The sequence below is a fragment of the Citrobacter sp. RHBSTW-00017 genome (assembly GCF_013797615.1).
Taxonomy (GTDB): domain Bacteria; phylum Pseudomonadota; class Gammaproteobacteria; order Enterobacterales; family Enterobacteriaceae; genus Citrobacter; species Citrobacter braakii.
On record NZ_CP056899.1, the window covers coordinates 3,567,114 to 3,624,622 of the forward strand.

Annotated in this window: 55 protein-coding genes and 1 pseudogene (1 of these 56 only partly in view); 31 read left to right on the forward strand and 25 right to left on the reverse strand. The window is 53.1% G+C overall.

From position 1 onward, the window contains the following. Nucleotides 1-39 precede the first annotated feature (39 nt). From dacA to lipA, 4 genes are all read left to right on the forward strand, one after another. Nucleotides 40-1,251: a D-alanyl-D-alanine carboxypeptidase DacA gene (gene dacA, locus HV037_RS17370; RefSeq protein ID WP_003022711.1), complete on the forward strand. Its 1,212-nt coding sequence runs from the start codon at nt 40-42 to the stop codon at nt 1,249-1,251. Nucleotides 1,252-1,357: 106 nt separating this feature from the next. Beyond that, nucleotides 1,358-1,621 carry a DUF493 family protein YbeD gene (gene ybeD / locus HV037_RS17375; RefSeq protein ID WP_003022706.1) on the forward strand — a complete coding sequence of 88 codons (264 nt, stop codon included), beginning with the start codon at nt 1,358-1,360 and terminating at the stop codon, nt 1,619-1,621. 96 nt (nt 1,622-1,717) lie between these two features. Next, a complete protein-coding gene (gene lipB / locus HV037_RS17380; protein WP_181500118.1) occupies nt 1,718-2,359 on the forward strand; it encodes a lipoyl(octanoyl) transferase LipB in 642 nt (213 codons plus the stop codon). Between the two features lie 206 nt (nt 2,360-2,565). Further along, nucleotides 2,566-3,531 (forward strand): lipoyl synthase, encoded by a 966-nt coding sequence (gene lipA / locus HV037_RS17385; protein ID WP_003022702.1) that lies wholly within the window; start codon nt 2,566-2,568, stop codon nt 3,529-3,531. 77 nt (nt 3,532-3,608) lie between these two features. On the opposite strand, the gene tatE is transcribed toward lipA, so the two are convergent. Together tatE and HV037_RS17395 are read right to left on the reverse strand one after the other, a co-directional pair. Beyond that, entirely contained in the window at nt 3,609-3,812 is a 204-nt protein-coding gene (gene tatE / locus HV037_RS17390; protein ID WP_016152230.1) for a twin-arginine translocase subunit TatE, read from the reverse strand. Nucleotides 3,813-3,940: 128 nt separating this feature from the next. Continuing rightward, nucleotides 3,941-4,729: a deaminated glutathione amidase gene (locus HV037_RS17395; RefSeq protein WP_046274586.1), complete on the reverse strand. Its 789-nt coding sequence runs from the start codon at nt 4,727-4,729 to the stop codon at nt 3,941-3,943. A 90-nt stretch (nt 4,730-4,819) separates the two neighbouring features. Between HV037_RS17395 and crcB the strand changes: the two genes are divergently transcribed. Continuing rightward, a complete protein-coding gene (gene crcB, locus HV037_RS17400; protein WP_003831281.1) occupies nt 4,820-5,203 on the forward strand; it encodes a fluoride efflux transporter CrcB in 384 nt (127 codons plus the stop codon). A 51-nt stretch (nt 5,204-5,254) separates the two neighbouring features. Here crcB and cspE read toward each other — a convergent pair whose 3' ends face one another. Both cspE and pagP read right to left on the reverse strand, forming a co-directional pair. Beyond that, nucleotides 5,255-5,464: a transcription antiterminator/RNA stability regulator CspE gene (gene cspE / locus HV037_RS17405; RefSeq protein WP_000034825.1), complete on the reverse strand. Its 210-nt coding sequence runs from the start codon at nt 5,462-5,464 to the stop codon at nt 5,255-5,257. A 189-nt stretch (nt 5,465-5,653) separates the two neighbouring features. Continuing rightward, on the reverse strand, nt 5,654-6,217 hold the full coding sequence (gene pagP, locus HV037_RS17410; protein ID WP_016155963.1) for a lipid IV(A) palmitoyltransferase PagP: 564 nt from the start codon (nt 6,215-6,217) through the stop codon (nt 5,654-5,656). A gap of 451 nt (nt 6,218-6,668) precedes the next feature. Between pagP and dcuC the strand changes: the two genes are divergently transcribed. Further along, complete coding sequence (gene dcuC / locus HV037_RS17415; RefSeq protein ID WP_103283616.1) at nt 6,669-8,051, forward strand: anaerobic C4-dicarboxylate transporter DcuC; 1,383 nt, start codon at nt 6,669-6,671, stop codon at nt 8,049-8,051. Between the two features lie 149 nt (nt 8,052-8,200). On the opposite strand, the gene dpiA is transcribed toward dcuC, so the two are convergent. Next, the gene (gene dpiA / locus HV037_RS17420; protein ID WP_016152226.1) at nt 8,201-8,881 is read right to left on the reverse strand and encodes a two-component response regulator DpiA; all 681 of its coding nucleotides are present in this window, start codon (nt 8,879-8,881) and stop codon (nt 8,201-8,203) included. Next, on the reverse strand, nt 8,850-10,511 hold the full coding sequence (dpiB, locus tag HV037_RS17425) for a sensor histidine kinase DpiB (protein ID WP_046274583.1): 1,662 nt from the start codon (nt 10,509-10,511) through the stop codon (nt 8,850-8,852). The genes dpiA and dpiB overlap by 32 nt, the downstream gene beginning before the upstream one ends. A 389-nt stretch (nt 10,512-10,900) precedes the next feature. On the opposite strand from dpiB, the gene citC reads away from it, so the two are divergent. From citC to rna, 8 genes are all read left to right on the forward strand, one after another. Continuing rightward, complete coding sequence (gene citC / locus HV037_RS17430; RefSeq protein ID WP_016152224.1) at nt 10,901-11,977, forward strand: [citrate (pro-3S)-lyase] ligase; 1,077 nt, start codon at nt 10,901-10,903, stop codon at nt 11,975-11,977. Next, nucleotides 11,974-12,270 (forward strand): citrate lyase acyl carrier protein, encoded by a 297-nt coding sequence (gene citD / locus HV037_RS17435; protein WP_094760679.1) that lies wholly within the window; start codon nt 11,974-11,976, stop codon nt 12,268-12,270. The genes citC and citD overlap by 4 nt, the downstream gene beginning before the upstream one ends. Next, nucleotides 12,267-13,175 (forward strand): aldolase/citrate lyase family protein, encoded by a 909-nt coding sequence (locus HV037_RS17440; RefSeq protein ID WP_016152223.1) that lies wholly within the window; start codon nt 12,267-12,269, stop codon nt 13,173-13,175. Before citD ends, HV037_RS17440 begins: the two co-directional genes overlap by 4 nt. A gap of 9 nt (nt 13,176-13,184) precedes the next feature. Then, nucleotides 13,185-14,717, forward strand: coding sequence for a citrate lyase subunit alpha (gene citF, locus HV037_RS17445; RefSeq protein WP_016152222.1), 1,533 nt, complete (start codon nt 13,185-13,187; stop codon nt 14,715-14,717). Nucleotides 14,718-14,720: 3 nt separating this feature from the next. Next, the gene (gene citX / locus HV037_RS17450; RefSeq protein ID WP_103283615.1) at nt 14,721-15,275 is read left to right on the forward strand and encodes a citrate lyase holo-[acyl-carrier protein] synthase; all 555 of its coding nucleotides are present in this window, start codon (nt 14,721-14,723) and stop codon (nt 15,273-15,275) included. Then, the gene (citG, locus tag HV037_RS17455; protein ID WP_016152220.1) at nt 15,244-16,149 is read left to right on the forward strand and encodes a triphosphoribosyl-dephospho-CoA synthase CitG; all 906 of its coding nucleotides are present in this window, start codon (nt 15,244-15,246) and stop codon (nt 16,147-16,149) included. Before citX ends, citG begins: the two co-directional genes overlap by 32 nt. A 25-nt stretch (nt 16,150-16,174) precedes the next feature. Next, nucleotides 16,175-17,638 (forward strand): citrate/succinate antiporter CitT, encoded by a 1,464-nt coding sequence (citT, locus tag HV037_RS17460; protein ID WP_016152219.1) that lies wholly within the window; start codon nt 16,175-16,177, stop codon nt 17,636-17,638. 110 nt (nt 17,639-17,748) lie between these two features. After that, nucleotides 17,749-18,555: a ribonuclease I gene (gene rna / locus HV037_RS17465; protein WP_103283614.1), complete on the forward strand. Its 807-nt coding sequence runs from the start codon at nt 17,749-17,751 to the stop codon at nt 18,553-18,555. Nucleotides 18,556-18,595: 40 nt separating this feature from the next. Here rna and HV037_RS17470 read toward each other — a convergent pair whose 3' ends face one another. Both HV037_RS17470 and HV037_RS17475 read right to left on the reverse strand, forming a co-directional pair. Further along, the gene (locus HV037_RS17470; protein ID WP_016155958.1) at nt 18,596-19,219 is read right to left on the reverse strand and encodes a flavin reductase family protein; all 624 of its coding nucleotides are present in this window, start codon (nt 19,217-19,219) and stop codon (nt 18,596-18,598) included. A 96-nt stretch (nt 19,220-19,315) separates the two neighbouring features. Beyond that, nucleotides 19,316-20,146 carry an alpha/beta hydrolase gene (locus HV037_RS17475; RefSeq protein WP_103283613.1) on the reverse strand — a complete coding sequence of 277 codons (831 nt, stop codon included), beginning with the start codon at nt 20,144-20,146 and terminating at the stop codon, nt 19,316-19,318. A gap of 275 nt (nt 20,147-20,421) precedes the next feature. On the opposite strand from HV037_RS17475, the gene rnk reads away from it, so the two are divergent. Together rnk and uspG are read left to right on the forward strand one after the other, a co-directional pair. Beyond that, entirely contained in the window at nt 20,422-20,832 is a 411-nt protein-coding gene (rnk, locus tag HV037_RS17480) for a nucleoside diphosphate kinase regulator (protein WP_005120853.1), read from the forward strand. A 187-nt stretch (nt 20,833-21,019) separates the two neighbouring features. After that, nucleotides 21,020-21,448 (forward strand): universal stress protein UspG, encoded by a 429-nt coding sequence (gene uspG / locus HV037_RS17485; protein ID WP_016152215.1) that lies wholly within the window; start codon nt 21,020-21,022, stop codon nt 21,446-21,448. A 69-nt stretch (nt 21,449-21,517) separates the two neighbouring features. Here the strand turns inward: uspG and HV037_RS17490 are convergent, their stop codons facing one another. Genes HV037_RS17490 through HV037_RS17500 form a run of 3 tightly spaced genes read right to left on the reverse strand, consistent with a single transcriptional unit; the run spans nt 21,518 to nt 25,115 of the window. Then, nucleotides 21,518-22,285 (reverse strand): DmsC/YnfH family molybdoenzyme membrane anchor subunit, encoded by a 768-nt coding sequence (locus tag HV037_RS17490; protein ID WP_049040660.1) that lies wholly within the window; start codon nt 22,283-22,285, stop codon nt 21,518-21,520. Beyond that, nucleotides 22,285-22,842, reverse strand: coding sequence for a 4Fe-4S dicluster domain-containing protein (locus HV037_RS17495; RefSeq protein ID WP_047415127.1), 558 nt, complete (start codon nt 22,840-22,842; stop codon nt 22,285-22,287). Before HV037_RS17495 ends, HV037_RS17490 begins: the two co-directional genes overlap by 1 nt. Beyond that, nucleotides 22,839-25,115, reverse strand: a complete 2,277-nt coding sequence (locus HV037_RS17500; RefSeq protein WP_103283612.1) for a molybdopterin-dependent oxidoreductase — start codon at nt 25,113-25,115, stop codon at nt 22,839-22,841. The genes HV037_RS17495 and HV037_RS17500 overlap by 4 nt, the downstream gene beginning before the upstream one ends. A gap of 115 nt (nt 25,116-25,230) precedes the next feature. Between HV037_RS17500 and HV037_RS17505 the strand changes: the two genes are divergently transcribed. After that, nucleotides 25,231-25,928, forward strand: a protein-coding gene (locus tag HV037_RS17505) for an IS1 family transposase (protein ID WP_223274117.1) whose coding sequence is annotated in 2 segments (ribosomal slippage) — nt 25,231-25,480 and nt 25,480-25,928 — 699 coding nt in all. Because the reading frame shifts where the segments join, the coding sequence is not laid out codon by codon here. Nucleotides 25,929-25,944: 16 nt separating this feature from the next. Here HV037_RS17505 and HV037_RS17510 read toward each other — a convergent pair. Both HV037_RS17510 and ahpC read right to left on the reverse strand, forming a co-directional pair. After that, nucleotides 25,945-26,736: pseudogene (locus tag HV037_RS17510) on the reverse strand (thioredoxin family protein); the annotation flags it as partial. A 154-nt stretch (nt 26,737-26,890) separates the two neighbouring features. Then, complete coding sequence (gene ahpC, locus HV037_RS17515; RefSeq protein ID WP_004859485.1) at nt 26,891-27,454, reverse strand: alkyl hydroperoxide reductase subunit C; 564 nt, start codon at nt 27,452-27,454, stop codon at nt 26,891-26,893. 374 nt (nt 27,455-27,828) lie between these two features. On the opposite strand from ahpC, the gene dsbG reads away from it, so the two are divergent. From dsbG to HV037_RS17535, 4 genes are all read left to right on the forward strand, one after another. After that, nucleotides 27,829-28,575: a thiol:disulfide interchange protein DsbG gene (gene dsbG / locus HV037_RS17520; protein ID WP_103283611.1), complete on the forward strand. Its 747-nt coding sequence runs from the start codon at nt 27,829-27,831 to the stop codon at nt 28,573-28,575. Between the two features lie 204 nt (nt 28,576-28,779). Continuing rightward, nucleotides 28,780-29,700 carry a LysR family transcriptional regulator gene (locus HV037_RS17525; RefSeq protein ID WP_049269781.1) on the forward strand — a complete coding sequence of 307 codons (921 nt, stop codon included), beginning with the start codon at nt 28,780-28,782 and terminating at the stop codon, nt 29,698-29,700. 149 nt (nt 29,701-29,849) lie between these two features. Then, on the forward strand, nt 29,850-31,073 hold the full coding sequence (locus tag HV037_RS17530) for a phosphoadenosine phosphosulfate reductase (RefSeq protein WP_103283610.1): 1,224 nt from the start codon (nt 29,850-29,852) through the stop codon (nt 31,071-31,073). Beyond that, nucleotides 31,058-31,675, forward strand: coding sequence for a ParB/RepB/Spo0J family partition protein (locus tag HV037_RS17535; RefSeq protein WP_103283609.1), 618 nt, complete (start codon nt 31,058-31,060; stop codon nt 31,673-31,675). Before HV037_RS17530 ends, HV037_RS17535 begins: the two co-directional genes overlap by 16 nt. Here the strand turns inward: HV037_RS17535 and HV037_RS17540 are convergent, their stop codons facing one another. After that, complete coding sequence (locus HV037_RS17540) at nt 31,676-32,836, reverse strand: pyridoxal phosphate-dependent aminotransferase (protein ID WP_103283608.1); 1,161 nt, start codon at nt 32,834-32,836, stop codon at nt 31,676-31,678. A gap of 132 nt (nt 32,837-32,968) precedes the next feature. On the opposite strand from HV037_RS17540, the gene HV037_RS17545 reads away from it, so the two are divergent. Then, entirely contained in the window at nt 32,969-34,057 is a 1,089-nt protein-coding gene (locus HV037_RS17545) for an oxidoreductase (RefSeq protein ID WP_016155948.1), read from the forward strand. A gap of 103 nt (nt 34,058-34,160) precedes the next feature. On the opposite strand, the gene HV037_RS17550 is transcribed toward HV037_RS17545, so the two are convergent. The 7 genes from HV037_RS17550 to entC form a co-directional block, all read right to left on the reverse strand. Further along, nucleotides 34,161-34,358, reverse strand: coding sequence for a YbdD/YjiX family protein (locus tag HV037_RS17550; protein ID WP_019076244.1), 198 nt, complete (start codon nt 34,356-34,358; stop codon nt 34,161-34,163). 63 nt (nt 34,359-34,421) lie between these two features. Beyond that, the gene (gene cstA / locus HV037_RS17555) at nt 34,422-36,527 is read right to left on the reverse strand and encodes a pyruvate/proton symporter CstA (protein ID WP_016152202.1); all 2,106 of its coding nucleotides are present in this window, start codon (nt 36,525-36,527) and stop codon (nt 34,422-34,424) included. A 185-nt stretch (nt 36,528-36,712) separates the two neighbouring features. After that, nucleotides 36,713-37,126 carry a proofreading thioesterase EntH gene (gene entH, locus HV037_RS17560; protein ID WP_029139447.1) on the reverse strand — a complete coding sequence of 138 codons (414 nt, stop codon included), beginning with the start codon at nt 37,124-37,126 and terminating at the stop codon, nt 36,713-36,715. A gap of 2 nt (nt 37,127-37,128) precedes the next feature. Beyond that, nucleotides 37,129-37,884 carry a 2,3-dihydro-2,3-dihydroxybenzoate dehydrogenase EntA gene (entA, locus tag HV037_RS17565; RefSeq protein ID WP_016155947.1) on the reverse strand — a complete coding sequence of 252 codons (756 nt, stop codon included), beginning with the start codon at nt 37,882-37,884 and terminating at the stop codon, nt 37,129-37,131. Then, entirely contained in the window at nt 37,884-38,741 is an 858-nt protein-coding gene (locus tag HV037_RS17570) for an isochorismatase (RefSeq protein ID WP_016152199.1), read from the reverse strand. Before HV037_RS17570 ends, entA begins: the two co-directional genes overlap by 1 nt. 13 nt (nt 38,742-38,754) lie before the next feature. Further along, nucleotides 38,755-40,365, reverse strand: coding sequence for a (2,3-dihydroxybenzoyl)adenylate synthase EntE (gene entE / locus HV037_RS17575; protein ID WP_103283607.1), 1,611 nt, complete (start codon nt 40,363-40,365; stop codon nt 38,755-38,757). Nucleotides 40,366-40,398: 33 nt separating this feature from the next. Further along, entirely contained in the window at nt 40,399-41,574 is a 1,176-nt protein-coding gene (gene entC / locus HV037_RS17580; RefSeq protein WP_016152197.1) for an isochorismate synthase EntC, read from the reverse strand. A gap of 187 nt (nt 41,575-41,761) precedes the next feature. On the opposite strand from entC, the gene fepB reads away from it, so the two are divergent. Next, on the forward strand, nt 41,762-42,718 hold the full coding sequence (fepB, locus tag HV037_RS17585; protein ID WP_181500119.1) for a Fe2+-enterobactin ABC transporter substrate-binding protein: 957 nt from the start codon (nt 41,762-41,764) through the stop codon (nt 42,716-42,718). Between the two features lie 58 nt (nt 42,719-42,776). Here the strand turns inward: fepB and entS are convergent, their stop codons facing one another. Further along, nucleotides 42,777-44,015, reverse strand: a complete 1,239-nt coding sequence (gene entS, locus HV037_RS17590) for an enterobactin transporter EntS (RefSeq protein ID WP_181500120.1) — start codon at nt 44,013-44,015, stop codon at nt 42,777-42,779. Nucleotides 44,016-44,124: 109 nt separating this feature from the next. Between entS and fepD the strand changes: the two genes are divergently transcribed. Genes fepD through fepC form a run of 3 tightly spaced genes read left to right on the forward strand, consistent with a single transcriptional unit; the run spans nt 44,125 to nt 46,939 of the window. Then, nucleotides 44,125-45,132 (forward strand): Fe(3+)-siderophore ABC transporter permease, encoded by a 1,008-nt coding sequence (gene fepD / locus HV037_RS17595; protein WP_103283605.1) that lies wholly within the window; start codon nt 44,125-44,127, stop codon nt 45,130-45,132. Continuing rightward, a complete protein-coding gene (gene fepG / locus HV037_RS17600; protein WP_016152193.1) occupies nt 45,129-46,121 on the forward strand; it encodes an iron-enterobactin ABC transporter permease in 993 nt (330 codons plus the stop codon). Before fepD ends, fepG begins: the two co-directional genes overlap by 4 nt. Then, a complete protein-coding gene (gene fepC / locus HV037_RS17605) occupies nt 46,118-46,939 on the forward strand; it encodes an iron-enterobactin ABC transporter ATP-binding protein (RefSeq protein WP_016152192.1) in 822 nt (273 codons plus the stop codon). Before fepG ends, fepC begins: the two co-directional genes overlap by 4 nt. 45 nt (nt 46,940-46,984) lie before the next feature. On the opposite strand, the gene entF is transcribed toward fepC, so the two are convergent. The 3 genes from entF to fes are packed head-to-tail and all read right to left on the reverse strand — an operon-like array spanning nt 46,985 to nt 52,338. After that, nucleotides 46,985-50,875, reverse strand: a complete 3,891-nt coding sequence (entF, locus tag HV037_RS17610; RefSeq protein ID WP_103283604.1) for an enterobactin non-ribosomal peptide synthetase EntF — start codon at nt 50,873-50,875, stop codon at nt 46,985-46,987. Further along, complete coding sequence (locus HV037_RS17615) at nt 50,872-51,090, reverse strand: MbtH family protein (protein WP_016152190.1); 219 nt, start codon at nt 51,088-51,090, stop codon at nt 50,872-50,874. Before HV037_RS17615 ends, entF begins: the two co-directional genes overlap by 4 nt. Nucleotides 51,091-51,120: 30 nt before the next feature. Further along, the gene (gene fes / locus HV037_RS17620) at nt 51,121-52,338 is read right to left on the reverse strand and encodes an enterochelin esterase (RefSeq protein WP_016152189.1); all 1,218 of its coding nucleotides are present in this window, start codon (nt 52,336-52,338) and stop codon (nt 51,121-51,123) included. 253 nt (nt 52,339-52,591) lie between these two features. Between fes and HV037_RS17625 the strand changes: the two genes are divergently transcribed. The 5 genes from HV037_RS17625 to HV037_RS17645 form a co-directional block, all read left to right on the forward strand. Continuing rightward, entirely contained in the window at nt 52,592-54,865 is a 2,274-nt protein-coding gene (locus HV037_RS17625; protein ID WP_016155941.1) for a TonB-dependent siderophore receptor, read from the forward strand. A gap of 50 nt (nt 54,866-54,915) precedes the next feature. Then, a complete protein-coding gene (gene entD / locus HV037_RS17630) occupies nt 54,916-55,578 on the forward strand; it encodes an enterobactin synthase subunit EntD (protein ID WP_103283603.1) in 663 nt (220 codons plus the stop codon). A gap of 117 nt (nt 55,579-55,695) precedes the next feature. Beyond that, complete coding sequence (locus tag HV037_RS17635; protein ID WP_016152186.1) at nt 55,696-56,637, forward strand: D-ribose ABC transporter substrate-binding protein; 942 nt, start codon at nt 55,696-55,698, stop codon at nt 56,635-56,637. Between the two features lie 11 nt (nt 56,638-56,648). Beyond that, nucleotides 56,649-57,257, forward strand: a complete 609-nt coding sequence (locus HV037_RS17640; protein ID WP_103283602.1) for a DUF2291 family protein — start codon at nt 56,649-56,651, stop codon at nt 57,255-57,257. Continuing rightward, nucleotides 57,257-57,509: the 5' end (the start) of a sugar ABC transporter ATP-binding protein gene (locus HV037_RS17645; RefSeq protein ID WP_170973930.1), read on the forward strand. Its footprint extends 1,274 nt past the window's final position; 253 of the gene's 1,527 nt are visible here — the first part of the coding sequence; the start codon lies at nt 57,257-57,259; its stop codon lies off the right edge, out of view. Before HV037_RS17640 ends, HV037_RS17645 begins: the two co-directional genes overlap by 1 nt.

Below are 57,509 nucleotides of genomic sequence, written 5' to 3' on the forward strand. Positions count from 1 at the left end.
ACTTTTTTTAATTTCATCACGGACGTCGTAGTTCAGACCATGAAGACCACTTTTTCCGCTCGTTTCGTGCAGCGTATGGCGCTCACCGCGGCTCTCTGCGCAGCCTCTCTCTCTGCTGCCCATGCCGATGACCTGAATATTAAAACCATGATCCCGGGTGTTCCGCAGATCGATGCGGAGTCGTATATCCTGATTGATTACAATTCAGGTAAAGTTCTGGCAGAACAGAACGCAGACACTCGCCGCGACCCCGCCAGTCTGACCAAAATGATGACCAGCTACGTCATCGGCCAGGCGATGAAAGCCGGGAAATTCAAAGAAACCGATCTGGTCACCGTCGGCAATGACGCATGGGCTACGGGCAACCCGGTCTTCAAAGGTTCATCGCTGATGTTCCTCAAGCCTGGCATGCAGGTTCCTGTTTCTCAGCTGATCCGTGGTATTAACCTGCAATCCGGAAACGACGCGTGCGTGGCGATGGCAGACTTCGCAGCCGGTAGCCAGGATGCTTTCGTCGGCCTGATGAACAGCTATGTGAATGCGCTGGGCCTGAAAAACACCCACTTCCAGACCGTTCATGGTCTCGATGCTGACGGTCAGTACAGCTCGGCTCGCGACATGGCGATGATTGGTCAGGCTCTGATTCGCGACGTGCCTAACGAATACTCTATCTATAAAGAAAAAGAGTTCACCTTTAACGGCATTCGTCAGTTAAACCGTAACGGCCTGCTGTGGGATAACAGCCTGAATGTCGACGGTATCAAAACTGGTCACACCGATAAGGCTGGCTATAACCTCGTTGCATCCGCAACCGAAGGCCAGATGCGTCTGATCTCCGCCGTTATGGGTGGTCGCACCTATAAAGGCCGAGAAACAGAAAGTAAAAAACTGCTGACCTGGGGCTTTCGTTTCTTCGAAACCGTGAACCCGTTGAAAGTGGGTAAAGAATTTGCCTCAGAACCCGCCTGGTTTGGTAACACCGATCGTGCGTCGTTAGGCGTTGATAAAGACGTCTACCTGACCATTCCGCGCGGCCGCATGAAAGACCTGAAAGCCAGCTATGTGTTGAACACCACTGAACTGCACGCCCCGCTGCAGAAAAACCAGGTTGTCGGCACTATCAACTTCCAGTTGGATGGCAAAACCATTGAACAGCGCCCGCTGGTGGTGCTGCAGGAAATCCCTGAAGGCAACTTCTTTGGGAAAATCATTGATTACATTAAATTAATGTTCCATCACTGGTTTGGCTAAAAATCGAACACTTGAAAGTGTGATTTACGTCCCCATATACTAGGTATCCAGATAACTCCCACGCGCAGTGGGAGTTATTATTTTTTGATGTAACGCCGGAGCTGACATGAAAACCAAACTTAACGAACTGCTTGAATTCCCTACTCCATTTACTTACAAAGTAATGGGGCAGGCGTTGCCTGAGCTGGTTGATCAGGTGGTTGAAGTGGTACAGCGCCATGCGCCAGGTGATTACTCTCCGACGGTAAAACCGAGCAGCAAAGGCAACTACCACTCGGTCTCAATCACCATCACTGCTACACACATTGAGCAGGTTGAAACGCTGTACGAAGAATTAGGCAATATCGATATCGTACGCATGGTGCTGTAAAAACCTGTCGGTTACCCGCTGCATCCCCGCTCGGGTAACCCCTCCCCCCTGTGATATACTTTTCCCCTCTTTAACATTCTCTACGGAGATGCCGTTTTGTATCAGGTTAAAATTCTGGTCCGCCAGCTCGGTCTTCAACCTTACGAGCCAGTCTCTCTGGCCATGCATGAATTTACCGATACCCGTGATGAAAACAGTCATGATGAAATCTGGCTGGTAGAGCATTATCCTGTCTTCACCCAGGGTCAGGCAGGTAAAGCTGAGCACGTATTGATGCCGGGAGATATTCCGGTGATCCAGAGCGATCGTGGCGGTCAGGTGACCTACCACGGGCCAGGCCAACAGGTCATGTATGTGCTGTTGAACCTGAAGCGTCGTAAACTTGGCGTGCGCGAACTGGTTACGTTGCTGGAGCAAACCGTCGTGAATACCCTTGCGGAAATAGGCATTGACGCCCACCCGCGAGCCGATGCGCCTGGCGTATACGTGGGTGAGAAGAAAATCTGCTCTTTGGGATTACGTATCCGTAAAGGATGTTCATTTCACGGCTTAGCGCTCAACGTGGATATGGACTTGTCACCTTTCCTGCGAATCAATCCTTGCGGTTATGCCGGGATGGAGATGGCGAAAGTATCGCAGTGGGATAGCACGGCCACGACCGAGAGCATTCGCCCCCGCCTGCTGGCCAACATCTTCGCGCTGTTGGGTAACCCACCGCACGAGTACATTGCGGGCTGAAAATACGGTCATACTTTGCCACGGCATATGTTGTGGCAAATGGCACAAAACAACAACTATTTTACATTTTGCCAGCCTGTCAGGCTGCTTTCTGGCCCGTTTCAATGATATACTGCGTATCACTAATTCAAAAATAGTTGATAAATGCAACATTCCCTTGAATTGAAACGCTTTCCTTCGTAATTCGCAACTGGAACACGCAAGCTATGAGTAAACCCATTGTGATGGAACGCGGTGTTAAATACCGCGATGCCGATAAGATGGCTCTTATCCCGGTAAAAAATGTGGCAACAGAGCGTGAAGCCCTGCTGCGTAAACCGGAATGGATGAAAATAAAACTGCCAGCGGACTCCACTCGCATCCAGGGCATCAAAGCGGCAATGCGCAAAAATGGCCTGCACTCTGTCTGCGAAGAAGCTTCCTGCCCTAACCTGGCTGAATGTTTCAATCACGGAACAGCAACCTTTATGATCCTCGGCGCAATCTGTACTCGCCGTTGCCCATTCTGTGACGTTGCCCATGGCCGTCCGGTTGCTCCTGACGCCAACGAGCCGTTAAAACTGGCTCAGACGATTGCGGACATGGCGCTGCGCTATGTCGTGATTACCTCCGTTGACCGCGACGATCTGCGTGACGGCGGCGCTCAGCACTTTGCTGACTGCATCACCGCGATTCGTGAGAAAAGCCCGTCGATTAAAATCGAAACGCTGGTGCCTGACTTCCGTGGCCGTATGGATCGCGCGCTGGATATCCTCACAGCCACGCCGCCGGACGTGTTTAATCACAACCTCGAAAACGTACCGCGTATTTATCGTAATGTACGCCCTGGGGCTGACTACAACTGGTCGCTGAAGCTTCTGGAACGCTTCAAGGAAGCGCACCCGGAGATTCCGACCAAATCGGGTCTGATGGTGGGTCTGGGTGAAACCAATGCTGAAATCATTGAGGTTATGCGCGACCTGCGCAGCCATGGCGTGACCATGCTGACGCTGGGGCAGTATTTACAGCCAAGCCGCCATCACCTCCCGGTTCAACGCTATGTAAGCCCGGATGAGTTCGATGAGATGAAAGCAGAAGCCATGGCTATGGGCTTTACCCACGCTGCTTGCGGTCCATTCGTGCGCTCTTCATACCATGCTGACATGCAGGCCAAAGGGCTGGAAGTGAAGTAATCGTGTAATACTCACTTACATATCAGCAATAAAAAACCGGCAAATCGCCGGTTTTTTTTCATGCAGAGTTTGCAGTATTACTCTTTATGAGAAAGCTTCTCAGCCTGAACGCTACCATCAGCCTCTTTCTTGGCATCGGCATTATCGTCGTTCATTGCTTTCTTGAAGCCCTTGATTGCCGTCCCCAGGTCTCCACCCAGAGTACGTAACTTCTTGGTACCAAACAGCAGAACAACCAGTGCGGCAACCACCAGCAGTTTGGTAATACTAATCTCACCCATAGATACCTTCTTGACTTAAACCAGGCTACATAAAGCGCCATATTAACCTGAGAATATTAACGGCCTTTCGACGCGCGCACACAATAGCAATCTGTAACAAGGTGAATCAAGCCTTGTTTAAAAAAACGTCATAATAATTGCGGTGGCGCAAAGCGTCGGTTACTTAACACCGGAAGTTGTGCCCTGACCTGCCTGACCCGCTCGGCGGAAACCTCGGCCATAATGAGCGCGGGCGTTTCAGCCGCCGCCGCAATAGTCACGCCAAAGGGATCGATGACCCGGCTTTGGCCGATATTCTTGTTACCGCACTCTCCAGCCGCAACCAGATAACACGTGGCATCCAGCGCTCTTGCCGCCAAAAGCGTGGCCCAGTGATGCTCTTTTAACGATCCCCGCACCCAAGCCGCAGGTAAAACGAGAATCTCAGCCCCCTGCAACGCGTGCGCCAGCGCCAGCTCAGGGAAGCGCAGGTCATAGCAGGTCATTAGCCCTACTTTTAATCCGCCTACGTCCAGCAGCGGCGCTATGGCGTCCCCTGCATCGACATTACGTGACTCCTGAATCGAAAAGGCGTCATAGAGATGTAATTTAGCGTAATGGGCCACTACCCGACCAGCCCGTAGCGCCACCAGCATGTTAAATGCCCGACCTGGCACAGAGGGAACATGAATCGTCAGGATTGTCGTCATCTCATTTTGTGCGCTTTCTCGCAACAAATGCGTCAGAAACCCGCCTTCCAAAAGCTGAGCTGATTTCACTGACAGGTCAGGGTCTAAATCGTCACGCGCCAACAATGCCTCCGGTAATACCAGTAGCGACGCCCCATCTCCTGCAGCCTGAGACATCAGTAAGGCGCAGGTTTCTGCATTTTTTTCCCATGAAGGTCCCACGGCAAATTGCCCTGCTGCAACGAACATATTCCCTCCAGAAAACTTTGTTAGGCTCGCCAACAACAATTATTCAGCGTTACACTCACCCTCTATACAATCAAATAGCAGGATTACGCAGTGTTACAACTCCTTTTAGCAGTTTTTATCGGTGGTGGCACAGGTAGCGTAGCAAGATGGATGTTGAGTATGCGGTTTAACCCGCTGCATCAGGCCATTCCATTCGGTACGCTGGCTGCAAACTTACTTGGCGCATTTATCATTGGTATGGGTCTGGCATGGTTTAATCGCATGACAAATATTGACCCAATGTGGAAGGTGCTGATTACTACTGGCTTTTGCGGGGGACTGACAACGTTTTCCACTTTCTCTGCTGAGGTAGTGTTTTTACTGCAGGAAGGACGCTTTGGTTGGGCTATGGTGAATGTACTGGTTAATCTGTTGGGATCATTCGCGATGACCGCCCTGGCATTCTGGTTGGTATCTGCCTCTCCCGCACATTGAAGCGAAAAAAACCCGCAATTAAGCGGGTTTTGAATGCTTGCTGTCGTATGCTTACAGAGCGATTACGTTTGCAGCAGAAGGGCCTTTGGCACCGTTAGTGATTTCGAACTCTACACGCTGACCTTCAGCCAGAGTTTTAAAACCATTGGTCTGGATTGCAGAGAAGTGTACGAACACATCTTTGCTGCCATCTTCCGGAGTAATGAAACCGAATCCTTTGGACTCATTAAACCACTTAACGTTACCTTTAATCTTAGACATCAAAATTACCTTTACATGAAAAATAGACACAAATGCTGTGTCGGGTATCAGTACAACAATTGTGGTGCACTTTGTCCAGTCGAACTTTATCAAAAAGTGATAAATGTCGCGTTATTTTTCAGTTAAACTTCCTATCACTATGTTTTTAAAAGGCTTTCCAATAAACCACCTGACAATACAGGTAGTCCATCAAAACTGGAACCGCATCCACGCAAAGTAGACGTTGCCGTTGTTATACGTTCCAGGAATGTAGGTCATCTGAAACGTTGCCGGACCATAACCAATTGATGCCAGCGGTAACAGCACCGGTACCGGAATGTAGTTCCAGTTATCACGCGCGGTGAAACCGGCGGTAAAGCCGAGACCTGTATGGAAGTTTTCATCAGCCAGCGGTCGCCAGGTTTTTTCCCAGCCATAGCCGCCAATGGGTTCCCATTTATTGTAGGAATCCTTAAACGCCATGATATAAAGTCCGTGCCAGTTACCTTTATCATCCCAACGGGATTGACCAAATCCTGCACCCCACGGCCGTTCATTGTAGCGATCCGTTTTTTCTTTATCGTAGGCAAAACGCGCATGCCAGGTAATAGCAGGTACATACAGATCATAATGTTCCGGCTGCTGCCAGGTTTCACTGACATTATCTTTAAAAGTAGCAAACCAGCCTTTATCTTCAGCAGCAGCCTGGGAAGTGAAAGCTAACTGAATAAAAATAAATGAAAAAATGAGAAAATATCGTTTAGCGAAAATCACAACTTAATTACCATCCTGGGATTTATTATTAATTTTAGCAAACCCAACCTTAATGTCAGCTTAACAAAAATGCGCAAATAAAAAATCAGAATATTCCTCAGCCTATAACCTACCCCTTTATTTACTGAGCCATTTCATAGGAACTATTTTCTCTTTATTGCCAATAAATTGTGCTTTCCTGCGGCGAGAGTTAAATAACATCACAATAAATTAACAATAAAGCATCAATGTCACCACAAAACACACACACCAACGCTGCGCTTCACAGTTTTTTATTGTGATATTCTTTTTTTAATCGCGATGCTGAAAAAACGGCTTAGCCATCGCTTGAATCCGTATTTTTATTGATTTCAATCAGCAAGAGTTATCGGTTTATTAGGCACATTCTGTCACCACTTTTTACTTTTTTTAGTTTTTTAACTTTCTGGGCAGCAATGCGACAGGGGAAACAATGTTGACATTTATTGAACTCCTTATTGGAGTTGTGGTTATTGTGGGTGTAGCGCGCTACATCATTAAAGGTTATTCCGCGACAGGCGTACTGTTTGTCGGCGGTCTGGTTTTGCTGATAATCAGTGCGTTGATGGGCCATAAAGTTTTGCCGTCTAGCGCGGCAACGACGGGCTATACGGCAACAGACATTGTTGAATATATTAAAATTTTGCTGATGAGCCGTGGCGGCGATCTCGGCATGATGATTATGATGCTGTGTGGTTTTGCCGCCTACATGACGCATATTGGCGCGAATGATATGGTGGTTAAGCTGGCCTCTAAGCCGCTGCAGTATATCAATTCACCTTATCTGCTTATGATTGCCGCCTATTTTGTCGCCTGCCTGATGTCCCTGGCGGTCTCTTCAGCAACCGGTCTGGGCGTATTGCTGATGGCGACATTGTTCCCGGTCATGGTCAACGTTGGGATTAGCCGTGGCGCCGCAGCGGCCATTTGCGCCTCCCCAGCCGCTATTATTCTTTCGCCAACATCCGGTGATGTAGTGCTGGCTGCAAAAGCCGCGGAAATGCCGCTGATCGATTTCGCGTTTAAAACCACGCTACCAATTTCCATTGCCGCCATCATTGCTATGGCGATTGCCCACTTTTTCTGGCAGCGTTATCTGGATAAAAAAGAGAACATTTCTCATGAAATGTTAGATGTGGCTGAAATTACCACTACCGCCCCGTCGTTTTACGCCATCTTGCCATTTACCCCGATCGTTGGTGTCCTGATTTTCGATGGAAAATGGAGCCCACAGCTGCATATCATTACGATTCTGGTGCTGTGCATGCTCATCGCTGCTGTACTGGAGTTCGTACGAGGATTCAACACCCAGAAGGTTTTCTCGGGTCTGGAAGTCGCCTACCGTGGTATGGCGGATGCCTTTGCTAACGTGGTGATGCTGTTAGTCGCGGCGGGCGTTTTTGCCCAGGGTCTGAGCACAATCGGCTTTATTCAGAGTCTGATTTCTATCGCCACCTCGTTTGGCTCCGCGAGCATTATTCTGATGCTGGTACTGGTGATCCTGACTATGCTGGCAGCAATGACCACGGGGTCCGGTAACGCACCGTTCTATGCCTTCGTTGAGATGATCCCGAAACTGGCGCACTCTTCTGGCATTAACCCGGCTTACCTTGCTATCCCGATGCTGCAGGCATCAAACCTTGGACGCACAATCTCTCCGGTCTCCGGTGTGGTTGTCGCTGTCGCAGGGATGGCAAAGATCTCTCCGTTCGAAGTAGTGAAACGTACCTCGGTTCCGGTTCTGGTTGGACTGCTGGTTGTGATTATCGCAACTGAAGTGATGGTGCCGGCGACGTCCGCCCTGATTGGCGGTTAACAATAACTGTCAGTATCTGACCTTGATACGCAAAATCATTTAAGCAGCATCAAGGCGGCAAGTGAAGACATCCCCAGTACCATAGATAATTATGTGACTGGGGTTTCTTCACGCAGCCCACAAAGAGGCAGCTTCAAGGATGACGCGAATTAGCCGCCGTGATAAATACGCTGCGGCCTCCCCACCTTACCATGAATAATCTCCGCAATAATCAAATGACGGCTGGCACAGTACTCCAGGTAGCGCCTGGAGGTGGTACGGCTGATAGTGAGCGCCTGGGCGATCGTTTCCGCAGTATGATGTACCGTCGGATCGGCAAATAATTTCAACACCGCATTCAGCGTTAACGCATCAATTCCGGTCGGCAAATCACCTTTCGGTTCGCCGCGCGCATAAGCATTAAACATTTCATCAATCTGCTTTTGACTGGCGCTGTCATTACCGGCCAACATGCGTCTGCGCTGTTGATAACGCGTCAGCGTCTGCCCCAGGCGCTCGTAGGCAATGGGTTTGACCAGATAATCAAACGCGCCGCTGCGCACGGCCTCGGAGACCGTTTCCATGTCGCTGGCCGCCGTGGTAAACACCACGCCGCCCGGATAACGCGTCTGGGTTAGCTCATGCAACAACGTAATTCCCTTGCCGTCCGGCAAGTAGTTATCGAGCAGAATCAAACCGGGCTTAAAACGCTCAATCATCATCCTCGCTTGCGCAAGATTACCCGCCAGCCAAATCTGGCTGAAGCCGGGTATATGGCGGATATATTCAGCATGCATTTCCGCCAGTAGCGTTTCATCCTCAACGATCAATAGCGTTAATGGTTCCGTCATTATTTTTTTTCACTTTCGGAAGAAATAAAGAAAATAAGGTGCCGCAGGGGGAGTTATCTTCGAGTGTAATCACCCCGTTACAGCGCCTCACATAACTTGCAATCAGATACAAACCGATGCCATGTTCACCTGGTTCATCGGTACGGGTGCTCACACCCTGTTCAAATATTTTTTCACGCAATGCTTCCGGTACACCGCATCCCTGATCGGCAACTTCGATGATCACGTCATCCCCTTCATCACTCAAATAGAGTTCGACGATCTTGTTGCCTTGCTGGGTGCGCAAGCTCGCTTCAAATGCATTATCAAGCAGATTGCCAACAATTGCTGCAAACTCTGTGCTATCCAGCCCCTCAGGGAGTTGATGCAGTTGACTGCCAGGAACGATAGTCATAGTGAGGCCCAGTTCACGCGCACGCTGCACCTTGCCAAACAACAGACCGGCTACCTGACGATCGGCAAACGCGCCGCGCAGACTGTCAATCAGTTGCTGTTGCGCCTGCGACTCCCCCTGCACCATTGCCAGCACCCGGTCATACTCTTTCATTTGCAGCAGGCCATTAATGGTCGACATCCAGTTAAGGTGTTCATGACGCAGCGTTCTCAGGCTCTCTACATACTGTTTGATCTGCGTTAATTGCGCATTAAGAGTAGCAATTTCATCTTTACTACGAAAACTGATGATTGCCCCAAGCAGTTCATCGCCGGAGCGAATCGCCTCACGGTTAGCGATAACGCTCAGGCCATTAAAGTTCACCATCGCGTCCTGTCGTTTTTCCGCAATCTGCTGGGTGAAAAAGTCAGTCGGCTGAACCACCTCACTAACCGGTTTTCCAAGCCACTTTCGTCCAGGCGAAGACAGCCCCAGCATTTTCCTCGCGCTGCGGTTTATTGCGGTGATATACCCATCAGGGTCCACGGCGATCAAACCTTCATATACCGAGCTGAATAGCGCTTCCTGCTGACGCACTACCCGCGCGATTTGCTTAGGCTCCATCCCCAACATCTGTCGGCGAATATGAGCGGCAAATAACCAGGAGAGCAGCATAAGTACCAGCAACAGCAGGATAAACACCCCTGCCATTGGGAGTAAAAAGTCCGATCGCCAGCTATCGATTTTACTGATCAGATAGCCAATTGAGACCACGCCAATGATTTTGCCATCGTCATCAAAGATGGGCGTTTTGGCGCGCATCGCCATCCCAATCGACCCTTTGCCGGTAATAAAGTAACTTTCCCCTCTTTCCAGCGCGCCGGGTTTGGTGAACTGCATCGGGTAGCCAATTTTTTCCGGATTTGGGTGGTAAAGGCGGACAGAGTTGGTATCCCCGATCACCACATAGTCGAAGTCAGTCCCGCTCTGCAGTTTGTCGGCAATGGTCGCCAGACGCTTGTAATCACGATGCTTCACCGCCGCGATGATACTGTCGTTAGAGGCGATGATTTTGGCCTGGTTCATCGCCATATCGCGGACATGCGTTGCCAGATAATCTTCAAAACTGGCGGTAAAGTATTGTGCTAACGCGGCGATAATAAAAACAGAAACGACCAAAATAAGCAGAAAGATACGCAATGGAAACGCCAGACTGCGAAAAAAAGGAAACCGTGTTTTATTTTTCTGCTCTGCCATATTTCTTCCTCAGCGACGATACCCGAAACTTATTTCTCATTGTAGTTGTAATAAAAATGTTTTATTTGCAAGTCGCGGTATAAAACAGGATCGTTGCAGATTCCCCACCTTAAATCAATTAAACAAATTAAAACCACACGCTATTTCGGAGTTAAATTAATTAAAAAACTTAAAACCATAAAACACATTAAAACCTTCTAACTTATTGTGAAATAAATCAAAAATTACCTCCAAAATACTCCTTACGATGTATGCAGCAGGGAAAAAAAGAAATACTCCGTAATAAAAAAACATTCCCTTCAATTGCAAACAAGAAGTTATCAGGTTGCTAAACAGAGCAACAAAAACAGAAACCCAGTAACAAATATAGCATCGGGGCTCTATTCACTATGTTCGGTAATAATATATTCACGCAAGTTAAACGCTCAGAAAATAAAAAGATGGCGGCTATCGCGCAATTTCTGAAAGAGAATGATTTGAGCGTTGATACAACTGTCGAAGTATTTATCACCGTCACCCGTGATGACCGCCTGATTGCCTGCGGCGGCATTGCCGGCAATATCATAAAGTGCGTCGCCATCTGCGAATCCGTAAGGGGTGAAGGCTTAGCGCTGACGCTGGCGACCGAGTTAATCAACCTCGCCTATGAGCGCCACTGTACGCACCTCTTCATCTATACCAAAACCGAGTACGAGTCGCTGTTTAAGCAGTGCGGCTTTTCTACGCTAACCAGCGTTCCCGGCATTATGGTGCTGATGGAAAACAGCACCACACGTCTGAAACGCTACGCTGAATCACTGGCGAAACAGCGCCATGAAGGGAAAAAAATTGGTTGTATCGTCATGAACGCCAACCCCTTCACCAACGGACATCGTTTTCTGATCCAACAAGCAGCCGCGCAATGTGACTGGCTGCATCTGTTTTTGGTGAAAGAAGATACCTCGCGTTTTCCGTATGAAGACCGACTGGATCTGGTGCTTAAAGGGACAAAAGACATTCCACGTTTAACCGTTCATCGCGGTTCGGAATACATCATTTCCCGCGCCACATTCCCGTGCTACTTCATCAAAGAGCAGAGCGTTATTAACCACTGCTATACCGAAATAGACCTGAAAATCTTCCGCCAGTATCTGGCCCCGGCTCTCGGCGTCACGCACCGCTTCGTCGGTACCGAGCCGTATTGCACCGTCACCTCCCAGTACAACAACGATATGCGCTACTGGCTGGAGACCCCAACGCTTCCCGCCCCACCGATTGAACTGGTGGAAATTGAGCGGCTGTGCTTCCAGGAGATGCCGATTTCTGCCTCCTGGGTGCGCAAGCTGCTGGTTAAAAAAGATCTCACGGCTATCGCATCCCTGGTCCCTGACGCCACGCTGCACTATCTGCAAAGCATGGTTGAGCGGGCCTCATCGGGTGCGGCAGTCCGCCAAAATACCCCCGCATTAGCAACAGGTGAAAAATGAAAATAAACCAGGCAGCCGTCGCAGGCACACTCGAGTCCGGTGATGTGATGATTCGCATCGCCCCACTCGATTCGCAGGATATTGACCTGCAGGTTAACAGTAGCGTCGAAAAGCAGTTCGGTGATGCCATCAGGGCCACCATTCTGGAGGTTCTGTCCCGCTACAACGTACGCGGCGTGCAATTAAATGTTGATGATAAAGGCGCACTGGACTGCATTTTACGTGCGCGACTGGAAGCACTACTGGCCCGCGCTGGCGGTATTCCTGCACTGCCATGGGAGGATTGCCAGTGATTAGTGAATCTTTGCAGCAACGTAAACCCCGTACCCGCCGCAGCATGCTGTTCGTACCGGGCGCCAATGCCGCCATGGTCAGCAACTCGTTCATCTATCCGGCAGATGCGCTGATGTTCGACCTGGAAGACTCCGTCGCGCTGCGCGAGAAAGATACTGCTCGCCGTATGGTGTACCACGCGCTGCAGCATCCGCTGTATCACGACGTTGAAACTATCGTGCGCGTAAACGCCCTCGACTCCGAATGGGGCATTAACGATCTCGAAGCCGTGGTACGCGGCGGCGCTGACATCGTGCGTTTACCGAAGACCGATACCGCGCAGGACGTCATCGACATCGAAAGCGAAATCCTGCGTATCGAGAAAGCCTGTGGCCGTGAGCCCGGCAGTACCGGTCTGTTAGCTGCCATCGAATCGCCGTTAGGCATTACCCGCGCGGTAGAAATTGCCCACGCTTCCGAGCGCCTGATCGGTATTGCACTGGGTGCGGAAGATTATGTGCGTAACCTGCGTACTGAGCGCTCTCCGGAAGGGACTGAACTGCTGTTTGCCCGCTGCTCTATTTTGCAGGCGGCACGCTCTGCCGGCATTCAGGCGTTCGACACCGTTTATTCCGATGCCAACAACGAAGCGGGTTTCCTGCATGAAGCCGCACACATCAAGCAACTGGGTTTTGACGGTAAGTCGCTCATCAACCCGCGCCAGATCGAGCTCCTGCACAACCTGTACGCGCCGACACGCAAAGAGCTGGCTCACGCGCGCCTGGTCGTGGAAGCCGCTGAAGCCGCCGCTCGCGAAGGCCGTGGCGTAGTTTCCCTGAACGGCAAAATGGTCGACAGCCCGGTTATCGAGCGCGCCCTTCTGGTTATCTCCCGTGCAGAACTTTCCGGCATTCGCGAAGAATAAGGCAAAAAAATGACGCAGAAAATCGAACAGTCTCAACGCCAGGATCGCGTGGCGACCTGGAGCCGTCATGCAGAAAGTGAGCTTTCCGCTTATCAGAGCACCGCAAAAGTAGAATTACAGGCGCAAAAACCGCGCGACAAGAAGCTGTGCGCTAACCTGGAAGACGCCATTCGTCGTTCAGGTTTACAGGATGGCATGACCATCTCTTTCCACCACGCTTTTCGCGGTGGCGATCTGACGATTAACCTGGTGATGGACGCCATCGCCAGAATGGGCTTTAAAAATCTGACGCTGGCCTCCAGCTCCCTGAGCGACTGCCATGCTCCGCTGGTTGAGCACATCCGTCAGGGCGTGGTCAGCCGTATTTACACCTCCGGGCTGCGTGGCCCGCTGGCGGAAGAGATCTCCCGTGGCCTGCTGGCCGAGCCTGTGCAGGTCCACTCCCATGGCGGCCGTGTACACCTGGTGCAAAGTGGCGAACTCAGCATTGATGTGGCGTTCCTCGGCGTACCGTCCTGTGACCAGTTTGGTAACGCTAACGGCTATACCGGTAAAGCGTGCTGTGGTTCACTGGGCTATGCCCGCGTCGATGCCGAAAATGCAAAACAGGTTGTCCTGCTGACTGAACAACTGCTGACCTATCCGCATAACCCGGCCAGCATTACGCAGGATCAGGTGGATCTGATTGTACAGATCGATCAGGTCGGCGATGCGGACAAAATCGGTGCTGATGCGACACGCATGACCACCAACCCGCGAGAACTGTTAATCGCCCGTAGCGCGGCAGACGTCATTGCTAACTCCGGTTACTTCAATGAAGGCTTCTCACTGCAGACAGGAACCGGCGGCGCTTCTCTGGCCGTTACTCGTTTCCTGGAAGACAAGATGCGCAGCCGCGATATCCGTGCTGACTTCGCCCTTGGCGGCATCACCGCTACCATCGTTGACCTGCACGAAAAAGGCCTGATTCGCAAACTGCTGGACGTACAGAGCTTTGACCGTAACGCGGCTGAGTCGCTGGCCCGCAATCCAAACCACATTGAGATCAGTGCCAACCAATATGCCAACTGGGGCTCAAAAGGCGCCTCCGTCGATCGTCTGGACGTCGTGGTGCTGAGTGCGCTGGAAGTTGATACCAGCTTCAACGTTAACGTACTGACCGGTTCTGACGGCGTACTGCGCGGCGCATCCGGCGGTCACTGCGATACTGCGGTTGCCGCTGCGCTTTCCATCATTGTCGCTCCGCTGGTTCGCGGACGCATCCCGACGCTGGTTGATAACGTCCTGACCTGCGTAACCCCGGGCTCTAGCGTAGACATCCTAGTCACTGACCACGGTATCGCCGTTAACCCTGCGCGTCCGGAACTGGCTGAACGTCTGAAAGAAGCCGGTATGAAAGTGGTGTCCATTGAATGGCTGCGCGAACGTGCACAGCAGCTCACCGGTCAGCCACGCGCTATCGAATTCACCGACCGCGTGATTGCCGTTGTGCGTTACCGCGATGGCTCGGTGATTGACGTTGTGCATCAGGTGAAGGAATAAGCCATGCGCCTACTCCCTGAACACGCCACCCAACACGCAGTTTCGATTCCCGAGCTGCTCGCCAGCCGGGATGAGAGACAAGCAAGGCAACATGCCTGGCTGACGCGTCATCACGCGCCACTGGTCTCGTTTACCGTGGTCGCACCGGGTCCGATTAAAGACAGCGCATTAACCCGTCGCATCTTTAATCACGGCGTCACCGCCCTGCTCGCGCTGGCGGAAAAATCCACCTGGATTATCAGGGAGCAAACGGCGCTGGTTTCTGCCAGCGGTCCGGAAGGTCTTTTGTCTATTGAGGCCCCGGCCCACGATCTCAAGCTCGCCACGATTGAACTTGAGCATTCACATCCGCTGGGACGGTTATGGGACATCGATGTCCTGACCCCTGAAAGGGAAATTCTGTCCCGGCGTCATTTCGCACTCCCTGCCCGCCGCTGTCTGCTGTGCGGGCAAAGCGCTGCCGAATGCGCGCGGGGTAAAACCCACGCGCTTTCCGACTTACTCTCTCAGATGGAGGCTCTGCTGCATGATGCCGATTCCCGCAACATCAACCAATAACGCAGTCCTTCCTCTGGATCTGCCTGACGCTTACGCAACGCTTGCGTGGCGGGCCATGTTGACTGAAGTCAACCTGTCGCCCAAACCGGGTCTGGTGGATCGTATTAACAACGGCGCACATAAAGATATGGCGCTGGAAGATTTTCATCGCAGCGCTGAGGCAATTCAGGCCTGGCTGCCGCGTTTTATTGAATATGGGGCGTTTAGCGCACAGCTGTCGCCTGAAGATGTGTTGAAAGGACTGCGCCCACTGGGTATGGCCTGCGAAGCCGATATGTTTCGCGCCACCGAGGGGGTAAACACCCATAAAGGGAGCATCTTTTCACTGGGGCTGCTGTGTGCCGCCATTGGCCGCCTGCACCAGCTCCAACTGACTGTTACCGCTGAAACCCTTTGCTCTACGGCAGCAACATTTTGCCGTGGCCTGACCGAGCGCGAACTGCGCCAGAACAATCAACAACTCACGGCTGGCCAACGTCTTTATCAACAACTGGGATTAACCGGCGCACGGGGCGAAGCCGAAGCGGGATACCCGCTAGTCATCCAGCATGCCCTGCCGCACTACCGCGCACTGCTGACTCAGGGCCGCGATCCTGAACTAGCGCTACTCGACACGTTATTGCTGCTGATGTCTATCAATGGCGACACCAACGTGGCTTCACGTGGCGGCGCAGAAGGTCTGCGCTGGCTACAACAGCAGGCCACAACTCTATTGCAGCAAGGGGGGATTCGCACCCCTGCCGATCTCGAATACCTGCGCCAGTTCGACCAACAGTGCATTGAACGCAACCTCAGCCCAGGAGGCTGCGCCGATCTGCTGATCGTCACCTGGTTCTTAGCTCAGATTTCACAAGTTCATCATTATCACAATTAAAGATCCTTTCCGGAGAATCACACACATGTCTTTAGCAAAAGATAAAATATGGAAATTACTGGCCCCATTGGTCGTAATGGGCGTCATGTTTCTTATCCCTGTCCCTGATGGAATGCCCCCGCAGGCCTGGCACTATTTTGCCGTTTTCGTGGCAATGATTGTCGGGATGATCCTGGAGCCAATCCCGGCAACAGCGATAAGCTTTATCGCCGTAACGATCTGCGTCATCGGCAGCAACTATCTGCTGTTTGATGCTTCAGAGCTGGCAGACCCGGCGTTTAAAGCGGGTAAGCAAGCGCTGAAATGGGGTCTGGCAGGCTTCTCCAGCACTACCGTGTGGTTGGTGTTTGGCGCGTTTATCTTCGCGCTGGGCTATGAAGTCACCGGTCTGGGTCGTCGTATCGCGCTGTTCCTGGTAAAATTCATGGGTAAGCGCACCCTGACGCTGGGCTACGCGATTGTCATCATCGACATTCTGCTGGCGCCGTTTACACCGTCCAACACCGCGCGTACCGGTGGTACCGTATTCCCGGTTATCAAAAACCTGCCGCCGCTGTTTAAATCATTCCCGAACGATCCGTCCGCGCGCCGTATCGGCGGATATCTGATGTGGATGATGGTAATCAGTACCAGCCTGAGCTCCTCTATGTTCGTTACCGGTGCTGCACCTAACGTGCTGGGTCTGGAATTCGTCAATAAAATTGCCGGTATTCAAATCAGCTGGTTGCAATGGTTCCTCAGCTTCCTGCCGGTTGGTATTATTTTGCTGATCGTTGCTCCGTGGCTGTCCTATGTTCTTTACAAGCCAGAAGTTACTCACAGTGCTGAAGTTGCCGCGTGGGCTGGTGATGAACTGAAAACCATGGGTAAACTGACGCGTAAAGAGCTGACCCTGATCGGTCTGGTTCTGCTCAGCCTGGGTCTGTGGGTCTTTGGCGGTAAACTGATTGATGCGACCGCGGTGGGTCTGCTGGCAGTCTCGCTGATGCTGGCGCTGCACGTTGTCCCGTGGAAAGACATCACCCGTTATAACAGCGCATGGAACACCCTGGTTAACCTCGCCACGCTGGTCGTTATGGCGAATGGTTTAACCCGTTCAGGCTTCATCGACTGGTTCGCCAACACGATGAGCTCGCACCTGGAAGGCTTCTCGCCTAACGCGACCGTGATCGTTCTGGTGCTGGTGTTCTATTTTGCTCACTACCTGTTTGCCAGCCTTTCCGCACACACCGCCACCATGCTGCCGGTTATTCTGGCCGTCGGCAAAGGCATCCCGGGCGTTCCGATGGAACACCTGTGTATCCTGCTGGTACTGTCCATCGGTATCATGGGCTGTCTGACTCCGTATGCAACTGGCCCTGGCGTTATTATTTACGGCTGCGGTTATGTGAAGTCCAAAGACTACTGGCGTCTGGGTGCTATCTTCGGCGTTATCTACATCTCTATGCTTCTGCTGGTCGGCTGGCCGATTCTGGCAATGTGGAGCTAATCATTCGGGTTCCCGCCTGATGAAAATGATGCCAGTCAGCTAAACCTGACTGGCATTTTTTATGATTAAATAGATGATATTCAAAATTTATATAAGTATCCGAAATCATCATGACATCAACATGGCGTTATTCTTCGCTGCTGGCAGCACTTCTGCTCCCAGTTTCTGTAGCTCAGGCCGATGAACTTCAGGCAAAACAGTACGCTGATTTTGACAGCTACGTGCAGGCCCTCTCCTGGCAAACCGGATTTTGTCAGAGCCAACACGAGAGAAATCGTCAAGAGCCCGCCGAATGTCGTCTGCAAAAAGAGAGCGCGGATAAAGCAGATTTCCTGACCGTTCACGGTTTATGGCCCAGCCTGCCAAAATCCATCGCCGCCCGTGGAGTAGACAACCGCCGCTGGATGCGCTTTGGCTGCGCGACTCGCCCTATTCCCAACCTGCCTGAAGCGCGCGCCAGCCGTAAATGCGCGGCTCCCGAAACGGGCCTGTCGCTGGAAAGCGCGGCAAAACTCAGTGCCGTAATGCCCGGTGCTGGCGGGAGATCCTGTCTGGAACGTTACGAATATGCCAAACATGGCGCCTGTTTCGGTTTTGATCCCGACGCATACTTCGGCACGATGGTACGGATGAATAATGAGGTTAAGAACAGCGAGGCTGGCAAATTCCTCGCGGAAAACTACGGCAAAACCGTCAGCCGCAGCGCATTTGACGCCGCCGTCGCTAAAAGCTGGGGCAGAGAGAACGTTAAAGCCGTGAAGCTAAGCTGCCACGGCAATCCGGCCTATCTCACAGAAATCCAGTTGTCCCTGAAAGCCGACACCATTAACCAGACGTTATCCGCACAGTCATTCTTACCGCAACCGCATCCGGGTAACTGCGGTAAACAGTTTATTATCGACAAAGTGGGATACTGAAAATAACGCCGGCGCGGCAAGCTGGCGTCGGTCCATATGGTTAGCGTTTTGAACGAGCATCCGGGCGAACTAAATCAAAGCGGTGTGTTTCACTGATCGAATAATACGCCGTTGGCCCGCCCGCACGCAGTACCGGTTTTGCTTTCGCCGTCTGGTAGATGCCGCCTTCCAGTAGCGTTTCATCAATATGGATACCCACCACTTCTCCCAGCACCAGCCAGGTTTCAACAGGCGAACCATCAGCGGTGGTCAGTTGCAGACTTTGCGATAAGCGACACTCAAAATTGACCGGGCTTTGCGCCACCCGCGGCACGCTGACTATCCGACTATCTGCCTTACTAAGCCCGGCGGCAAAAAACTCATCTTCGCCGTGAGGCAAGCTGGCTGACGTTTCGTTCATCGCGCTGGCCAGCTCAAGAGTCGTCAGATTCCAGACAAACTCACCGGTGTCGATAATATTCTGCACGCTATCTTTCCAGCCGCTACTGGCGAAACCGATAATCGGCGGATGATAATTAAAGCAGTTAAAGAAACTGTACGGTGCAAGGTTATGCCGACCGTCGCTGTCGCGGGAGGCAATCCAGCCAATAGGGCGCGGTCCAATGATGGCATTCAGCGGGTCATGCGGTAAGCCGTGTCCTTGTGATGGTTGATAGAAATACATAGCGTTCTCTGTTGAAGTTAACATCAGCGCAGCACAAATTATGCTTCGCTCATCTCCCTGGAAAAAGAAGATCAGCGTAGAACAATCCGCTAAAGATTACGATTGAATAAAGTTGAGCAGATCGCCGTTGATCTGTTGTTTATGGGTAGTGCAAATGCCATGCGAACCGCCAACATACACCTTCAACTGCGCGTCCGGCAGTATTTCCGCCGCAACCTTTCCGCAGGTTTCAAACGGGACAATCTGATCGTCATCACCATGGATCACCAGCGTCGGGATAGTCATCCTTTTGAGATCCTCACGCAGGTCAGTTTCTGAAAACGCGTGAATACAGTCGTACAACGCTTTGATGGAACCTTGTAAGCCCTGTTCAACAAAGCTTTCACGAACGGCTTTCGACGCATTTATGCCCGGGCGGTTGTAGCCATAAAATGCAGCGGTCAGTTCATAGAAGAAAGCAGCGCGATCGTTTATCACTCCCTCACGGATGCCATCAAACACCTCTTTCGGCACACCATTTGGGTTAAAGTCGGTCTTGATCATTATGGGCGTCACCGCGCCGATTAACACCGCTTTGGCTACCCGCTGCGTTCCATGGCGACCAATGTACCTCGCCACCTCCCCGCCCCCGGTAGAGTGTCCGACATGTACGGCATCTTTAAGATTGAGATGCGCGGTAAGTTCAGCCAGATCGTCAGCATACTGATCCATATTGTGACCATCCCAGGGTTGGGCTGAACGCCCATGCCCACGCCTGTCATGGGCGATCACCCGAAATCCTTTCGACCCGAGGAACAGCATCTGATCCTCAAACGCATCTGCCGTCAGCGGCCAGCCATGGCTAAAGACGATAGGCTGCCCACTTCCCCAATCTTTAAAATGCAAATAGCTGCCGTCTTTCAAGGTAAGTTTGTCGTACTGGCTCATGAGATCTCCTGTCGCGGAACACTGAGTTGTTTGACGCGCCCGCAGCGAGCGCTTAAAAAGCATAATGCAAATTGGAGAACGATCGCGTTTTTCGGCTAAAATCACACCATACGCAACAATATTGATGATTTGCCTGAATGTGAACTAAATCACTTCAAACCAGGGGTAAGTCTCAGTATCATCATAAAAGCTAAACCCTTGCCGCCTGACGGTGAGGGTTTTCTTTTGGGATTATTTACCTGCGCACCCGCAGTATCGACGACATGGAGTAACAAATGTCCAGACCAACTATCATCATTAACGACCTCGATGCGGAACGCATTGACCGCCTGTTGGAGCAACCTGCGTTTGCTGGTTTACCGATTGCCGACGCCCTGAACGCCGAGCTGGATCGTGCCCAAATGTGTTCACCAGAAACCATGCCGCACGATGTCGTGACCATGAACAGCCGCGTGAAATTCCGCAATCTGAGTGATGGCGAAGTCCGTGTGCGTACCCTGGTGTATCCGGCCAATATGACTGACAGCAGCACACAGCTTTCGGTAATGGCACCTGTTGGCGCTGCACTTCTGGGCCTGCGCGTTGGCGACACCATTCACTGGGAACTACCAGGCGGGACCTCAACACACCTCGAAGTCATTGAGCTTGAGTACCAACCTGAAGCTGCGGGCGACTACCTGCGCTAACTCTGTCTTATCAAAGCCACTCGCTTTATCTTACAGGGGATGCATCCGCATCCTCTTTCCGGTTAGCCCCCAACTCCTGACCCTCACCTTATCTCCTGTTCGCAAAACATAAATCTGTGTCGTGACTGACAGAATCATTTTTAATACTATGCTGATATGTGTTCATGTAATGACAAGGAGAATGTTTATGTACAACACAATCATAATGCCTGTTGATGTATTCGAAATGGAACTGAGCGACAAGGCTATTCGCCATGCAGAATTTCTGGCACAGGAAAACGGGGTTATTCATCTGCTGCATGTGCTGCCAGGCTCAGCAAGCTTAAGCCTGCACCGCTTTGCAGCCGATGTCCGTCGTTTTGAAGAGCATCTACAACACGAAGCGGAAACTCGTCTGCAAACGATGGTCGGTCACTTCAGCATCGATCCTTCCCGTATTAAACAACACGTCCGCTTTGGCAGCGTACGTGACGTCGTCAACGAGTTGGGTGAAGAGTTGAATGCGGATGTGGTCGTCATTGGATCGCGCAACCCATCAATCAGCACTCATCTGCTCGGCTCAAACGCTTCCAGCGTTGTTCGCCACGCTACTCTGCCAGTGCTGGTTGTACGTTAATAGCCTCTAATTTGCTAAAGAAAACCCCTGCCAGGTTAATGCCTGACAGGGGTTTTTATTGCCTGACGATCAGTACAAATGACCGATATTCACGATGGTACTAACCGTATCGCCAAAGAACGTCAGACGACTCAGGAATACGCCAACAAACAGCAGGACAAAGAGCGCTTTTGCACGACGCTCGCCCTGGCGGCTGAGGACAAAGGCCACCGCCAGACACACCAGACTTGCCAGATAAAGCGGCGACGTCAGCCAGGCATGCGCCGTCATCTGCATGATGGTGCCACCGCTTAGCCAGATAATGGGCGCGGCAATCATGACCGCCATACAAACGACAATCCCCTGGCGCAATGCGGCAACGGCAGGCGCAAGGTTAAGCAGCGGAATCGCCGCACAACCCATAACCCACACCGTGATGAAGAACAGCAGCATCGTCAGACCGTTGGCGATCGCCACCATCGCCGGGGCGGCATAGGTCATCCCCTGTACCGCCACCAGCGCGATCCCGAGAACAGAGGCCAGAACAGCCGGCGCTCTGTGCCCTTTTGCCAAAAACGTCACGCCCACCGCCGCGCCGTATAAAGTTGCGCCGAGAATCTCACGGCTCAGCCAGGCATGCTGGAGGTTAATCAGGGCATTGTAGGCGCGATCCGGATGCGCCAGGTGCAATACCGCCGCCACGGAAGCAGCCGCCAGAACCAGCCCGCTTACCAGCCAGTACAGGCGCTTGCTTTCCAGTTTCCCTTGCAGCGTGCGCAGCGTCAGAATGAGCGTTATACCAACCGACATCTGGCTCAATACGGTAAAAATAACCAGAGGGAATTCATACTTTTCCATTACTTGCCCTCCGGTTGCTTCGGTTGACGCGCGAGGATAAAACGCGTGCCAGGGTTAAGCTGCGGCATACGTGGGAATCCCGGCGGATACTGTACGGCATTGTTGGGGATCGGATCGGCATCCAGATCGATAAGCGTCAGGGCGCCTACCGGGCAGGCACTCACGCACGCCGGCTGCATACCGACATCGAGACGCTCGTAGCACATGCTGCATTTTTCCGCTTTTTTCGTCTCTTCATTAAAGCGCGGCGCACCGTATGGGCAATTACGGATACAGTTTTTGCATCCGATACAACGTTCCGGATTATGCACCACAACACCATCCTCGCGTTTGGTGTACGCCTCTACCGGACAAGCCGCCAGGCAGGCCGGATTTTCGCAGTGGTTACAGGCCAGCGAGTAGAACGCTCGCTCCTCATGCGGATAAATTTCTTTATCCAGCGGGTAGACATAGCGCCAGAAACGTTCAGGCTCCAGCTGATTAAAACTCTTACACGCCATCGCACAGCCACGGCAGCCGATGCACTTATCGCTATTGACTAAAAACGCGCGTCTCATGCCGCAGCTCCTTCATTTTCTGACAGAGTAATATCTACAAATTGACTGTGTATGGCCGCACCGGGCGCGCCTGTCGCCATTTTTCCCATATCGGCGGGCGTATCTTTGACCACATTCTGTACGTTGTAACTAAGCTTGTTGAACCAGGATTCGTACATCACAAGAAAATCTTCCGGCACATTAGTGGTAATTTTGGCTCGCAACTCAACATGGCCCACCTCGTTGAAGACTTTGACGTGAGCGCCCTCAGTGATGCCCTTTTTCTGTGCAGCAAGCGGGTGGATATAAACAAAGGGTTCTGGCCAGAAAACCTGCATCCAGTCCAGATTGACAAATTGCGAGTGCAGACCGTACTGAAGATGAGGTGTAAACAGGTGGAACGGCAGCGTACCCTGTGCACCCGCTTTATATTCCGGCAAAGCCGTGTGACCATTTTCCGCACATCGTTCTGATTTGAACTCGTACTTGCCTGACGGCGTTTTGAACTTGCGATCGTACCAGGCCGCGGTGCTGACCATTTTTGCTTTGCGTGGTCCTTCCTGCAGGTCATTCCAGCCCGCAATGCCAAACTGTTTCCCCATCCCCTCATTAAATTCCTGATCCAACCAGCGTTTAGCATCAAACGCCTGCGGGAAGGTACATGAACCGGGTTCCAGTTTATTGATGGTTTTGGACAGCAGCGCCGCGATTTCCGCATCGCTCTTGCACTCATACAGCGGTTTGATAGCCGGCTCGTTGACGGATAACCAGTAGTGCCAATAAGACGAAGAGACATCCCATTGTTCAAAGGTGGTAGTGACAGGCAGCACAATATCCGCATGCTGGACGGTTTCGTTGAAGAACTGGTCGACACAAACCACCATTTCCAGTTTATCAAACGCTTTGATCATCTTGTTGCGGTCGAAATCCTGAGCAAACGGGTTTTTAGAGGCCACCCACAGCATCCGTACCGGTGGTTCACTGGCGTCCAGAATCCCTTGCGCCGTCTGGTTGATATTCAGCGCACGATCGGAGTATTCGCTCTTCTCACCGCTATCGCTGACAAACTCACCCACCGGACCACCTGCGCCTTTTATTCCGACAGAACCTGCAGGGGGCTTCTGCATCATTCCATGGTAGTTATAACCCCATGTCTGCAGATGACCGTAGCGGGCACCGCCTCCCTCAATACCAATATTGCCAGTCATTGCCACAAAGGCATCGATCGCCCGTACGTTAGCGCCGCCGTTAACATGGCGCTGCATGCCGTAGCCAATCCACACGGTGGCAGGATTAACCGCCGTAAACTCTTCCGCTAACTGGCGAATGACATCTGCCGACAGACCGCAAATTTCAGCGGCCCACTCGACGGTCACACTGCTGCGCAGATAAGCTTCGAATTCCGGGTATCCGTGGGAATAGTTATTGACGAAGTCCTGATCAACTAAACCTTTATCCACCAGGTGACGCGCCATGCCCAGCGCCAGAGCGCCATCTGAGCCTGGGCGAACACGTAAATAAAGATCGGCTTTCGCGGCGGTCTGCGTTAACAGCGGATCGATAACGACAACTTTTGCGCCTTTCTCCCGCGCCTGATAGATGTATTTCATAGTGTGCATAGAGCACCAGGCCGGATTCGCGCCCCAGATGATGATATATTTTGCTTTTACAAAATCTTCCGGGTCGTTACACCACATATCCCCCATATCATAGTTCTGGGCGTCGATACCGGCTGGCCAGCAAGGTGTCCCGGCAAAACGGGTGGTGTAACCCAGCGAAGACATCATCCCTTCAACGGCATAACCCATCACCCCAAGGTTGCCTGAGTATTTTGACAGCGCCAGCCCCAGCATTGAGCCGTCTTTCTTTTTAATCTCCAGCATCTTGGTCGCAATGCGCTGCATTGCTTCGTCCCAGGAGATACGACGCCAGTTACCGCTGCCGCGAACATCCTGAACCATCGGATATTTAATGCGATCCGGGCTATACACCCGGCGAGGATAAGTCAGACCTTTTACACAGGGTGTTCCATGCGTAAACGTTGACTCAGGCGCGCCTTCCACAAAGGTAATGACGTCATCCTTCACCCAGGTTTTCAGGCTACAGGTGTCATAGCAGTTACGCGGACAGGCGTTGCGAGAAATTTTGTAAGTTTTAGGGTTAAACGGAATGGGCGGTTGCGCCAATGCGCAGCGTGAAGTCAGCAACCCCCCAGGCAGGGCAGCCACGGTTCCAAGGGCAACTAACCCTTTCAAAAATGAACGTCTGTTCAGAACTCCCGGTTCATTACTCATATTGATACTCTCGTGTTTAATTCATTAAGCCAAGAAGACAACCTTCCCGCTACGGTTTTCGGTAATGGTGCCAACTTACTGATTTAGTGTATGATGGTGTTTTTGAGGTGCTCCAGTGGCTTCTGTTTCTATCAGCTGTCCCTCCTGTTCAGCTACTGAAGGCGTGGTGCGTAACGGTAAAAGCACTGCCGGACATCAGCGCTATCTCTGCTCTCACTGCCGTAAAACATGGCAGCTACAGTTCACTTACACCGCCTCTCAGCCCGGTACACACCAGAAAATTATTGATATGGCCATGAATGGCGTCGGATGTCGCGCCAGTGCACGCATTATGGGCGTTGGCCTCAACACGATTTTACGACACTTAAAAAACTCAGGCCGCAGTCGGTAAACTCACGCATACAACCGGGCAGTGACGTCATTGTTTGCGCGGAAATGGACGAACAGTGGGGTTACGTCGGCGCTAAATCACGCCAGCGCTGGTTGTTTTACGCGTATGACAGGATACGGAGGACGGTTGTGGCGCACGTATTCGGTGAACGCACGTTGGCCACGCTGGAGCGTCTTCTTGGCCTGCTGTCGGCCTTTGAGGTCGTGGTATGGATGACGGATGGCTGGCCGCTTTATGAATCACGCCTGAAGGGAGAACTGCACGTTATCAGCAAGCGATATACGCAGCGCATTGAGCGGCATAACCTGAATCTGAGGCAGCATCTGGCAAGGCTGGGCAGGAAGTCACTGTCGTTCTCAAAATCGGTGGAGCTGCATGACAAAGTCATCGGGCATTATCTGAACATAAAACACTATCAGTAAGTTGGAGTCATTACCCGGTTTTCGGTACCGAGATGTAGTTTTCAATATCAACGGTATCAAGAACCTGACCGCCAAAACGTTCGCCCATCAGACCGGTGCGAATACCTTTACGTGCAGAGTACACTGCCGCTGCCGCCCCCGCAGGACCGGAACCGACAATCAGCACGTCATAAGCATCACGTTTGTTCAGCTCTTGTGCCGCACGTTTTTCTGCGCCGCTATCTACTTTCGCCACGATCTCAGTCAGCGTCATACGCCCCTGACCGAACTCTTTGCCGTTCATATACACCGCCGGAACGCCCATCACGTTGCGATCGGTAATTTCGTTCTGGAATGTACCGCCGTCAATCGCCGTATGCTTGATGCGTGGATTCAGTACCGACATCAGGTTCAGCGCCTGTACCACGTCCGGACAGTTATGACAGGAAAGCGAATAATAGGTTTCAAACTCAAAATCACCGTCGAGATCGCGGATCTGCTCCAGCAACGCCTGCGCCTCTTTTGACGGATGACCACCGGTCCACAGCAGCGCCAGCACCAGGGAGGTAAACTCATGGCCCAGCGGAGAACCGGCAAAGCGCGGCCCCTGGTGAGAACCTGGATTGGTGATCAGGAACGATGGCTTGCGTACCGCCAGAGTATTGTCTTCTTTAAAGGTGACTTTTTCTGACAGTTCAGCAATTTCAGTCAGCAGTTCCTTGATTTCTGCCGATTTAGCGCTGTCATCCAGCGTAGCAATCAGCTCAACAGGTTTGGTCAGTTTCTCAAGATAAGCCTTGAGCTGGGTTTTCATATTTGTGTCGAGCATTCTTCTTCCCTCTCTGAAAACATCATCATGCAAGCCGACTTTGCGGGACTGCATTAATGCAACTTGCGTCATGGTGCTGGAATGAAACAGGCGCAAACTGCGCCTGTGGAATGGCCGGATGCACTGCGTTTATCCGGCCTACAAATTATGCGACTTAAATCTTACCGACCAGATCTAAGGATGGAGCCAGGGTCGCTTCGCCTTCTTTCCATTTCGCCGGGCAAACTTCACCTGGGTGAGAGGCAACGTACTGTGCGGCTTTAATTTTACGCAGCAGGTCAGACGCATCACGGCCGATACCTTCAGCGGTAACTTCGATTGCCTGGATGATACCCTGCGGGTCTACAACGAAGGTTGCGCGGTCAGCCAGACCTTCATCTTCACGCATGTTGTCGAAGTTACGGGTCAGGGCGCCAGTCGGGTCGCCGATCATCGCGTATTTGATTTTCGCGATGGTGTCAGAGCTGCTGTGCCATGCTTTGTGGGTGAAGTGGGTGTCAGTAGATACGGAATAGACATCTACGCCCAGTTTCTGCAGTTCTTCGTAGTGGTCAGCCACATCACCCAGCTCGGTCGGGCAAACGAAAGTAAAGTCAGCCGGGTAGAAGAAGAAGACGCTCCAGCGACCTTCGGTATCTTTCTCGGTTACTTCGATGAACTCACCGTTTTTGAACGCCTGGTTTTTGAAAGGTTTAATTTTGGTATTAATCAAAGACATCTGTACTTCCTCCGTGTTTTCGTTGAGAGATAAGTTAACGAAAATCTCTTCGCAGGGCTAATGCGTTTCCTTTATCAAATCAATAAGCGTTAACTAACAACCCACTCAAACTCATGTTGTGAACCTAAAGATAAAAGTAAAAAAGGCCCCCTTTGCAGGGAGCCTCATTACCCGAGCTACCCGCAGGTAACGTCAGTGCCAGCAGGGCTGGCTATGTGTTGCGCTCTACATTACCTTAACAAAGGTCGTAACAGCGATTGGGATTACATCACCCCACTCAAGAAAGGGCAATCGACAGACGGTCGATCTTACCTATGGCTGCGATAGGTTTTGCAACTTAGCCCCCTTTCCTTCTGATTTTATAAGGAAAATCAATGTTTAAACGTACCTTACTCTTAACCCTGCTTCCTGCCGTGGTGCACGCCGAAGAACTTCCTGCCCCCGTTAAAGCTATTGAGAAACAGGGCATTACTATTCTCAAACCCTTCGACGCGCCGGGTGGAATGAAGGGCTACCTGGGAAAATACCAGGATATGGGCGTTACTATCTATGTTACGCCTGACGGCAAACACGCCATTTCCGGTTATATGTATAACGAAAAAGGTGAAAACCTCAGTAATACACTGATAGAAAAAGAGATCTACGCCCCTGCCGGACGCGAAATGTGGCAGCGAATGGAAAAAACATCCTGGATTCTGGACGGGAAAAAAGAGGCTCCAGTCATTGTCTATGTGTTTGCCGATCCCTTCTGTCCCTATTGCAAACAGTTCTGGCAAAAGGCTCGCCCGTGGGTAGACTCAGGTAAAGTTCAGTTGCGCACAATACTGGTTGGCGTAATTAAACCCGAAAGCCCGGCTACCGCCGCTGCGATTCTGGCCGCAAAAGATCCGGCCAAGACCTGGCATGACTATAAGGCATCTGGTGGGAATATGAAGCTAGAAATCCCGACCTCCATTTCACCGGAGCAGATGAAGGTATTGAATATCAATCAAAAGTTGATGGATGATTTAGGCGCCAACGTCACGCCGGCTATCTATTACATGAGTAAAGACGATACGTTACAACAGGAAGTCGGCTTGCCGGATAAGGAGAAATTAAACATTATCATGGGTAATAAATAAAAGTAACAAAATGAGTGGTTGTTATCATTTTCATGTCAATCACTCATTTAAATTAACTTTTTTGGTCAAAATTATGCAATATGTGCTATTTTAGTTTAAATTAATAATTCATTAAGCACACAAACATAAATCACAAGAATAATCACAACTTAAAATATTTCAAAATTAAATCTTTCAAAACATGACCATCACAGGAAGGTATGCATGGCTAACCTCTATGACCTCAAAAAGTTCGATCTCAATCTGTTGGTTATCTTTGAGTGTATTTATCAACATTTGAGTATCACTAAAGCTGCTGAAACTTTGTATATTACCCCCTCTGCCGTTAGCCAGTCACTGCAACGGCTACGCACACAATTTAATGACCCGCTGTTTATCCGCTCCGGAAAAGGCCTAACGCCAACGATTATGGGGATTAACCTCCATCATCATCTTGAGAAAAACCTCAACAGTCTGGAGCAGACAATAAACATCATGAATAACTCCAGTCTGAAGAAAAAATTCATTATTTACTGTCCACAACTGCCAACCATTATCAACATTGAGGAAGTTATTCATTTTCTCAGAGAAGACTCGCATGTCGAAATTGAGCACCATAACATACTCATCACTGCTGAAAGTACGGAAAATCTGTTGGCTTACAGAAAAGCAGATTTAGTCATTGCTACCGCCCCAGTGAGTAATCGCTCGATAATATGCTCACCATTTAAAACTGCTGAAACAATATTAGTTTGCAACAAAAACCATCCAAGAATTAATGGAGAAAGCACGCTTGAAACAATATTAAAAGAACAGTTCACGCAACTTATTTCTGAAGATCCTGGCGTTAAAGAATACTGGCAAAAAACCAGCGCCTTGCTGGCTAATCGAGATATTGGTTTCCGCAGCGATTCATTAATAACGATCATTAACATTATTTCAAATACAGACATCATAGGTCTGCTACCAAGAGATATTTACGAACAATATACCGGATCATTTAATTTAAAAGAGATCTGTATCGATATACCCTTACCAAAAATAAATTTATTTTTGATGTATAACAGAGCATCACTCAACAATACTGGCTTCGTTAATTTAATTAATAAAATAAATGATAAACATGATCAAAGGACTAACAAGTAGAACTTTACCTATTCATTTTAAATATTTATGAATGAGCATAATTCAAAATAGCCATGAATGTATTAAAACGTTGCACCTGGAAAAAATTAGCATATCTTATTGTCAGCATTTGTTATTGTTTTAAATAATAATTTTGATATGAGTTTAATATGTCTATTTATAAAATCCCGCTTGATCAAAACGTGCTGGACGCCGCTCTGGAGCGCATAACCTGGGCGCTGGAAACTCTGCCTCGGGTTTGTGTCTCTTTCTCCGGCGGGAAAGATTCAGGACTGATGTTACATCTGACAGCTATGCTTGCACGCCAACTGCATAAAAAAATTGATGTACTATTTATCGACTGGGAAGCCCAGTTTTCCTGCACTATTGATTATATTGAGGCGCTTCGTGCACGTTATTCCGATGTCATCGAGCGCTTTTATTGGGTGGCTTTACCGCTCACCACCCAGAATTCCCTCTCTCAATTTCAGCCAGAATGGCAGTGTTGGGAACCAGGTACTCCGTGGGTTCGCCAGCCTCCCACGGATGCCATAACCGATCCAGAGTATTTCTCCTTCTATCAACCCGGCATGACCTTTGAACAATTTGTTCGCGAGTTCGCTGACTGGTATTCAGAGAAACGTCCAGCCGGCATGATGGTCGGGATCCGCGCCGATGAGTCATATAACCGTTTTGTCGCCATTGCCAATTCGCAAAAGCAGCGCTTTGCCGATGACAAACCCTGGACCACCAGCGCCCCCGGCGGGCATACCTGGTATATTTACCCGATTTATGACTGGAAAACTGCCGATATCTGGACCTGGTTCGCAAAAACCAGAATGTCGTGCAATCCCTTATACAATCTCATGTATCAGGCCGGTGTCCCAACACGTTACATGCGTATTTGTGAGCCCTTTGGCCCGGAACAGCGTCAGGGATTATGGCTATATCACGTCATTGAACCCGAGCGCTGGGCAGCCATGTGTGCCCGTGTCAGCGGTGTAAAAAGTGGCGGAATTTATGCCGGTCAGGACAACCATTTTTACGGGCACCGCAAAATATTAAAACCCGAACATTTAAACTGGCAGGAATACGCCATGCTGCTACTCAATAGCATGCCGGAAAAGACCGCTGAGCATTATCGCAATAAAATCGCCATCTATTTGCAGTGGTATAAGAAAAAGGGCATGGACAATATCCCGCAAACTCAGGAAAAAGATATTGGCTCAGCGGATATTCCGTCGTGGCGGCGTATCTGTAAAGTCCTGCTGAATAACGACTACTGGTGCCGGGCGCTGTCATTCAGCCCCACAAAACCCAAAAACTACCAACGTTATAATGAACGCATGAAAATAAAACGCCAGCAATGGGGAATCTTATGCAACACCGACTAACTCAAGAACTCACTGGTTTTCTTTCTGGGCTGTCAGAAGAAGAACGAATTGAAGCAATCAACCAATTCAGAATGGCTATCCACAGCGTCAGCCCTTTTCGCGAAGAGCCAGTAGATTGTGTACTATGGATTAAAAATGAGCATATCTCACCCAATGACTATAACCCCAATAACGTTGCGCCTCCGGAGAAAAAACTGCTGCAGAAATCCCTCGAAGCAGACGGATTCACGCAGCCCATCGTGGTAGTTCACTCCACGGCGGAAGAATACGAAATTGTCGATGGTTTCCACCGTCATGAGCTAGGTAAAAGCAAACCGTCGCTGAAATCACGCCTGCATGGCTACCTGCCGGTCACCTGTTTACAGCGTGAACGCCATGAACGCATGGCAGCGACAATTCGTCATAACCGTGCCCTTGGGCGGCATAAAATTCATGCCATGTCGGAAATCGTTCGTGAATTATCGCTCCTGGGATGGAGCGCAGAGAAAATCAGTAAAGAGTTAGGTATGGACGACGATGAGGTTTTACGTCTGAAACAAATTAACGGTCTGCAAGAGTTATTTGCCGACCGTCGCTTCTCCAAAGCCTGGACAGTAAAATAACTACAGCGCAACCAGACGTTCGGCTGCCGCCAGCAGCGTCGATTCTTGCTTGGCAAAACATAGGCGAATCAGCTTATGCGGGAAAGGATCGGCGCAGAAAACCGACAACGGGATCGCGGCAACGCCCACTTCTTTGGTCAGCCACTGGCAAAACTCAACGTCGTTTAGTGTGGAGACGGCACTGTAATCGACCAGCAGAAAATAGGTGCCTTCACACGGTAAAATTTCCAGCCGGCTGTCACGCAGCGCGTTCACCAACACATCGCGTTTTTTCTGATAAAAGGCTGGCAACTCACGATAGTGTGTTGGATCCTCCCGCAGCATATCCGCCAGCGCCAGCTGAGCCGGCGTATTAACTGAGAAAGTCAGATACTGGTGTACCTTGCGTAATTCAGCGCTAATGGCGGCAGGCGCAACGCAGTAGCCGACTTTCCAGCCGGTCATATGGTAGGTCTTCCCAAACGATGAAACGGCAACGGCGCGTTCGCGCAGGTGTGAATGCGCCAGCACGCTGGCATGTCCTTGTCCGGCGAAGCAAATGTGCTCATAAACTTCGTCGCTGATGACAAAGATCTCGCGTTCTTTAATTGCCTGCCACAGAGCATCAAAATCGGCGTGATGCCATACGGTGGCGGAAGGGTTGTGCGGCGTGTTAAGGATCACCAGTCGGGTACGTTCGCTGAGTACAGCGCTAAATTCCTGCCAGTCGACGCGAAAAGACGGCGGTTGCAGCGCGATACGTTTAACTACGCCGCCGGATAATTCGACCGCGGGCGCATAGCTGTCGTAGCTCGGGTCAAAACAAATCACCTCATCGCCAGGACGCACCAGCGCCGTAATTGCGGCGAACAGCGCTTCTGTGGCCCCCGCCGTCACGGTCACTTCACTATTCGCATCAGGTTTATAGCCGTACAACTGCGCGGTTTTATCCGCAATGGCTTCGCGCAGCGGCTGTACGCCCGTCATCGGCGCATACTGGTTTGCGCCATGCGCGACGTGATACGCCAGGCGTTCCTGCAAAAAGAGTGGGCCGTCAAAATCAGGAAATCCCTGCGAGAGGTTAATGGCCTGATGCTGCTGCGCCAGCGCGCTCATTTGCGTAAAGATAGTGGTGCCAAGATTAGGCAGTTTGCTTTGCGGAATCAGCGGGTTATTACTCATTATTGTTATCCCAGCGGGTGATGTTGTGGTTGAAGCCACTATAGCACGATGCTAGTATTTGGCAATCAAGACGTTCAGACGTCTATATAAAAATAACCTGCATTGACAGGACAGCCAAAAGGACAACACAACATGAGTAATACCGAGATTCGCGTCGTCACCGGCCCGGCCAACTATTTTTCCCATCCCGGCAGCCTGTCAAGACTCAACGATTTTTTCACCGCAGAGCAACTCTCACGCGCCGTCTGGGTTTACGGTGAACGCGCCATCGATGCGGCCCGCCCTTATCTGCCTGAGGCATTTCATCTTGCCGATGCCAGGCACCTGCTGTTTACGGGACATTGCAGCGAAACCGATGTTACTCAACTGGCAAAAGAGTCAGGAGAGAATCGCAGCGTGGTGATTGGTGTGGGCGGCGGGACATTGCTCGACACGGCCAAAGCGCTGGCTCGTCGTCTGGGTCTGCCTTTTGTCGGTATTCCTACTATCGCAGCGACCTGCGCCGCATGGACACCGCTCTCCGTCTGGTACAACGATGCAGGCCAGGCGCTGCATTTCGAAATTTTCGCTGACGCCAATTTCCTTGTGCTGGTCGAGCCAGAGATCGTTCTCAATGCGCCTGAAGAATACTTACTGGCGGGGATCGGCGACACGCTGGCGAAATGGTACGAGGCCGTCGTGCTCGCACCTGAGCCGGAAAACCTGCCTCTGACCGTACGTCTGGGTATCCATGCTGCGCAGACGATCCGCGACGTCCTGTTGGAAAGCAGCGAGCAGGCGCTGGTCGATAAGCAACAAGGTACGTTAAGCCGCACGTTTTGCGATGTAGTGGATGCAATTATTGCCGGAGGCGGCATGGTCGGCGGTCTGGGTGAGCGCTACACCCGCGTGGCGGCGGCGCATTCGGTACATAATGGCCTGACCGTGCTCCCGCAGACCGAGAAGTTTTTGCATGGCACCAAAGTGGCGTACGGCATACTGGTGCAGAGCGCGCTGCTGGGACAAGATGATGTGCTGGCGCAGTTAATTACCGCCTATCAGCGCTTCAACCTGCCAACCCGGTTGGCTCAACTGGACGTGGACATCAACAACCGCGCTGAAATCGACAACGTGATTGCGCACACCCTGCGCCCGGTGGAGTCCATTCATGCACTGCCGGTAACGTTAACTCCACAGACGCTGCGCGCAGCGTTCGAAAAAGTAGAATCGTTTACGGTGTGATTATGGTGTGAGATGCCTGATGGCGGCAACGCAGCGAAACCCTGGAGCTTACAAAGGTAAGTGACCAGGGTGAACACGCCTGCAGCTTGAATGATGAAGAGCATTAACAGCAGCGCGCGCCGCCTTTCCCCCCGTAGCGCGCATCCTGGCGTTCGCGGAAAAATTCTTCGTAGGTCATTGGCGTCAGGTCCGGATGCGTGACGCGCATATGTTCAACATAGTTGTCGTAATCCGGCACACCTATCATTAATCGGGCGGTTTGACCTAAATACTTCCCGGCTTTAGAGAGCGTTTCAAACATAGTGGTTCCCTGTCGAACAAACGCCCTCCCCATTCAGGAGAGGGCTCGTTGGTTAAGAGAATATTAGTGCGCGCCTTTCGCCTGCGCCACGATCTCTTCGACATTCTCAGGCATCGGTTCGTATGGCGTTTCTTTCGACGTAGGTTTGTCCTCTTTCAGTGCTGCCAGTGCAGTTTTGATGGAGAACAGACCCAGCACCACAACGACTACCATAAAGAAGATAGTGAGACCCGCATCCAGGCGGTTGTTAAACACCAACTGCGTCAGCTGCGACTGAGTGTACTGCGCCGGAATATTTCCGCTGTCGATCATCGCCTGGAACTTGTTAGCGATGGCGAGGAAGCCAATTTTCGCATCCGGGCTAAACGCTTTCTGCCAGCCGGCGGTCAGGGTACAAATCAGCAGCCAGGCCGTTGGCACCAGCGCCACCCACGCGTAGCGCTGACGTTTCATCTTGAACAGCACCACCGCGCAAAGCATCAACGCCATACCGGCCAGCATCTGGTTGGCGATACCAAACAGTGGCCACAGGGTATTAATACCACCCAATGGATCCACCACGCCCTGGTGCAAGAAGTAACCCCAGGCCAGCACACACAGCGCCGTTGCCAGCAGGTTCGCAGGCAGCGAATCGGTACGTTTCAGACCCGGTGACACCACGCCCAGCAGATCCTGCAGCATAAAGCGTGCGGCACGCGTACCGGCGTCTACCGCCGTCAGAATAAACAGGGCTTCAAACAGAATGGCGAAGTGATACCAGAACGCCACATCCATCATTCCGCCCAGTGCACCATGCAGAATATACGCCATGCCCACCGCCAGCGTCGGCGCACCGCCTGCGCGGGAGATAATGGATTGTTCGCCGACATCGTTCGCAATCTGATGCAGCGTATCAGGCGTGATAACAAAGCCCCAACTGCTCACAACCTGTGCCGCTGACGCAACCACATCGGTGGTTCCGGCAGGTGCCAGTACAGCCATCGGGCTGTTCATCGCAAAGTAGACGCCCGGGTCGATAACGCAGGCCGCCACCAGCGCCATAATGGCGACAAAGGATTCCATCAGCATCCCGCCGTAGCCAATAAAACAGGCCTGACCTTCATTCGCCAGCATCTTCGGCGTGGTGCCGGAGGCAATCAGCGCGTGGAAACCAGAGACCGCACCGCAGGCGATGGTAATAAACAGGAACGGGAACAGGTTACCGCTCCAGACCGGGCCTGTACCGTCAACAAACTTGGTCAGCGCAGGCATGGTCAGCGTCGGACGCATGATCAGAATCCCTACCGCCAGACCAACAATGGTACCAATTTTCAGGAAGGTAGAGAGATAATCACGCGGTGCCAGCAGCAGCCACACCGGCAGTACGGCGGCGACAAAGCCGTATCCCACCAGCATCCAGGTCAACTGTACGCCGGTAAAGTCAAAGTACGGTGCCCAGGTCGGGCTTTCAGCCACCCAGCCGCCGGAAATAATAGCAAACACCAGGAATACCAGACCGATGACCGACACTTCACCAATGCGGCCCGGGCGCAGATAACGCAGGTAAATCCCCATGAAGATCGCCAGCGGGATAGTAAAGGCGACGGTGTAGGTTCCCCACGGGCTGTGGGTCAGCGCTTTCACGACGATCATCGCCAGTACCGCGAGGATAATCACCATGATCATAAAACAGGCCACCAGCGCAATGACGCCCGCCGTTGGGCCCATCTCTTCTTTCACCAGTTCGCCAAGGGAACGACCATCGCGACGAGTAGAAACAAACAGCACCATAAAGTCCTGCACCGCCCCCGCCAGTACCACCCCGGCAAGCAGCCAGATCATACCCGGCAGATAGCCCATTTGCGCCGCCAGCACCGGTCCAACTAATGGACCCGCTCCAGCAATCGCCGCGAAATGGTGGCCAAACAGCACTTTTTTATCGGTAGGAACATAGTCCAGACCATCGTTATGACGCACAGCTGGCGTCATACGCGTCGGGTCCAGCGCCAGTACATTTTTCGCGATGTACAGGCCGTAGAAACGGTAAGCGATAAGGTAGACACAGACCGACGCCACGACTATCCACAACGCGTTGATCTGTTCGCCACGATTTAATGCGATATAGCCGAGGGCAAATGCTCCCATAACGGAGAGCACTGTCCAGACGAGGTACTTCCCTGATTTATTCATACTTGGTTTTCCGTTGTCCTGGTCAGAGAGATGTTACATTTTGTTTCTATAACATCTTTTCTGAATTTAACAACCTGACAACCATGTAAACCCGAAGTATCACTGAGTATTTACATTGCATTGTTAACTGGATCACTTCATTTAGCCGTTAACCCTGCAATTTCATTTTACTTTGTCGGGCGACTTCACCCCATCACCGCAGTGCCTAAACGACAGGTGCAACAGCGTCGTCCCTGCTCATCAAAGATGACGATTTCCCAGCTTTGACTCTGACGCCCGAGGTGCAGCGGCTGGCAAACGCCGCGCACTTTCCCCTGCGCAACCGCCCGATGGTGCGTGGCGTTCAGTTCCGTACCCACCACACACTGCCCGTCGCGAGTCATCAGATAACCCGCCATCGAACCCAATGTTTCCGCCAGGGCCGCCGACGCGCCGCCGTGCAGCAGACCAAACGGCTGATGCGTCCGGCTATCCACCGGCATTTCGGCTTCCAGCACATCATCCCCCAGTCGTGTATAGACCATGCCTAAATGCGCCACCATCGTGTTCTGACTGGTGGCATTCAGTTCATCCAGCGTTAAATGACGTTTCCAGATCATCGTCATGCCCCCAGCGTGGAGCCGCCGTCCACCACGATATCCTGAAGCGTAATGTGGCTCGCCAGATCGGAAGCGAGGAATAAAATCGTGTTAGCGATTTCCTGTGGACGAGCGATTTTTCCCAGTGGAATGCCGAGCTTAAACTGCTCGCCAAACCCACGAATGCGCTGTTGCTCCGCGTCATCGCTGACCCACAACGTACGCTGCATGTCGGTATCGGTCGAGCCTGGCGAAACCACATTGCAACGCACACCGCTGCCTGCCAGTTCAAGTCCGACGGTCAGTGCCAGGTTTTTCAGCGCGGCTTTTGACGCACCGTATGCGCTCATACCGATACGCGGCGTGTGCGCCGCATCCGACGCGACGGTCACGATTGCCCCGCCCTGCTGGCGACGAAACTGCGCCATCGTCTGTTGAAACAGATTGAACGCCCCACCAACGTTAACCGCAAACGTCTGCTGCCACTCCTCAATACTCAGCGCATCGGTGGCCCCCATACGCAAAATACCCGCCGCATTGACCAACACATCCAACCGCTCGCGCGTTTGCAGGACGCGCTGACACACCTCAGCCACCTGTTCAGCATTCGCCACATCCAGCACTTCGGTGGCAAACGGGTAGTTATTCTGAGAAAATTCACGATCGAATCCTGTCACCTCAGCACCCGCTTTCACAAACGCCAGCGCCGTGGTGTAGCCAATCCCTTTTCCCGCGCCGGTTACCCAGACGGTTTTCCCTGCGAAGTCAAATCCAGACATTACTTCACCTCGCGAGAGAGCAGCGTCCACCAGGCGTCAATGGTCGGGTTTTTCGCCAGCATCACGAAGTCAATATCACCATGAACCTTACGCCAGCGCGCCGCCAGCGCCATCATGCGCACGGAATCCAGTCCGTAGTCGATCAGGTTTTCGTCATCCATCGGCTCTTCGGACTCATCCAGCAGCGGCAGAATAATGCTGCGTAACGCATCTTTGCTGGCCGGTACCGGCGTCGGTAATAATTCCTGAGTCATCACCACACGCCCGGAGCGTCCCGCCACGTATTTCAGCGACATCAGATGTTCGTCACGGCTAAAGTCTGCCAACGCATCGGCAACCATAAACGGCTTGATGTCGCGCATAAAGGCGTCCGTTGCGGTGGTCATACAGCCAATATGCGCATACACGCCGGTAATGATCAGTTGATTACGTCCGGTTTCCTTAAGCATCTGTTCCAGCGGGGAGCGATGAAATGCGCTGTAACGCCATTTCACCAGAATGGTATCCGCTTCATCCGGCGCCAGCGCCTCTACGATTTTCTGCTGTTCCGGTGAACGCGTCAGTCCCGGTCCCCACATATCATTGAGCAGAGCGCGGTCTTCATCACTCTGTTCTTTCGGCTGAGCGGTGTAATACACCGGAATGTTATGCTCTTTGCAGTACTGACGCAGTGCGGCGATGTTAGCGACGACCTGCTCCATCATCGGGCAGTTATCGCCCCAAAAGCCGATAAAATAGTCCTGCATGTCGTGGATCAGCAGCGCGGCGCGTTCGGGGTCAAACGCCCAGTCCACTTTGTTCACCGGAACATCAAGCGCCGTGGGTAGCGCATAAGCCTGCAGTTTAGGAATTGCCATCTCTTATTCTCCTTCAGGCCAGTGAACGTGATGCCAGCCACTGACGTAATTGTTTTTTATCTACTTTCCCAACCGGAGTCAGCGGTAACGACTCAACGCACTCCACGCGGTCAGGTAATTTAAATTCCGCTACGCCCTGTTCGCGTAGAAAACGACGCACCTGCACCGCTCGCAGCGGCTCTTTTACCACCAACCAGGCACAGCTTTTCTCGCCCATCAGTTCGTCATCCATACTGACCAGCGCGGCATGGATCACCATCGGGTGGCGCAGCAGCAGGTTTTCAATCTCTTCTGCAGCGATCTTCTCTCCACCGCGGTTGATCTGATCCTTCTCACGTCCCTGGACGGTGATGTAGCCATCTCGATCGATGGCGATCAGATCGCCAGAGCAGTAAAAACCGTTGGCGTCAAAGGCGCTGGCATTGTGCTCAGGACTGTTGAAGTAACCGCGGAAGGTGTATGGGCCACGCGTCATCAGGCGCCCGGTTTCTCCCTGGGCTAAAGGGTTGCCGTCAGCGTCTGCTACCCAGACTTCATCATCGGGACACATCGGGCGGCCCTGGGTATTGATGATGCGTTCAGGGCTGTCGTCCAGACGGGTGTAGTTCACCAGCCCTTCCGCCATGCCGAAGACCTGCTGCAGCTGGCAGCCAATCTCCGCCGGAATACGCGCCGCAAGCGAGGCGGAAAGCCGTGCCCCACCGACCTGTAGCAGCGTCAGCGAAGCCAATTGCGCATTGCTCCCCCACTCCGCAACTGCCTGCAGCCACAGGCTCACCGCTGGCGGCACCAGCGCCGTGACGTTAACCTGATGCTGTTCAATCAGAGGGAAGCACAGGGTGGCGCTCGGGTCAGCCGCCAGCACGACGGTGCCGCCAGCCAGGAATACCCCCAACGCGCCAGGCGAACTCATCGCGTAGTTATGCGCCGCCGGGATCGCGCATAAATAACGCGTTTCCCCGGTGAAGCGGCAAATCTCATTGCTGCGACGCACGCTGTAGTAGTAATCGTTATGGGTACGAGGAATCAGCTTTGGCGTCCCGGTAGTCCCGCCTGAAAGCTGGAAATAGGCCACCTCATCAGCAGGCGATGGCGTGGCGGAAAAATTAGTCGCAGGCTGGCTTATCGCCGTTTGCAGATTGTGTTCGCCTTCATCATTGCGCAGTTGCACCACGCGCACTGAATTGTGTTCAGCCACAAAAGCGTTAAGAAAATCGTCCCCGCTAAACAACGCATGCTGACGATCGGCAATCAGCAGCGCAGGTTCGATCTGTTTGGCATAGGCGTTAAGTTCGTTTCGCTGATGGCTGAATAATGCCAGCACCGGGGCTACACCCAGCTTGAGCAGCGCAAAGAAAGTGATATACAACTCAGCCACGTTGCCCAGTTGCACCAGCGCGGTTTCGCCGGGTTTGATCCCCTGACGGCGCAGGCTGCAGGCGAGATTGTCAGTGGCCTGATTCAGTTGGCGATAGCTCAGGTGGCGTTCGCCATCGATCACCGCCGTATGGTCGCTGTCGGCGTGACGGGTCAGAATGTCGGTCAGCGGCAAATCCTGCCAGTAACCTTTTTCACGATAGCGGCGGGCAAACTCCTCCGGCCAACGGGTGAAAGGAATACTCATTATCGCTCCTTAGAGGCCTGGTCAATAAGGCTCTTAATGCAGTCCAAAAACATTCAACATCGTGGAGAGTTTGGCTCCCGTTTCACGCCATTCCGCAACCGGGGACGAAGCCGGAACAATCCCGGCACCGGCAAAGAAACGTACCTGATTACGCAGCAGCTTCGCACAACGGATCGTCACCACCCATTCGCCGTTACCTTGAGCATCACACCAGCCGACAATGCCACCGAACAGTTCGCGATCGAACGGCTCCAGCTCGGCGATCAGTTTGCGCGCAACCTGATGCGGGAAGCCGCTCAGCGCAGGCGTCGGATGCAGCAGGCACGCGAGCGTCAGGGCGTTTTCTTGCGCGTTGGCTTTACCCTCAAACGGCGTGCCGAGGTGCCAGAGCGTAGGCGTGGTGACCAGTTGCGGAGAAGAAGGGAGTTGCAGTTCACGGCTGCGATCGCGCAGGACATTTTTCATGGCCTGCGTCACCAGTTCGTGCTCATGGCGATCCTTTTCGGACGCCAGCAGGCGGATGCCCGCCTCACGGTCCAGCACATCGTCCGGTTGACGTCGTGCCGAGCCTGCCAGCGGTAATGAGCTGAAACGATCGCCTTCTTTGCGTAACAGCAGTTCCGGACTGGCGCCAATCAATACGCCACCGTCTTCAAGGGGGACGTGGAAGTTGTAGCTCGCCGGATTTTGCGCCACCAGGCGCTCCAGCAGCGCCCCGCTGTCAATATTGGCATCAGCGGTGATATCGATCAGGCGTGACAACACCACTTTGTCGACTTCCGGGGTTGCCGTCAGCGCAGCCGCGCGAGCGACCATATCTTCAAAGAAGTTCTGTTCCGGGATCGATTTACGTTCAACAACGTTCAGCGACTGATGCGCGTTAAAGTAACGAGATGATTGCTGCTTCGCCGTTCGGGAGAACGTCTGCCATGACTGGGGAATAAACAGCGATGACGGCTGGCGGGTGTCAAAAGGAATCGCCCCGACCATGATGGGGTTAGCGATACCCTGCGCTTTGGCATCAGCAAACAGCGCATGCATTTTTTGTTGGAAAGGGCTGTCTGGCGAATCGCCATCAATTGCCGGTTCCGCATAGCGGGCGAAGCATCCTGACGTCGTAAAACTACGGTACGGCGACATAAAGAAAAAACTGTCGGGAGCGAGCGTCGGCATAGTCTGCGTTTTTTCCTCGGCCAGTGACGTTTCCATATCATCCTCCAAAAATGATAAAAGCTCTAATAATGATTATCATTTATATTTTCGGTCGCTAACCTAAAAGCAAAGCGGCGGTATGTCAACTCTTGTGGCAGCACAATGTGCGACTTTGGCTTGCATCCTTGTCCACTAACAATGAAAATGAGAAGCATTACTTATACTGATAACAGGATGCTGATTCGTGAGTCTCCCCTCTTTTTGCCGCACCGTGCTCTTACTGGCAGGTTTGTCTATTTCAGGAATTTCTTTAGGTTATGCCGCCGACTGGCCGCGTCAGGTTACCGACAGTAGTGGTACGCATACGCTGGAACATAAGCCGCAGCGAATTGTCTCCACCAGCGTCACCCTCACCGGCTCGCTGCTGGCAATTGATGCCCCGGTCATCGCCAGCGGCGCCACTACGCCGAACAATCGCATCGGCGATGCACAGGGCTTTTTACGCCAGTGGAGCGAAGTGGCAAAGGCGCGCAAACTGAGCCGCCTGTATATCGGCGAACCGAGCGCTGAGGCCGTGGCAGCGCAAATGCCGGATCTGATTCTGATCAGCGCCACCGGGGGAGATTCAGCCCTCGCGCTATACGATCAGTTGTCCACCATTGCGCCAACGCTAATCATTAATTACGACGACAAAAGCTGGCAGGCGCTGCTGACGCAGTTAGGTGAAATTACCGGTCAGGAGCAACAGGCGGCTGCGCGTATTGCCGAGTTTGATAAGCAACTGCAGGCGGTCAAGCAGCGTATTACCCTGCCGCCGCAACCGGTCAGCGCGCTGGTATACACCGCTGCAGCGCACAGCGCCAACCTGTGGACGCCTGAGTCGGCGCAGGGCAAGCTGATGGAGCAGTTAGGTTTCACCCTGGCACCGCTGCCTGCCGGATTGCACACCAGCCAGAGTCAGGGCAAACGCCACGATATCATCCAGCTTGGCGGTGAGAACCTGGCGGCTGGCCTGAACGGCGAAGCGCTGTTCCTGTTCGCTGGCGACAACAAAGATGCCGACGCCATTTATGCTAATCCGCTGCTGGCACATCTGCCTGCCGTGCAGAATAAACGTGTTTACGCCCTGGGTACGGAAACCTTCCGTCTCGACTACTACAGCGCGACCTTGCTGCTGCAACGTCTGTCAGCTCTCTTTTAATCGCCAGCGCCGGATACGGCTAACGCCTTATCCGGCCTACAAACCGTAGAAGACAACGCTATCCGGCATTCACAGGCATTTGTCGGAATCGGCGCACTTCTCCCAGCAACAGCAGCAGTAGCAGACCGACAATCACCAGCCCAAACCCACTTACGCTTGCCGAAGCAACCGGTGTCATCATCGCCCCCAATCCCCCTAACAGCGCCGCGCCGATCGCATCTCCTGTAACGTTCTGCGCAGTCCACAAACCGTTAATTCGCCCGAGCATCGCTTCTGGCGTCTGCGTCTGTAACAGGGTGTACTGCAACAAAGAGCTGACCGCACTCAGCCAGCCGAACAGCGCCAGGCAGACAACGCCAAGCTCCCAGATCGGCATCAACCCAAACAGACCGATAGCCAGGAACGAAGCCACGGTCGATACCAGCATGATCAGTCCCGGACGAACGCTGTGCGCCAGTTGTCCGCTGGTCAACGCGCCCACCGCCGCGCCAAGAGGAATGGCCGCATACAGCAGACCTATTTGCGCACTCGACATTTGCCAGTTAATCGCCAACGCGGGATACAACACGCGCACGGCGCTCGCCATAGTCAACAGACCGCCAAGCAGTGCAATGCCGCCAATCAGCGGGCTGGCAAGCAGAAAGCGAAATGCTGCCAGCAGTGATTTTAGCGGATGCTCGCGCGGCTGCGGCGGAGGCGGCAGCGCGGGAAGGCTCAGCAACGGCAGCAAGGTAATGAAAGTGCCCGCCGCCGCCAGACCGTAGTTCCACGCCACGCCACCGGTCGCGAGCAATACCCCGCCAAGCATCGGCGAAATAACCGAACCCAGGCGTACCGTCAACATGGTAATCGCCCCGGCCTGCATCAAATTCTCCCGCCCAACCAGCGCCGGTGTAGCCGCCAGCAACGCGGTCACGCCCAGCGAGGCAAAGAAACCGTCCCATAAGCCAAGCAAATAAATCGCCAGTAACGACGGTTCGGGCAGCAGCGCATTCAGACACAGACCAATAAAGCCGATTCCGCAGGTTCCACGAGCCAACAGGATCACTTTTTTACGCTCATAGCGGTCGGCCAGCACCCCGCCCACCATCAGACCAATAAACATTGCGCTGCCGGTCAACGTTACTGACAAACCGACCTGCCAGGTCGACTGGGTCATCATCTGGATCTGTACCGGAACCGCCACGCCGAGTAGCCCCAGAGAGACAATGGAAATAAAACGGGCGAGGAAGACGGCGCGAAATGCAGGGTGGGTCTTTAACAGGCTGAGATTGAGCAGCCAGGATTGTCGATTCATTACAGAGCCTTACCAGGTACTTTTTCAATATCCATTCGATGGCTGCACATGCTAACATATCCAAATAAGATCGATAACGATAATTACTATCATTATCAGGGAAGTTGATATGTCATGCTCTGTTTCCGCGACACGAGCCTTCGCCGTGCCCGGACTATTGTTATTACTTGTTCTCACCACGGTATTAAGTCTGGTTATTGGCGCCAAGTCGCTACCTGCCTCCGTGGTGCTGGATGCACTTACCGGCAGTTGTCAAAGCGCTGATTGCACCATCGTGCTGGACGCGCGACTGCCGCGCACGCTGGCGGGGCTGCTCGCCGGTGGGGCGCTGGGTCTGGCTGGCGCATTAATGCAAACGCTCACGCGTAACCCTCTCGCCGATCCCGGCATTCTGGGCGTTAACTCCGGAGCCAGCTTCGCTATTGTGCTGGGAGCCGCGCTGTTCGGTTTTTCCTCTGCGCAAGAGCAACTGCTGATGGCCTTTTCCGGGGCGCTGGTCGCGTCGCTTATAGTGGCCTTTACCGGCAGCCAGGGCGGCGGGCAGTTAAGCCCGGTACGCCTGACGCTGGCGGGCGTTGCGCTGGGCGCGGTGCTGGAAGGATTATCCACCGGAATCGCCCTGCTCAACCCGGATGTCTACGATCAGTTGCGTTTCTGGCAGGCCGGTTCATTGGATATCCGCAGCCTGCAAACGCTGAAGGTCGTCCTGGTGCCGGTACTGATTGCCGCGGCTGTCGCGTTGTTCCTTAGCCGTGCTCTGAATAGCCTGAGCCTCGGGAGCGACACCGCCACCGCGCTTGGCAGCAAAGTCGCTCGCACGCAGTTTATTGGCCTGTTGGTGATTACCGTACTGTGCGGCAGTGCGACCGCGATTGTCGGCCCTATCGCCTTTATCGGCCTGATGATGCCGCATATGGCGCGCTGGCTGGTGGGGGCAGATCACCGTTGGTCGCTGCCCGTTACCCTGCTGGCAACCCCCTCTCTGTTGCTAATTGCCGATATCATCGGTCGCCTGATTGTCCCCGGCGAACTGCGCGTTTCAGTGGTCAGCGCATTTATCGGCGCGCCGGTGCTTATCTTTCTGGTACGCCGGAAACCGCGCGGGGGTGGCGCATGATGCACCTCTCCCGCCGCCTGATAGTCAGCAGCCTGCTGCTGGTTGTAGGTTGTCTCGCCGTTGGCTTGTGGAGCCTGCGTAGCGGCGTCGTTACGCTGGAAACCCAGCAAATTATTGCCGCTCTGCTTGGCGATGCGCCGCGCAGTATTACGCTGGTGGTGACCGAATGGCGTTTGCCACGCGTGCTGATGGCGCTATTGATTGGCGCGGCGCTCGGCGTGAGCGGTGCAATATTCCAGTCGCTGATGCGCAACCCGCTGGGCAGCCCGGATGTGATGGGTTTCAATACCGGTGCCTGGAGCGGTGTGCTGGTGGCAATGGTGCTGTTCGGACAGCATCTCACCGCTATCGCGCTTGCGGCCATGGTTGGCGGGGTCCTGACGTCTCTGGTGGTCTGGGCGCTCGCCTGGCGCAATGGTATCGACACCTTCCGGCTGATTATTATTGGGATCGGCATACGCGCCATGCTGGTTGCGTTCAACACCTGGCTACTGCTGAAGGCATCATTAGAAACCGCGCTGACCGCCGGACTGTGGAACGCCGGATCGCTCAATGGCCTGACCTGGGCCAAAACCTGGCCTTCTGCCCCACTGATTATCCTTATGCTGGTGTGCGCCACGCTGCTGGTGCGCCGGATGCGTTTACTGGAAATGGGTGATGACAGTGCCTGTGCGCTTGGCGTCAGCGTAGAGCGCTCACGTCTGATGATGATGCTGGTTGCGGTTGTACTGACCGCTGCCGCCACCGCGCTGGCTGGCCCTATCTCGTTTATTGCCCTTGTCGCCCCACATATCGCGCGGCGGATTAGCGGCACATCGCGCTGGGGATTAACCCTGTCGGCGCTGTGTGGCGCGTTGCTGCTGTTGATGGCGGATTTATGCGCCCAACAGCTGTTTATGCCTTATCAGCTTCCGGTGGGCGTTGTCACCGTAAGCCTCGGCGGTATTTATCTTATCGTCTTGTTAATTCAGGAGTCCCGCAAAAAATGATCGAATCAGTAGCCCGTTTGCGTGGCGACCAGTTAACGCTGGGTTATGGCAAATTTACCGTAGCGGAAAACCTCAATGTGTCGATTCCAGACGGTCACTTCACCGCAATTATCGGGCCAAACGGCTGCGGAAAATCAACGCTACTGCGCACGCTTAGTCGTCTGATGACGCCCGCGCACGGTAAGGTCTGGCTCGACGGCGAGCATATCCAGCACTATGCCAGCAAAGAGGTTGCTCGCAGAATAGGTTTGTTGGCGCAGAACGCCACCACGCCGGGTGATATTACGGTACAGGAGCTGGTTGCCCGTGGGCGCTACCCGCATCAGCCATTGTTTACCCGCTGGCGAAATGAGGATGAAATCGCGGTCTCAAACGCAATGCAGGCGACGGGAATCACTCATCTTGCGTCACAAAGTGTGGATACCCTTTCCGGTGGACAACGCCAGCGCGCATGGATTGCGATGGTGCTGGCGCAGGAAACGTCGATTATGCTGCTCGATGAACCTACCACCTGGCTGGATATCAGCCATCAGATCGATCTGCTGGAGCTGCTGAGTGAGCTAAACCGGGAGAAAGGGTATACGCTGGCCGCCGTTCTGCACGATCTTAATCAGGCGTGTCGCTATGCGACGCATCTGATTGCGCTGCGTGACGGAAAAATTGTTGCCGAGGGTGCGCCGAAGGAAATCGTCACCGCGCAGCTTATTGAAAAAATCTATGGTCTGCGCTGTATGATTATCGACGATCCGGTTGCCGGAACGCCGTTAGTGGTGCCGCTTGGGCGTACACCGAAAATTCATACCCAGTCATCTCTATAGAGATGACTACACGGGTCAGCGTTTAACACGCTGACCCGATGACGTTTATTGGATATTTTGGAGCAGGTCACGCATGACAGGCCCAATCTTCTCAAACGCTTCAGGGGTTATGATATCAACATGCGCGCAGTCCTGACGATATACATCCAGACTGGATATCCACGGTGACCAACTGCGTTCAGGACTGACCCCCGGCACTAAGGTGCGCTCAGCGACGAACAGCGTGGCGTGACCAGCAAACGGCACGCTGTGTGCCGTGGTGAGCAGGCGAACCGCATCGGCGTAGTTGCCTTCGATAGCATTAAATAAGGCCTCTGACGCATTCCCCTGCTGCGCTGCCAGAAACGCTTCACGTTCACGCTCGATCTCGGCCAGTACCGCGGGATCCAACCCATTAGCCTCCTTTTCCTGCCAGTTTTGCGTTTCCGGCGGCCAGGTATCCAGCAGCCCCAGGAATGCAACTGTCTCTCCTCTGGCATGTAAGCGTGCGGCGATTCCCTGCGCCAACGTCCCCCCCAGCGAGTAGCCTAATAAATAATAGGGACCATGAGGCTGCTGGCTGAGCAGCGTTGCCAGGTGATGTTCGCATACCGCATCAAGGTTTTCCGCCGTCTGCATAGGGCCATCCGGTCGCGGCGACTGAATGCCAATAATCGACCACTGCGGGCTGAGGTAACGCGACAGCACGCTAAACTGCCAGGCGAAACCCGACGCCGGATGGAAGCAAAACAGCGTTGGGCCATGACTTTCACGCAGCGGCAGCAGCGTCTCGAATCCCAGACGCTGCGACTGTTCATCATCATTGCTCTCCAGCAGTGCACTCAGTTGTTCAACAGTAGAAGCCACCATTATTTGCCCAGGCGTTACCTGACGCTCAAAAATCCGGCTCAACTGCGCTGCCAGCTTCATCGCCAGCAGCGAATGTCCGCCAAGCGCAAAGAAGTCAGCCTCTACGTCATTAACCTCGCAATCCAGCAAAGCCGCAAAAGACTGCGCGATGGCGGTTTCAGTCCCTGCTCGCGGCGCACGTCCTGACGTACGCGACGTCAACTGCGGCATCGGCAGCGCTTTACGATCCAGTTTACCGTTTGCACTCAGCGGCAGCTCCGCCAGTTGCAACAATACCGTCGGCACCATATGCGCAGGCAGTTTTTCACGCAGAGTTTCCCGCAATGCAGACGTATCCAGCGGTAACCCCGATTGCGACACCAGATACCCCACCAACTGTCGTGCATCGCCGCCTGTCGCCGCCGCCTGGTTGAATACGCAGGCGTGGGCTACGGCATGTTCGACATCTGGCAGCTGCTGCATCACCCGATCAATCTCACCGAGCTCAATGCGCTGTCCGCGAATTTTAAGCTGGTCATCGCTGCGCCCGAGGTATTCCACTGCGCCATTCTCCAGCCAGCGCGCCACATCCCCGGTACGGTACATGCGTTCACCAGGGTTAAATGGATCGGCGATAAAGCGGCTCGCGGTTAGATCCGCTCGCCCCAGGTATCCTTGCGCCAGTTGGATCCCCGTCAGATAGAGATCACCTGCCACGCCAAAGGGCACCGGGCGCATCATGGCGTCCAGGATCCGTAAACCGGTATTCCATACCGGATAGCCAATCGGCACGCTATTGCCCGTTACGGCAGCGAGATCGTCCCCCCAGGCCGGATACCAGCTCACATCGACCGCCGCTTCCGTTGGCCCGTATAAATTGTGCAGTGGCGCATGAGTCAACTGTTCCCATTCGCGGCATAAATCTGCAGGTAAGGCTTCGCCGCTGCAGAATACCCGTTTCAGCGAGGCACAGCTCTCCCGCGCGGTTTCCGGCGTCAGTGAAGCAACAAAAGCGGCCAGCATAGAGGGAACAAAGTGCGTGGTCGTCACCCCTGACTGCGCAAAGAACTGCTGCATCGCCAGCGGATCGCGGTGCGCTTCAGGTTCTGCCATGACCAGTTTTGCCCCGGCAATAAACGGCCAGAAAAACTCCCATACCGAGACGTCAAAACTGCACGGCGTTTTTTGCGCCACCACATCATCCGCGGTCAGAGGATAGTGATTTTGCATCCACAGCAAACGGTTAACGATGGCTGTTTGCCCAACCATCACCCCTTTTGGTCTGCCGGTAGAACCGGAAGTAAAAATAATATAGGCCGTATGATTAGGTTGAGATAGCGCCAGCGGTGCAGCATCCTCTTCTGGCAGCGGCGCGTTGTAGCACAGACTTTCCAGCTCCGGAATATCGCTAAAGCGTGCCAGTTGCTCTTCGGTCGCGATCAACAATTTTGGCTTCGCGTCTTCGAGCATCATCCGCAGGCGATCGTCCGGGTATCCGGTATCCAATGGCAGCCAGGCAGCTCCCGCCTCAACAATACCGTGCAGCGCCAGAGTGAGGAACACGGAACGCGGTAATGCCACGGCAACGCTGTCACCAGGCTGTACGCCACGCTCGCGCAGGCGGCGCGCCAGCGCCACAACCTGTTGGCGCATTTCACGATAGCTAAACTGATAGCGGGCATCAGCCAGCGCCGGGGCATCCGGCGTTTTATCGGCCTGCTGTGCCACCAGCGCGCTCAGCGTGGTGGACGGAATCGCCACGGTCGTTTCGTTAATCTTCGCCAGCCGCTCATGTTCTGTCGGCAACAGCATCCCGGCATCGCCGCAGCATAGCGACGGATTGTCGGCAAACTGCGCGATAAGCGCGGTTAAACGCGATGCATGTTGCGCCAGCGTCGCGGCATCGTAGCGCTGTTTATTGGCCAGGATTTCAATACTCAGCCCGCCGTTTTCATCCGGGAACAGCGCCAGCTCCAGATCGTTCACCGGACCTGTCGCCAACGTATGGGTTTGCGCCTGAACGCCAGGAATATTCAGTTGATAGTCGAATATTTTCACGTTCAGTACCGGGCCAAACAGCGGTTCGGCACCGGCTGCGCGCCCGCTGTCGCGAACAATTTGCTCAGCATCATATCGCTGATGTCGGCGCATTTTCTTCAACTGTGCGGCCAGTCGTAGGGCAAGTGCAGGCAAGCTTTCTGCCGCATTCAACTGCACGCCAAATGGCAGGACGTTTAAAACCGGTCCGGTGGACGTGAGCGCCGCCGACCCCATACGCCGCATAAAGATAAACCCGGCGGCATATTCCATTCGGCTGCATAAACGTCCGAGCCACAGCGCCACCAGCGCAAGGGCCAGATCCGCACGCTGAACGTCTGGCATACGTGCCGCAAGCCGGCGAAACTCCCCTTCAGGCGCGGTTAACTTCAGACGAATAATATCCGCGCTGGCCGACCGCCCTGGCAGGGGTTTGTTAGACAGCGAAGCCGGAGGTGGGAGTTGCTTTCGCTGCTCGGTCCAGAAGGCGCCGTCGCGTTGCCAGGCATCGCTTTGCCGATACTGTTGATACTCTTCCACCACCTCAGAAAATGGCGTAAAAGGTGATTCCGGCGTGGGCTCGCCATGCAGCCATGCGCGGTAAATTGCGGCTATCTGGCGGGTAATGGCCGGGAAACTGAAGCCATCAACCAGCAGATGATGGTAACGCTGATACCAATACCAACGCTTTTCTCCCACCTGAATGAGCAGGTGAAAAACCAGCGGCTTAGTGCCATCAGCACGGATGTCCTGCTGCAGGTCTGCCTGCATCAAGGCGCGCGCTGCCGCATGCGGATCGGATTTTTCGCGCAGATCGATAATTTCTGGTGGCGCAAAGGCAAGCGCAGAGTCTACCCATTGCCAGACCTCGCCGTTATCTTCGCTAAACCGCATCCTTAGAGTATCGGCCTGCTGCAGACCCGCCACTACCGCTTTCGCCAGCAACGGTGCGTCCAGTTCGCCAGTTAATTCTACGTAGTGCGCCACGCTCCACGCAGAGGGCAATGTGGAGAGTTTTTCCGCCATCCAGATCCCCGGCTGAGCCGCAACTAACGGTAAACGTTGAGTCATGGAGCCTCCTGCACATCGACGTAGTTCGCTGGCGTCAGCGTGGTCCAGTTTGCATCCAGCCATTGCTGGCAGGCTTCCTGTGATTGGGGTTCGCACGCGACCGTCCAGCCAGCAGGAAGTGAGCATTGCTGCGGCCAAAGGCTAAACTGACGTTGGGGATTTTGCAGAATGTAAAACTGGCCCTGCGGATTATCGAAGGGGTTACTGAATTCCATACTCAACTCCTGTCGTGGAACATCGTCCGGTTAAATCGTGTCGGTAAGCGGTTGCCAGAGCGTGATCAGCCCTTGCATCAGTCCGCCGCGCCAGCAAAGCGCATCGTGTCCACCATCAACCTGACGCCAGAAAATAGACTGTGGTGCAGAGGGTAACTGGGCATAAAGCGCCTGATTTGCGCGATAAATAATGGGCTCGCGGATCCCGGCTTCCAGGACAATACGCAGCCCCTGGGCGCTTATCTTTCCGCTTTTCAGTTGCTCAACGATCGCCCCATCCTGATGACCACCGCGATGCGGCCACCAATAAGAGCCTGACTGGCTGAGCACGCAGCCAAAGCGCGCGGGCCAGTTCAGCCCGGCATACAGCGATGACAGCCCGCCAAAACTTTGCCCGGCGACGACGGTACGCTGCGGGTCGTCACTGAACGCGGTCGTGGTCTTCACCAGCGGCAATAGTTCCTGCTGTACTGCCAACCAAAAATCCGCATTACACGGCAATTCGCGGCTGCGGTGAGCCGTGTCGATGGTATCAATCAGGAGATAAACGGCGGGCGGGAGGTGTCCGCGATGGGTGAGTGAAGTCAGCGCAGGCCAGACCGGCATACTCTGTGCCCAAAACTGTCCGTCCAGCAGGATAGCCAGCGGACGCGCTTCCGGCTGAGCTTCACCAGTGGTAAACACCCACACGCGGCGTGTATTGCCGAGTCTGGCGCTACGCCATTGCAGGCAAACTGCGGGCGAGTCGGGGTTTTCAGGTCGATCCCATCCCGGTTGTACGGGTGCATCAGGCATTTCCAGTGCAGACACCGCATGGCCACGACCGCCCTGCCAGCTCTGCGGATTGAGGGGATCGGCAATAGCCTGCGGCAACAATTGCCGCCAGCCTTCACGCAGCACGGTTCGGTCAGGCGCTTCGCCCGGCGTCTGCGCGGCAAAAATATCATTTCGTTCTGTTGGGATAAAACAGTAACTGCCGCGCCAGTTGGCGCTGAGGGAAACACTCCAGCACCAAACATTTGTTCCGTCAATGCGTTGCATCGACTGCGGGGTGGCATTTTGATGGTGGTCGGTGACGCCGGTGATATAGACCCATACGCGGTGAATGGCTGACTCTTTTTCCGTTCCCTGCGGGTCGCGCCACCAGAAGGTTACCCGATAATTTCCGTTGTCTTCACGCTCCCACTCCGGGCCTTTTTTTGACTGCCACCACGCCTCGCTTCCCATCTTTAACGTCGTCACCGCCATAACCCCATGTTTATTGTCAAATTTTATGATCTAGCGTGAAATATATTGATAATATTATTGATAACTATTTGCATTTGCAATAGCGTATTGTCGCGCTGTGGGAAGCGCGCACAGTTTTTCACCACTTATAAACCGGCCTGGCGCTGCGTACTTTTTCTGGAATGGAGGGTTTACGCGGATGCGGGCGACATCAGACCAAATGCCGCACCACGGCACATTGGTACTCGTGGCTAAAAGAACAGCAGGACATACAATGAACAACAAGATTCATTCACTGGCCTTATTGGTCAATTTAGGGATTTACGGGGTAGCCCTGCCAGCGATGGCAGAAGATCAAACCGATAGCGCCGCTGTCTCTCATGAAGACACCATCGTGGTTACCGCCGCCCAGCAGAACCTGCAGGCACCGGGCGTTTCAACCATTACCGCTGATGAAATTCGTAAGAATCCTCCCGCTCGCGATGTGTCGGAAATCATCCGTACCATGCCAGGCGTCAACCTGACCGGTAACTCAACCAGCGGTCAACGCGGCAACAACCGCCAAATCGATATTCGCGGCATGGGGCCGGAAAACACCCTGATTCTGATCGACGGCAAACCGGTAACCAGCCGTAACTCTGTGCGTCAGGGCTGGCGCGGCGAGCGTGATACCCGCGGCGATACTGCCTGGGTGCCACCAGAAATGATCGAACGTATTGAAGTGCTGCGCGGTCCTGCCGCGGCACGCTATGGCAACGGTGCGGCTGGCGGCGTGGTGAATATCATCACCAAAAAAGGCAGCAACGAATGGCACGGCTCCTGGGATACCTATTTCAACGCCCCGGAACATAAAGACGAAGGTTCAACCAAACGCACCAACTTTAGCCTGAACGGTCCGCTGGGCGGGGATTTCAGCTTCCGTTTGTACGGTAATCTCGATAAAACCCAGGCCGACGCGTGGGATATCAACCAGGGTCATCAGTCAGAACGTACCGGCACGTATTCAAATACTTTACCGGCCGGTCGTGAAGGGGTGATCAACAAAGACATTAACGGCGTGGTTCGCTGGGATTTCGCCCCGCTCCAGTCACTGGAACTGGAGGCTGGCTATAGCCGTCAGGGCAACCTGTATGCGGGCGACACTCAAAACACCAACACCAACCAACTGGTGAAAGATAACTACGGGAAAGAGACCAACCGTCTTTACCGCCAGAACTACTCTCTGACCTGGAACGGCGGCTGGGATAACGGCGTCACTACCAGTAACTGGGTGCAGTATGAACATACGCGTAACTCCCGTACGCCGGAGGGCCTGGCGGGGGGTACCGAAGGGATTTTCGACCCGAATGCGTCACAAAAATACCTCGACGCCGACCTGAGTGACGTCATGCTGCACAGTGAAATCAGCATTCCGTTAGATCTGCTGGTTAACCAAAATCTGACGCTCGGTACCGAATGGAACCAGCAGCGCATGAAGGACATGTTGTCCAATTCGCAGACCTTTATGGGCGGTGATATTCCAGGGTCCAGCAGCACCAACCGCAGCCCGTACTCAGACGCAGAGATTTTCTCTCTGTTTGCTGAAAACAACATGGAACTGACCGACAGCACCATGCTGACGCCAGGTTTGCGTTTCGATCATCACAGCATTGTGGGCGATAACTGGAGTCCGTCCCTGAACCTTTCCCAAGGTCTGGGCGATGACTTCACCCTGAAGATGGGGATTGCGCGCGCCTATAAAGCGCCAAGCCTGTATCAGCTCAACCCGAACTACATTCTGTACAGTAAAGGTCAGGGTTGCTACGCCACCGGCTCCGCGACCGGTATTGGTTGCTATATGATGGGCAACGATGATCTGAAGGCCGAAACCAGTATCAACAAAGAGATTGGTCTGGAGTTCAAACGCGACGGCTGGCTGGCTGGGGTAACCTGGTTCCGCAACGATTACCGTAACAAGATTGAAGCAGGTACGGTCCCGTTCGACAGAACGTCTATCACCAACAAAGGGAAAACGACTTATACCGATATCTATCAGTGGGAAAACATTCCTAAAGCGGTAGTTGAAGGTCTGGAAGGGACGTTGAACGTGCCGGTTAGCGAAACCGTTAACTGGACTAACAACATCACCTACATGCTGCAAAGTAAGAATAAAGAGACCGGCGAGCGTCTGTCGATTATTCCTGAATACACGCTGAACTCGACCCTGAGCTGGCAGGCACGTGAAGATCTGTCATTGCAATCCACCTTCACCTGGTACGGCAAACAGCAGCCGAAAAAATACGATTACCAGGGTAAACCCGTTACCGGTAGCTCGGCCAGTGAAGTCAGCCCATACAGCATCGTAGGCCTGAGTGCGACCTGGGATGTGACGAAAAACGTCAGCCTGACCGGCGGCGTGGATAACGTCTTTGACAAACGTCTGTGGCGTGAAGGGAATGCCCAGACCACGGGCGATATCGTGACCGGGAACTATATGGCGGGCGCAGGCGCGCACACCTATAACGAACCGGGCCGGACGTGGTTCATGAGCGTTAACACACACTTCTGATAACGTTTTTCCCTCTCCTCGCTGCGGGGAGAGGGAAACCGTAAGAAATCATGCACACAACGCACATCCCGCTCCCTTTCGCAGATCATATGCTGCACATTGTCGAATTTGATCCCGACACTTTCCATGAGCACGACCTGCTCTGGCTTCCCCACCACACTCAGCTCCACTCCAGTGGGCGTAAGCGTAAAGCTGAGCATTTAGCGGGGCGTATTGCCGCAGTCCACGCACTGCGTGAATTTGGCCACAAAACCGTGCCCGGCATCGGTGTGCAACGCCAACCATTGTGGCCGCAGGATCTGTTTGGCAGCATCAGCCATAGCGCAACAACGGCGCTGGCGGTCGTATCAACGCATCCCATTGGGCTGGATATAGAAGCTATTTTTACACCACAAACCGCAGTTGAGCTGGCTGATGGCATTATTGATAACCACGAACATCAGATTTTGCAGCATACCTGCCTGCCCTTTCCGCTCGCCTTAACCCTGGTATTCAGCGCAAAGGAGAGCCTGTATAAGGCGTTTTCCAATCAGGCATCGGGGCTACCAGGTTTCACCAGCGCAAAAATCACCGCACTCACGACTCAGCAATTAACATTACAAATCATGCCGTCATTTTCGGCAAACCTCGGCAATCAAGAAGTTAACGTTCATTGGTTTCAGCGTGATAAAAATATCGTGACGCTATTTCCATTCTCACCATCAGGATCGTGATCCTTTTCTCTTTTTAAGAAATTAGCTGCGCAAATCGTAGACAGTTCGATTATCTCGACTTATCGTTAACTTGAATAATAAATCATATTTGAATAAATATTCAAAGTGGAGAAAGAGATGAACAAGACCTTGATTAAATCCGTATTACTGGCCTCGATCCTTACCACATCGGGTTCGCTGTATGCTGCCGACAACGGACTGATTGCGATTATTACCCCTTCTCACGATAACCCGTTTTTTAAAGCCGAAGCCGACGGTGCAGTCGCCAAAGCAAAAGAGCTGGGATACGCCACGCTGGTTGCCTCTCATGATGATGACGTCAATAAACAAAACCAACTGATTGAGACTGCTATTGCTCGTAAAGCGAAAGCGATCATTCTCGATAATGCGGGTGCAGATGCCACCGTAGGGCCGCTGGAAAAAGCCAAAGCAGCGGGTGTAGCTGCTTTTCTGATCGATCGCGAAATCAATAAAACCGGTATCGCGGTGGCGCAAATCGTGTCGAATAACTATCAAGGCGCACAGCTCGGCGCAGAGAAGTTCGCCAGGTTACTGGACGGAAAAGGGAAGTACGTTGAACTGCTGGGACGTCAATCCGACACCAACGCCCATGTACGCTCGCAGGGGTATCACGATGTACTCGATGACTATCCGGACATGAAAATGGTAGCCCAGCAGACGGCAAACTGGAGCCAAACCGAAGCCTTTACCCGAATGGAAGCCATTTTGCAAACCAACCCAGATATCGTAGGCGTGATCTCAGGTAACGACACTATGGCGCTGGGTGCAGAAGCCGCACTAAAAGCGGCGGGGAAAAATAATGTCATCGTGGTCGGTTTTGATGGCAGCGACTACACCCGCGATTCAATCATTAATAAAAGCAATATTAAAGCGACAGTACTGCAGCCCGGCTGGCAACAGGCACAAATGGCTGTTGAGCAGGCGGATTACTATCTGAAAAACGGCAAAGCCCAGAAAGAAGAAAAACAGCTCATGGATTGCGTGCTGATTGACGAAACCAATGCCAGCAAGCTAAACAAGTTCAACCTGAGCCACTAAGCGGAGGCACTATGTCGTTAACACAATGGGGTGCCGCGCTGGTTGGATGCGCCACCCTGTTGCTGACGGCCTGTACGGTAGTTGACCTCGACGAAAACGGCAAACCAATTATCCCGGCCGATCCTCAGGCCAAAGCCAGTTTCGACAACCAGACTCCCGATCAGATCGCGCAACAAACCTGGCATTCCCGCGTCCTGGAAGCGGCACAGCAACATATTCTGGATGCTTCAGCGCTGACCACTCGCCTGAAGGCCCCCTCACCCGCTCCCGAAAGCGTGTTTGTACGCCTGACCAGCCAGATTGATAGCGTCGACACCACCAATGGGCGAGAGCACACCATCGTGGTGAGGGTCAATGATATGCCCGTCACGATTCAGATTGGCCCGGTAATGCGTGGCAATGCTATTCGCGATGCCAGTGGTTTCAAGTTTGAAGATTTTACTAACCAGGTTCAGTTTGCCCAACTGTCACGGGCTTATAACCGTGAAGCGGCGAAACAGTTACCCGCCGTAGACACTAGCTGGCAAGGGAAAACTGCCACGGTGCTGTTTGCCGTGACGTTGAATGCTGGAAAAGCGGAAAACGCAGCAGCACTGACGCTGGAACAGGAGGCTCACTAATGCGCAATACCTCAGCTGATGACATCATCCTGCGCACGCATGCCATTTCAATGCTGTTTCCCGGCACAATTGCACTGGACAGCGTCGATTATCAGGTCTGGCGTGGCAAGGTGAATGTGATTATTGGTGAGAATGGTGCGGGGAAATCGACGTTGATGAAGATCCTCGCTGGCGTTCAGCAACCCAGTAGCGGTGAGATGTCGCTCAATGGAAATCCCGTGCGCTTTGCCAGCACCCGGGATGCTGCGGCAC

What these genes read in the sequence shown, in the direction of transcription:
- HV037_RS17540 (WP_103283608.1), bottom strand. Translation starts at nt 32,836, where the DNA reads ATGAGTAATAACCCGCTGATTCCGCAAAGCAAACTGCCTAATCTTGGC.
- entH (WP_029139447.1), bottom strand. Translation starts at nt 37,126, where the DNA reads ATGATCTGGAAACGTCATTTAACGCTGGATGAACTGAATGCCACCAGT.
- HV037_RS17470 (WP_016155958.1), bottom strand. Translation starts at nt 19,219, where the DNA reads ATGTATTTCTATCAACCATCACAAGGACACGGCTTACCGCATGACCCG.
- citG (WP_016152220.1), top strand. Translation starts at nt 15,244, where the DNA reads ATGATGCCGATTCCCGCAACATCAACCAATAACGCAGTCCTTCCTCTG.
- cstA (WP_016152202.1), bottom strand. Translation starts at nt 36,527, where the DNA reads ATGAATAAATCAGGGAAGTACCTCGTCTGGACAGTGCTCTCCGTTATG.
- HV037_RS17570 (WP_016152199.1), bottom strand. Translation starts at nt 38,741, where the DNA reads ATGGCAATTCCTAAACTGCAGGCTTATGCGCTACCCACGGCGCTTGAT.
- dpiA (WP_016152226.1), bottom strand. Translation starts at nt 8,881, where the DNA reads ATGACGGAACCATTAACGCTATTGATCGTTGAGGATGAAACGCTACTG.
- HV037_RS17615 (WP_016152190.1), bottom strand. Translation starts at nt 51,090, where the DNA reads ATGGAATTCAGTAACCCCTTCGATAATCCGCAGGGCCAGTTTTACATT.
- HV037_RS17500 (WP_103283612.1), bottom strand. Translation starts at nt 25,115, where the DNA reads ATGAGTAATGAACCGGGAGTTCTGAACAGACGTTCATTTTTGAAAGGG.
- HV037_RS17550 (WP_019076244.1), bottom strand. Translation starts at nt 34,358, where the DNA reads ATGTTTGAAACGCTCTCTAAAGCCGGGAAGTATTTAGGTCAAACCGCC.
- HV037_RS17545 (WP_016155948.1), top strand. Translation starts at nt 32,969, where the DNA reads ATGAGTAATACCGAGATTCGCGTCGTCACCGGCCCGGCCAACTATTTT.
- citX (WP_103283615.1), top strand. Translation starts at nt 14,721, where the DNA reads ATGCGCCTACTCCCTGAACACGCCACCCAACACGCAGTTTCGATTCCC.
- dacA (WP_003022711.1), top strand. Translation starts at nt 40, where the DNA reads ATGAAGACCACTTTTTCCGCTCGTTTCGTGCAGCGTATGGCGCTCACC.
- fepD (WP_103283605.1), top strand. Translation starts at nt 44,125, where the DNA reads ATGTCATGCTCTGTTTCCGCGACACGAGCCTTCGCCGTGCCCGGACTA.
- entE (WP_103283607.1), bottom strand. Translation starts at nt 40,365, where the DNA reads ATGAGTATTCCTTTCACCCGTTGGCCGGAGGAGTTTGCCCGCCGCTAT.
- HV037_RS17635 (WP_016152186.1), top strand. Translation starts at nt 55,696, where the DNA reads ATGAACAAGACCTTGATTAAATCCGTATTACTGGCCTCGATCCTTACC.
- entA (WP_016155947.1), bottom strand. Translation starts at nt 37,884, where the DNA reads ATGTCTGGATTTGACTTCGCAGGGAAAACCGTCTGGGTAACCGGCGCG.
- HV037_RS17395 (WP_046274586.1), bottom strand. Translation starts at nt 4,729, where the DNA reads ATGTTCGTTGCAGCAGGGCAATTTGCCGTGGGACCTTCATGGGAAAAA.
- cspE (WP_000034825.1), bottom strand. Translation starts at nt 5,464, where the DNA reads ATGTCTAAGATTAAAGGTAACGTTAAGTGGTTTAATGAGTCCAAAGGA.
- ybeD (WP_003022706.1), top strand. Translation starts at nt 1,358, where the DNA reads ATGAAAACCAAACTTAACGAACTGCTTGAATTCCCTACTCCATTTACT.
- citT (WP_016152219.1), top strand. Translation starts at nt 16,175, where the DNA reads ATGTCTTTAGCAAAAGATAAAATATGGAAATTACTGGCCCCATTGGTC.
- HV037_RS17495 (WP_047415127.1), bottom strand. Translation starts at nt 22,842, where the DNA reads ATGAGACGCGCGTTTTTAGTCAATAGCGATAAGTGCATCGGCTGCCGT.
- entF (WP_103283604.1), bottom strand. Translation starts at nt 50,875, where the DNA reads ATGACTCAACGTTTACCGTTAGTTGCGGCTCAGCCGGGGATCTGGATG.
- rnk (WP_005120853.1), top strand. Translation starts at nt 20,422, where the DNA reads ATGTCCAGACCAACTATCATCATTAACGACCTCGATGCGGAACGCATT.
- dsbG (WP_103283611.1), top strand. Translation starts at nt 27,829, where the DNA reads ATGTTTAAACGTACCTTACTCTTAACCCTGCTTCCTGCCGTGGTGCAC.
- entC (WP_016152197.1), bottom strand. Translation starts at nt 41,574, where the DNA reads ATGGAAACGTCACTGGCCGAGGAAAAAACGCAGACTATGCCGACGCTC.
- dcuC (WP_103283616.1), top strand. Translation starts at nt 6,669, where the DNA reads ATGTTGACATTTATTGAACTCCTTATTGGAGTTGTGGTTATTGTGGGT.
- entD (WP_103283603.1), top strand. Translation starts at nt 54,916, where the DNA reads ATGCACACAACGCACATCCCGCTCCCTTTCGCAGATCATATGCTGCAC.
- HV037_RS17625 (WP_016155941.1), top strand. Translation starts at nt 52,592, where the DNA reads ATGAACAACAAGATTCATTCACTGGCCTTATTGGTCAATTTAGGGATT.
- citC (WP_016152224.1), top strand. Translation starts at nt 10,901, where the DNA reads ATGTTCGGTAATAATATATTCACGCAAGTTAAACGCTCAGAAAATAAA.
- fes (WP_016152189.1), bottom strand. Translation starts at nt 52,338, where the DNA reads ATGGCGGTGACGACGTTAAAGATGGGAAGCGAGGCGTGGTGGCAGTCA.
- HV037_RS17490 (WP_049040660.1), bottom strand. Translation starts at nt 22,285, where the DNA reads ATGGAAAAGTATGAATTCCCTCTGGTTATTTTTACCGTATTGAGCCAG.
- ahpC (WP_004859485.1), bottom strand. Translation starts at nt 27,454, where the DNA reads ATGTCTTTGATTAATACCAAAATTAAACCTTTCAAAAACCAGGCGTTC.
- HV037_RS17525 (WP_049269781.1), top strand. Translation starts at nt 28,780, where the DNA reads ATGGCTAACCTCTATGACCTCAAAAAGTTCGATCTCAATCTGTTGGTT.
- citF (WP_016152222.1), top strand. Translation starts at nt 13,185, where the DNA reads ATGACGCAGAAAATCGAACAGTCTCAACGCCAGGATCGCGTGGCGACC.
- HV037_RS17475 (WP_103283613.1), bottom strand. Translation starts at nt 20,146, where the DNA reads ATGAGCCAGTACGACAAACTTACCTTGAAAGACGGCAGCTATTTGCAT.
- HV037_RS17535 (WP_103283609.1), top strand. Translation starts at nt 31,058, where the DNA reads ATGCAACACCGACTAACTCAAGAACTCACTGGTTTTCTTTCTGGGCTG.
- entS (WP_181500120.1), bottom strand. Translation starts at nt 44,015, where the DNA reads ATGAATCGACAATCCTGGCTGCTCAATCTCAGCCTGTTAAAGACCCAC.
- citD (WP_094760679.1), top strand. Translation starts at nt 11,974, where the DNA reads ATGAAAATAAACCAGGCAGCCGTCGCAGGCACACTCGAGTCCGGTGAT.
- HV037_RS17530 (WP_103283610.1), top strand. Translation starts at nt 29,850, where the DNA reads ATGTCTATTTATAAAATCCCGCTTGATCAAAACGTGCTGGACGCCGCT.
- fepC (WP_016152192.1), top strand. Translation starts at nt 46,118, where the DNA reads ATGATCGAATCAGTAGCCCGTTTGCGTGGCGACCAGTTAACGCTGGGT.
- uspG (WP_016152215.1), top strand. Translation starts at nt 21,020, where the DNA reads ATGTACAACACAATCATAATGCCTGTTGATGTATTCGAAATGGAACTG.
- rna (WP_103283614.1), top strand. Translation starts at nt 17,749, where the DNA reads ATGACATCAACATGGCGTTATTCTTCGCTGCTGGCAGCACTTCTGCTC.
- lipA (WP_003022702.1), top strand. Translation starts at nt 2,566, where the DNA reads ATGAGTAAACCCATTGTGATGGAACGCGGTGTTAAATACCGCGATGCC.
- fepG (WP_016152193.1), top strand. Translation starts at nt 45,129, where the DNA reads ATGATGCACCTCTCCCGCCGCCTGATAGTCAGCAGCCTGCTGCTGGTT.
- tatE (WP_016152230.1), bottom strand. Translation starts at nt 3,812, where the DNA reads ATGGGTGAGATTAGTATTACCAAACTGCTGGTGGTTGCCGCACTGGTT.
- dpiB (WP_046274583.1), bottom strand. Translation starts at nt 10,511, where the DNA reads ATGGCAGAGCAGAAAAATAAAACACGGTTTCCTTTTTTTCGCAGTCTG.
- HV037_RS17640 (WP_103283602.1), top strand. Translation starts at nt 56,649, where the DNA reads ATGTCGTTAACACAATGGGGTGCCGCGCTGGTTGGATGCGCCACCCTG.